At 36.0% G+C, this 57,671-nt stretch carries 33 protein-coding genes (1 of these 33 running past the window's edge); 24 read left to right on the plus strand and 9 right to left on the minus strand.

The window, feature by feature from the left end:
* Positions 1-2 precede the first annotated feature (2 nt).
* From JO950_RS01340 to JO950_RS01355, 4 genes are all read left to right on the plus strand, one after another.
* Positions 3-470: a hypothetical protein gene (locus tag JO950_RS01340; protein ID WP_202700713.1), complete on the plus strand. Its 468-nt coding sequence runs from the start codon at positions 3-5 to the stop codon at positions 468-470.
* Positions 471-560: 90 nt separating this feature from the next.
* Positions 561-887 carry a YtxH domain-containing protein gene (locus JO950_RS01345; protein WP_017495752.1) on the plus strand — a complete coding sequence of 109 codons (327 nt, stop codon included), beginning with the start codon at positions 561-563 and terminating at the stop codon, positions 885-887.
* Between the two features lie 125 nt (positions 888-1,012).
* A complete protein-coding gene (locus tag JO950_RS01350; protein WP_202700714.1) occupies positions 1,013-1,363 on the plus strand; it encodes a competence protein in 351 nt (116 codons plus the stop codon).
* A 2-nt stretch (positions 1,364-1,365) separates the two neighbouring features.
* The gene (locus JO950_RS01355; RefSeq protein ID WP_202700715.1) at positions 1,366-1,620 is read left to right on the plus strand and encodes a DUF6327 family protein; all 255 of its coding nucleotides are present in this window, start codon (positions 1,366-1,368) and stop codon (positions 1,618-1,620) included.
* Positions 1,621-1,640: 20 nt separating this feature from the next.
* Here JO950_RS01355 and JO950_RS01360 read toward each other — a convergent pair whose 3' ends face one another.
* Positions 1,641-2,624, minus strand: coding sequence for an SPFH domain-containing protein (locus JO950_RS01360; RefSeq protein WP_202700716.1), 984 nt, complete (start codon positions 2,622-2,624; stop codon positions 1,641-1,643).
* A gap of 139 nt (positions 2,625-2,763) precedes the next feature.
* Between JO950_RS01360 and JO950_RS01365 the strand changes: the two genes are divergently transcribed.
* Entirely contained in the window at positions 2,764-4,266 is a 1,503-nt protein-coding gene (locus JO950_RS01365; protein ID WP_202700717.1) for a hypothetical protein, read from the plus strand.
* A gap of 33 nt (positions 4,267-4,299) precedes the next feature.
* Here the strand turns inward: JO950_RS01365 and gltX are convergent, their stop codons facing one another.
* Complete coding sequence (gene gltX / locus JO950_RS01370; protein WP_202700718.1) at positions 4,300-5,823, minus strand: glutamate--tRNA ligase; 1,524 nt, start codon at positions 5,821-5,823, stop codon at positions 4,300-4,302.
* 162 nt (positions 5,824-5,985) lie between these two features.
* Here gltX and JO950_RS01375 point away from each other — a divergent pair, with 162 nt between their 5' ends.
* The 8 genes from JO950_RS01375 to JO950_RS01410 all read left to right on the plus strand — a co-directional run bounded on the left by JO950_RS01375 (position 5,986) and on the right by JO950_RS01410 (position 18,797).
* Positions 5,986-9,408, plus strand: a complete 3,423-nt coding sequence (locus JO950_RS01375) for a hypothetical protein (protein WP_202700719.1) — start codon at positions 5,986-5,988, stop codon at positions 9,406-9,408.
* Positions 9,405-9,824, plus strand: a complete 420-nt coding sequence (ybeY, locus tag JO950_RS01380) for an rRNA maturation RNase YbeY (RefSeq protein WP_017495758.1) — start codon at positions 9,405-9,407, stop codon at positions 9,822-9,824. The genes JO950_RS01375 and ybeY overlap by 4 nt, the downstream gene beginning before the upstream one ends.
* A gap of 449 nt (positions 9,825-10,273) precedes the next feature.
* A complete protein-coding gene (gene mnmG, locus JO950_RS01385) occupies positions 10,274-12,145 on the plus strand; it encodes a tRNA uridine-5-carboxymethylaminomethyl(34) synthesis enzyme MnmG (protein ID WP_202700720.1) in 1,872 nt (623 codons plus the stop codon).
* A gap of 417 nt (positions 12,146-12,562) precedes the next feature.
* Positions 12,563-13,411 carry a bifunctional 2-polyprenyl-6-hydroxyphenol methylase/3-demethylubiquinol 3-O-methyltransferase UbiG gene (locus JO950_RS01390; RefSeq protein WP_202700721.1) on the plus strand — a complete coding sequence of 283 codons (849 nt, stop codon included), beginning with the start codon at positions 12,563-12,565 and terminating at the stop codon, positions 13,409-13,411.
* Between the two features lie 623 nt (positions 13,412-14,034).
* Positions 14,035-14,613 (plus strand): OmpH family outer membrane protein, encoded by a 579-nt coding sequence (locus tag JO950_RS01395; RefSeq protein ID WP_202700722.1) that lies wholly within the window; start codon positions 14,035-14,037, stop codon positions 14,611-14,613.
* A 99-nt stretch (positions 14,614-14,712) separates the two neighbouring features.
* Entirely contained in the window at positions 14,713-16,992 is a 2,280-nt protein-coding gene (locus JO950_RS01400) for a helix-turn-helix domain-containing protein (RefSeq protein WP_202700723.1), read from the plus strand.
* Between the two features lie 156 nt (positions 16,993-17,148).
* A complete protein-coding gene (locus JO950_RS01405) occupies positions 17,149-17,907 on the plus strand; it encodes a hypothetical protein (protein ID WP_237732256.1) in 759 nt (252 codons plus the stop codon).
* A 128-nt stretch (positions 17,908-18,035) separates the two neighbouring features.
* A complete protein-coding gene (locus JO950_RS01410; protein WP_202700725.1) occupies positions 18,036-18,797 on the plus strand; it encodes a hypothetical protein in 762 nt (253 codons plus the stop codon).
* 35 nt (positions 18,798-18,832) lie between these two features.
* Here the strand turns inward: JO950_RS01410 and JO950_RS01415 are convergent, their stop codons facing one another.
* Positions 18,833-19,798 (minus strand): SPOR domain-containing protein, encoded by a 966-nt coding sequence (locus tag JO950_RS01415; RefSeq protein ID WP_017495765.1) that lies wholly within the window; start codon positions 19,796-19,798, stop codon positions 18,833-18,835.
* 238 nt (positions 19,799-20,036) lie between these two features.
* Here JO950_RS01415 and dprA point away from each other — a divergent pair, with 238 nt between their 5' ends.
* Entirely contained in the window at positions 20,037-21,137 is a 1,101-nt protein-coding gene (gene dprA / locus JO950_RS01420; protein WP_202700726.1) for a DNA-processing protein DprA, read from the plus strand.
* A gap of 47 nt (positions 21,138-21,184) precedes the next feature.
* Here dprA and trpS read toward each other — a convergent pair whose 3' ends face one another.
* Positions 21,185-22,159 (minus strand): tryptophan--tRNA ligase, encoded by a 975-nt coding sequence (trpS, locus tag JO950_RS01425; protein WP_202700727.1) that lies wholly within the window; start codon positions 22,157-22,159, stop codon positions 21,185-21,187.
* 178 nt (positions 22,160-22,337) lie between these two features.
* Positions 22,338-22,712 (minus strand): GxxExxY protein, encoded by a 375-nt coding sequence (locus JO950_RS01430; protein WP_202700728.1) that lies wholly within the window; start codon positions 22,710-22,712, stop codon positions 22,338-22,340.
* Between the two features lie 246 nt (positions 22,713-22,958).
* Between JO950_RS01430 and JO950_RS01435 the strand changes: the two genes are divergently transcribed.
* Positions 22,959-23,708: a 1-acyl-sn-glycerol-3-phosphate acyltransferase gene (locus JO950_RS01435; RefSeq protein WP_202700729.1), complete on the plus strand. Its 750-nt coding sequence runs from the start codon at positions 22,959-22,961 to the stop codon at positions 23,706-23,708.
* A 551-nt stretch (positions 23,709-24,259) separates the two neighbouring features.
* Here the strand turns inward: JO950_RS01435 and recA are convergent.
* From recA to JO950_RS01455, 4 genes are all read right to left on the minus strand, one after another.
* Positions 24,260-25,267 (minus strand): recombinase RecA, encoded by a 1,008-nt coding sequence (recA, locus tag JO950_RS01440; RefSeq protein WP_017495770.1) that lies wholly within the window; start codon positions 25,265-25,267, stop codon positions 24,260-24,262.
* Between the two features lie 148 nt (positions 25,268-25,415).
* Positions 25,416-25,925, minus strand: a complete 510-nt coding sequence (locus tag JO950_RS01445) for an acyl-CoA thioesterase (protein WP_026109914.1) — start codon at positions 25,923-25,925, stop codon at positions 25,416-25,418.
* Positions 25,926-26,055: 130 nt separating this feature from the next.
* Positions 26,056-26,439: a DoxX family protein gene (locus JO950_RS01450; RefSeq protein ID WP_202700730.1), complete on the minus strand. Its 384-nt coding sequence runs from the start codon at positions 26,437-26,439 to the stop codon at positions 26,056-26,058.
* A 7-nt stretch (positions 26,440-26,446) separates the two neighbouring features.
* Positions 26,447-27,595 carry a DNA polymerase III subunit delta' gene (locus JO950_RS01455; RefSeq protein WP_202700731.1) on the minus strand — a complete coding sequence of 383 codons (1,149 nt, stop codon included), beginning with the start codon at positions 27,593-27,595 and terminating at the stop codon, positions 26,447-26,449.
* Between the two features lie 437 nt (positions 27,596-28,032).
* On the opposite strand from JO950_RS01455, the gene JO950_RS01460 reads away from it, so the two are divergent.
* The 9 genes from JO950_RS01460 to JO950_RS01500 all read left to right on the plus strand — a co-directional run.
* Entirely contained in the window at positions 28,033-28,485 is a 453-nt protein-coding gene (locus JO950_RS01460; RefSeq protein WP_202700732.1) for a hypothetical protein, read from the plus strand.
* Between the two features lie 185 nt (positions 28,486-28,670).
* Positions 28,671-29,963 (plus strand): hypothetical protein, encoded by a 1,293-nt coding sequence (locus tag JO950_RS01465; RefSeq protein ID WP_202700733.1) that lies wholly within the window; start codon positions 28,671-28,673, stop codon positions 29,961-29,963.
* 100 nt (positions 29,964-30,063) lie between these two features.
* Positions 30,064-30,477, plus strand: coding sequence for a hypothetical protein (locus JO950_RS01470; protein ID WP_202700734.1), 414 nt, complete (start codon positions 30,064-30,066; stop codon positions 30,475-30,477).
* A complete protein-coding gene (sprC, locus tag JO950_RS01475; RefSeq protein ID WP_202700735.1) occupies positions 30,474-31,955 on the plus strand; it encodes a gliding motility protein SprC in 1,482 nt (493 codons plus the stop codon). Before JO950_RS01470 ends, sprC begins: the two co-directional genes overlap by 4 nt.
* Position 31,956: 1 nt before the next feature.
* On the plus strand, positions 31,957-36,498 hold the full coding sequence (locus JO950_RS01480) for a type IX secretion system membrane protein PorP/SprF (protein ID WP_202700736.1): 4,542 nt from the start codon (positions 31,957-31,959) through the stop codon (positions 36,496-36,498).
* Between the two features lie 137 nt (positions 36,499-36,635).
* On the plus strand, positions 36,636-54,206 hold the full coding sequence (locus JO950_RS01485; RefSeq protein ID WP_202700737.1) for a T9SS type B sorting domain-containing protein: 17,571 nt from the start codon (positions 36,636-36,638) through the stop codon (positions 54,204-54,206).
* A gap of 44 nt (positions 54,207-54,250) precedes the next feature.
* A complete protein-coding gene (locus JO950_RS01490) occupies positions 54,251-55,225 on the plus strand; it encodes a type IX secretion system membrane protein PorP/SprF (RefSeq protein WP_202700738.1) in 975 nt (324 codons plus the stop codon).
* A 158-nt stretch (positions 55,226-55,383) separates the two neighbouring features.
* Positions 55,384-56,571: a phosphoglycerate kinase gene (gene pgk, locus JO950_RS01495; RefSeq protein ID WP_202700739.1), complete on the plus strand. Its 1,188-nt coding sequence runs from the start codon at positions 55,384-55,386 to the stop codon at positions 56,569-56,571.
* 110 nt (positions 56,572-56,681) lie between these two features.
* Positions 56,682-57,671, plus strand: the 5' portion of a protein-coding gene (locus JO950_RS01500; RefSeq protein ID WP_202700740.1) for a LysM peptidoglycan-binding domain-containing protein. It continues 858 nt past the right edge of the window; 990 of the gene's 1,848 nt are visible here — the first part of the coding sequence; it begins with the start codon at positions 56,682-56,684; the stop codon falls past the right edge of the window.

The following is a 57,671-nucleotide window of genomic DNA, read 5'->3' on the forward strand; positions in this document are numbered from 1 at the left end:
TTATTATTACACTGTCGTTTTTATTTGCAAATCTTGCAATTGGTCAGACGCACCAAATTACAAAACACAATGGAGAACAATTGGATGTTAATTTTATCAAACAGGAAAATGATTTAATTTATTATTCATTAGATAGGAGTAGAGAAGAACAGAAAATTAGCAAGTACGCAGTTTCACAATTGACCAATAAAGAAACAAAAGAAACTAAAAAAATTAGTGATAAAGTTCTGGTTGATTCTAAATCAGATTACAAATTGGTGACAGTTTTGTCTCAGGAGAAAACAGCCGGTTTGAAACAGGTGGCTAATTTTTCGGGAGTCTCCACTAAGACAAAAGGAGAGTCTCCACTTGCAAATCAGAAACAAACTGCGATGAGAATAAAAACAAAATCGGCTTCAAACGGATACCCATTTGTGAGCATTGTTGAAAAAGCAGATGGAAAGTATGAAGCAGTAGCTTATGCGTATTAAATTTTGTGTTAACTTTTATTAATTATCATCAAGTCAATATTTTATAGTTTAAAAAAAGAGTACCTTTATTAATCACTTAAATTAAATATTATGTCAAAGAATCTAAATACTGTAGCAGCAATCATAGGTGCTGCGGCCGCTGGTGCAGCGATTGGAATTTTATTTGCTCCCGATAAAGGATCTAAAACCCGTGCTAAACTTAAAGAAGGTTTAGATGATGCAGCTCATAATTTAAAAGATTCACTTTCAGCAAGTTCTGAAGTACTGCGTGAAAAGTTTACCCATGCAAAAGAAAATTTAGATGGAACTTATGGAGAGCTGCTTTCCAATATGAGTTATAAAACAGAAGAAGTAATTAGTTTTTTAGAAGCTAAACTGGCTGATTTAAAAGCACAAAACGCTAAACTTCAGAAATAATAATCCGGAAGCACAAAGCTTAGAATGATTTGTTGGATTGTTTCGGTTATTTTATTCTTAGAATAATCAAATGCCAATTTTGAATCATAAGTTTTGTGCTTCTTTTTTTAACCAAAACTACAACTATGGCTTTTGAAGAATTAAAAGAGAATACTGAAAATATTCAGGATCAGGCTAAAATTTATCTCGACAGTCATTTGGCCTACTATAAACTTTGGGGTTTTAAGGTCGCAATGAAATCGACCACTCTGATTTTTAAGTTTACTTTGATTTTATTGTGTGTTGGAATGGTATTACTTTTTGGATCTGTTGCAGCAGCATTCGCTTTTAGCAATTGGTTTGGAAGTTACACTTTGGGATTTCTAGCAGTAGGAGGGATCTATCTTTTGGCCACAATACTACTTTTCTTTGTAAAAGATAAGTTTGTAGAAGGACCAATTTTGGAGAAATTTTCAGAAATATTTTTTAATGATTAATTATGGAAACAAAAAAATATTCATCATACGCTGAAATCGAGAGAGATTTAGAAATTCTGAAATTGGAGAAAGATATTAATTACCAAAAATTAGTATTAAGTTTTCAAAAAACTAAGGAGTCTATAACACCACAAAATGTAATTAACGGAGTATTTTCTTCTTATAAAGAGTATTTCTTCAATTCGTATCCACAAATTTTACAATCCATTTTACCCTATATTATCAATTGGTTTATAAAAAGAAAAAGAGGCAAATAAGCCTCTTTTTCTTTTGTTAATTATTTTATTTCTGGTTGAATGTCATCTTCATAACCAGACTGTTGTGGTTCGATTGGTTTTATTTTCTCAATTTTTTTGTTCGTTTTTTTCATCATTTCACCAACCTGGTTAGAAGCTGTAAACGAGGCAACCATATTGTTGAGCATATCACTTCCGGCTTGAGGAGAATTTGGTAACAAGATTAGGTTCGAATTGGCATCAGCACCAATTGCCTGTAAGGTATCATAATGTTGTGTAACTACAATTAGGGCAGAAGCTTCCTGAGAATTGATACCAACATTGTTTAAAACTTCAACACTTTCTACAAGACCTCTGGCAATTTCACGACGCTGATCTGCAATACCTTGACCTTGTAAACGTTTACTTTCGGCTTCGGCTTTTGCTTTTGCAACGATTCTGATTCTGGAACTTTCAGCTTCAAATTCAGCAGCAGTTTTTTCTCTGTCAGCGGCGTTAATTCGGTTCATGGCATTTTTTACCTGAATGTCAGGATCAATATCAGTCACCAAAGTATTGATGATATCATAACCATAAGTAGTCATCGCTTCATTCAATTCTCTTTTTACGGCAATAGCAATGTCATCTTTTCTTTCAAAAACGTCATCCAGTTTTAGTTTAGGAACTTCGGCACGAACCACATCAAATACATAAGCAGTAATCTGATCGTGTGGATATTCTAACTTATAAAAAGCATCATATACTTTTTCCTGAATAACTTTGAATTGTACCGAAACTTTCATTTTTATGAAAACGTTGTCTCTGGTTTTGGTTTCAATAATAACATCTAACTGTTGTATTTTAAGATTAACACGTCCGGCCAATCGGTCAACCAAAGGAATTTTTAGTTGTAATCCTGAATTTCTTACGCTTAAAAATTTTCCAAATCTTTCTATAATTACCGACGATTGTTGTTTCACGGTAAAGAAGGAGGACATTAGTATAAAAAATGCCAGGACTAAAATGATAATAAATGCTGTACTCATGGTGATAATGATTTAGTTTTTATGATCTTCTAAAAATACAAATTATATGTTGATAATTGTTTATTAATTATTTTTCTAACGATTTTTAGTGTTAATTTATATATATATTTGCGCTCAAATTTAAACCAAAAACAAATTTATGAAAAGAATACTTTTTAGTATTGCCTTACTCTCTTCTGTTTATTTATCAGCCCAAACTGTTATTGTTGAGGAAAAATATGAAAAAAATAATGAACCTACTGGATTTAGATATCTTCCTAATTCAAAAAAGTTTGTAGTTTTTAAAGGAGAAAAGCTTTATTTAGGTGCTGTAACTCCTAGTACTATATTTTATATGACAAAATCTGGATATAGTTTTGATGAAAATGGCAGTAAATCTATTTTATTTGAAAATAAAAAATTAGCTAATTGTACTTTTTCAGTTAGCGAAAATTCTTTTAAAGCTTTAGGAGGAGATAAATTATCGAGTACAGGTATGCGTGAGTATTATTTAAATAATGTTTACAATAGTAGCATTTCATTCGACGACATTAAAAAAACAAATAGTTGTTATTTTGGACTTGTAAATGTTAGTAATCAATTTATGCCGAATGTTGGGCTATCTTTTGATGATGTTTTTTTTGAAAATCTTTTTTATAGTTCTTTTTCCGACTTTTATGATTTAGGATTAACAAATCAAAAGGGGAAGAATAATATTAATTTTGAAAAAGATGAAATTTATTTAGAGGTTTTTGATTTAAAATCCAAGCAAAAAAACAGAGTAAAATTAGAAACGCCTAAATTAGATTTGTTAAAAGGAAATTCATTAATAGAATCAACAAAAAAAGGTGTGACTTTTAGTTGTAAGCTGAAAGCAAATGATACTTTTGATATGGTGACAAAATCAATTTCAAAAGAACGTAATGAGAATATTATTTATAAAACAACTTATGATATTCAAGGTAAGAAGATTAAGGATGTAACAATGAAGCTAAATTTAAAAGATAATTTTTTTATTTTATCTTCCTGCGGTGCTGGTTATGTTGACAATTTTGCTTGGGATGTACAGGCAGTTAATAATTATTACGAAGATTCTAAGAATGGTGATATTTATGTTTATGGAATTTATAACAGTGAGAAATCTAGAATTCATAAAGGTTTTGATGCTGTTGGATTCTATATTTTTAAGTTTGATAAAGATGGAAATAAAATATGGGAATCTATTAATCCAATCAAAGACGAAAATTTTGAAGGTTTATGTTGTGGTTTAAACTTTAATCTTAATTTATTTGAATACAATGGAAAACTCCTTTTTACCAATTCTGCAGATGTATTCATGGAATTTTCTAATTATGCAGTTGTTGAAAAATCTTCAGGTAATGTATTGAAAATGAATAATGTAATTTATAATCGTACAACTAGTTATTTAAGAAGAAGAGCGTTTGTAAATAATTCATATGATAAAGTAGATATAAAAAATAAAGCATTCTCACCTGTTTCATTTGTTGCAATGGATCTTAGTCCGGCAATGAATAATTATTTAAAAACCATTCCAAGTAAGGGAAATGCAGTTTATTTTGAAACCATATTTTCTGATCAGGGAATATGGTTGATAGAAACGGATAATGAAGAATATTATAAAGTTCTTTTGTTTAAAGACTAAAAAAAAGCTCCCAATTTTGGGAGCTTTTTTGTTTTATAAAGTCGAAATTGCTTTTTGAATTCTCGAAATAGTTTCTTCTTTTCCAATGATTTCAACAATGTCAAATAGGTGAGGACCTTTTAGTGCTCCAACCAAACTAAGTCTGAAAGGCTGCATGACTTTCCCCATACCAATTTCATTTTTAGTCAGCCAGTCTTTTACAATGGTTTCAATATTGGCTGAAGTAAAATCTTCAATATTTTCTACAACCGAAATTAATTCTTGCATTAAAGCAGGTGTCTCTTCCTTCCAGTTTTTACTTGCTTTTTCATCATAAGACGTAGGTGCCTGAAAAAAGAAATCTGTTAAATCCCAAAATTCTGAAACAAAATTAGCTCGTTCTTTAATCAGTGAAACAATTCTTGTAAGCTTTGCAATGTCTTCCTGAGCGGAGACGAAGGAAGAGAAGCCTTTTTCTTCTAAAATAGAAGAGAAACTTTTTGCTAAATCGGCATCATTTTGTTGGATAAGATGCTGGTGATTGAACCATTTGTTTTTCTCAGGATCGAATTTTGCTCCCGCTTTATGAACTCTGTTCAAATCAAAAGAGGCTACTAATTCTTCTAGAGAAAATATTTCCTTGTCCGTTCCGTCGTTCCATCCTAACAAAGCCAGGAAGTTTACAACTGCTTCCGGGAAAAATCCTTTTTCTCTGTAGCCGGATGAAATGCTTTCTTCCGTTTTCCATTCCAACGGAAACACAGGAAATCCTAATTTGTCACCGTCTCTTTTAGATAATTTTCCGTTTCCAACCGGTTTTAAAATCAAAGGTAAGTGTGCAAATTCAGGAGCATCCCAGCCAAAAGCTCTGTACAATAAAACGTGAAGAGGCATAGAAGGTAACCATTCTTCACCACGAATTACATGTGAAGTTTCCATTAAATGATCATCTACAATATTGGCTAAGTGATATGTTGGCATTCCGTCGCTTTTGAATAATACTTTATCATCCAATAAATTGGTTTCAAATTTTACATCACCACGAATAATATCTTTTAAATGTAAAGTTTCATCAACCGGAGTTTTAAAACGAATGACATAATGCTCGCCATTGGCAATTCTTGCAGCAGCTTCATCTGCAGAAATTACCAAAGAAGTATCCAACTTTTCACGGTTATGATGATTGTATATAAACGTTTTTCCTTCAGCTTCGTGTTGCTTTCTGTGTGCATCCAGTGCTTCCGGAGTATCAAATGCATAATATGCCCAGCCAGATTGGATCAATTGATCGGCATATTTTTGGTATATTTCTTTACGATCGCTTTGTCTGTACGGACCAAATTTTTCATTTTTTCCAACCGTTTCTTCAGGAGCAATTCCTAACCATTCCAGCGCTTCCATAATATAAGCTTCAGCACCTGGAACAAAACGAGTCTGATCTGTATCTTCAATTCTCAGATAAAAAACACCGTTATGTTTTTTTGCAAATAAATAATTAAATAGAGCAGTACGAACACCGCCAATATGTAATGGTCCAGTTGGACTTGGTGCAAAACGCACACGAACTTGCTTTGACATTTGTTTAAATTTTGATGCAAAGATACGGTTTATGATTTTAGATTTAAGAATGTCGATTTTAGATTTTTGCCTCCTGAAAGCTTAGAACCTTAGTAACTTAGAATCTTAGAAGGTATTATTAAAATTACTACTTTTATAGGTTATAAATAAAAGAGATTCATTTTGAAAACAACATCTGCCATATATCAAAAATTAGAAGCATTTATAAAAAAATATTATACGAATGAATTGATAAAAGGAGGACTTCTTTTTATGGGTTTTGGATTATTGTATTTTCTTTTGACACTTTTTATTGAGTATTTTCTATGGTTGAAACCATTTGGAAGAACCGTATTGTTTTGGTTATTTATTGGAGTAGAAGTTTTTCTTTTGTTTCGATTTATTTTATTCCCCGTTTTTAAGTTATTCAAACTTCAGAAAGGAATAGATTACAATCAGGCTTCGGCTATTATTGGAAACCATTTTACGGAGGTAAGTGATAAGCTGACTAACTTTTTGCAATTATCGGCTTCAGGCAATACAGCCGAAAGTTCGGAATTAATGCTGGCTTCAATAGAACAAAAAGCCAATTCTTTACAGCCGATTCCATTTGGAAATGCGATCAATTTTAACAATAATAAAAAGTATTTGCCATTAGCAATCGTTCCGGTTTTGCTTTTTGCCGTGTTTTATATTTCAGGAAACAGTACTATTATTTCACAAAGTTTAAATAGAGTAGTGCATTTTAATGCTACCTTTTTGCCTCCGGCACCTTTTAAATTTGTTGTTCTAAATCAGAATTTACAAACCGAACAAAACAAAGATTTTGTTATCAAGATGGAATCTGTTGGGAAGATCGTTCCTGAAAATGTTATGATTCATGTAGGGAATGAAAGTTATTTTATGGAATCTTCTCAACCGGGAAAGTTTGAATTCAAAGTTGAAAAGCCAGTTGAAAATGTTTCTTTCTCTTTTGAAGGTAATACAGTTTCATCAGAAGAATACGAATTGAAAGTGATCACAGTTCCATCAATTGCGAACTTTGAGATGGTACTTAATTTTCCATCTTACTTAAAAAAGAAAGCTGAAATTATTCAGGGAACAGGTAATGCAATCCTACCTGAAGGAACTTTGGTAACCTGGAAAATGAAAACACAATCTACTCAGGAGATCGTTTGGAAGGGCGAAAATTCAATTTTTAAGTTTAATAGAGACCAAAATGAGTTTAAATTGGCTAAAAACATAAGTCAAAATACAGAATATCAAATTCTTACCTCGAATAATAAGGTCAAAAACTACGAAAAACTGGATTATCAGCTCTCAGTGATCAAAGATCAGCACCCATCAATTCATGTAGCACCAGCTCCGGATAGTTTGAAGTTAGATAAAAATTATGTTCTGGGTAGGTTAGGGGATGATTATGGTTTGTCTAAATTACAGGTTGTTTATTATGAAAGAAACAAACCTAACACTGCCAAGCGTGGAACAATACCTGTGAAGTCAGGAGTATTTGATCAGTTTGTTTTTAACTTTCCAAGCAATCTGGCAGTGCAGGAGGGAGTATCTTATGAATACTATTTTGAAGTTTTTGATAACGATGCACCACATGGTTTTAAAAGTACAAAGTCTTCTGTGTTTTCTGATCGTGTTGCTACCACTGATGAAATTCATGATAAGGAATTGCAACAGCAGAATGAGAACATTAATAGTTTAGAGAAGTCTTTAAAGAATCAAACCAAACAGTTTTCTGAGATGGACAAGATTCAGAAAGCCGGTAAAGAGAAAGAGAATTTAGAGTTTAAAGATCAGCAAAAAGTAAATGATTTTATCAAGCGTCAGAAACAACAAGACGAGTTGATGAAACAATTTACAGAGAAAATGAATAAAAATCTGGACAAGTTTCAATTGGATAAGAAAGATAAAACAGCTGAAGATTTGCAAAAGAGATTAGACAATGCTGAAAAGGATCTGGAGAAAAACCAGAAGTTAATGGAGGAATTGAAGAATCTAAATGACAAATTGAATAGCGAAGATCTGTTTGATAAGATGGAAAAGTTCAAACAGATTAGTAAAAACCAATCCCGTAATTTAGAACAATTGGTTGAATTGACCAAGCGTTTTTATGTATCCAAGAAAGCAGAGCAAGTTGCTGAAAAGTTAAACAAGCTTGCAGACAAACAAGAGCAGCTTTCAAATAAAGACAAAGAAAATACGCAGGACAAACAAGAAGATATCAATAAAGATTTTGATAAAATTCAGGAAGATTTGAAGAATCTGAAAGAAGAAAACAAAACATTAAAAGCTCCACTAGACATTCCGAATGATGCTTCGAAGGAGAAAGACGTGAAGAATGATTTGCAGAAAGCTTCAGAAGACTTGAGTAAAAAGAATTCTTCGTCAGCTAAACCAAAACAAAAGAGTGCTGCTAAAAAAATGAAAAGTATGGCAGAACAAATGGATGCCGGTATGGAAAGTGGCGAACAAGAACAAATGGAAGAAGATGTAGCAATGCTTCGTCAGATTCTGGATAATCTTTTAGCCTATTCTTTGTCGCAGGAAGATGTGATGAAACAATTTAGAACAATGAAATTGGGTTCGTCAGCGTACACGAAGAACATTAAAATTCAGCAAAATTTGAAACAACAGTTCAGATATGTGGATGACAGTTTGTTTGCTTTATCACTTCGTAACCCTAAAGTTGCCGAAGACGTAACCAAAGAAATTGGAAATGTACAGTACAATATTGATAAAGCTATTGAAAGTTTAAGCGATGTTCAGGTTCCAAAAGGAGTATCGCATCAGCAATATGCAGTTTCTTCTGCAAATAAGTTGGCAGATTTTTTGAGTGATTTATTAAATAATATGCAGATGTCTATGTCGAAACCGGGATCTGGAAAACCAAAACCGGGTGATGGACAAGGAATGCAATTACCGGATATTATCCAAAAACAAAAAGGTTTAGGAGATAAGATGAAAGAAGGTATGAAGTCTGGCAGTAAACCGGGAGATAAACCTGGGGATAAACCTGGGGATAAATCCGGTGAAAAAATGGGTGATAAACCGGGCGATGGAAAAAGTGGTGAAGGCAAAGAAAGTAATGGAAAGGATGGTAAAGGTAAAAATGGTGATGGTAAAACCGGTCAGGGGAATAAAAATGGAGGTCAAAGTAATGGGCAGGTGAAGGATAATGATGGGGAAGGAGATGCTGAAGCAATCATGGAAATTTATAAAGAACAAGTAAAATTACGTGAAGCCTTGCAAAAAGAACTTGCTAAAAAAGGATTAGACTCTGAGGGTAAATCTGTAATCGATCAGATGAAAGCTTCCGAAAAGCAAATTTTGAATAAAGGTTTTAAGAATGAGAACTTGCAACGTATCCTTAATATTCAGCAAGAATTACTAAAGTTAAACAACGCAGTTCAGCAACAAGGACAAGATAAGAAGCGTCAATCTGAAACCAATAAGACTGAATTTCCTAATAGAACAAACGCGTTGCCGAGTTCGTTACTGGAATATTTAAACAGTGTGGAGATATTAAACAGACAATCACTACCTTTGCGCTCGAATTTTAATCAAAAAGTTCAAGAATATTTTAATACAAAATGATCAATTTTAATTACGAAACCGAATTTACTTTAGACAACGAACAAGCTTTTTCTGACTGGTTAAGTGCTGTTATCGTTTCTGAAAACAAAAACGAAGGAGAGATAAATTACATTTTCTGTGATGATGAGTATCTTCATAAGATTAATGTAGAGTATCTAAATCATGATACGTTAACAGATATAATCAGTTTTGATTATACAGTTGGTAACGAACTCAACGGAGATATTTTTGTTTCTGTTGAAAGAGTTGAAGACAATGCTAAAGATTTTAATGTTTCTTTTACTGAAGAATTGAAGAGAGTTTTAGCACACGGCATATTACATTACTGTGGATATAAAGATAAAAGTGATGCTGAAGCTGAATTAATGCGATCTAAAGAAGATGAAAAGATTGCGATGTTTCACGTGGAACAGTAGATAAATTACCTTTTTTTAATTCAGTTTTACATGTTCCACGTGAAACATAATAGAGTAGAAGAGGGTGATTAAATTAAAGTGTTTCACGTGGAACATGAAAAAAAAAAGTTTTTTTCTGTGTATAAAAGAACCGAATGTTCCACGTGGAACGATTGTTTTTTGATAAAGAATGGTTTTAGATTGTTTCACGTGAAACAATATTTTTTGAGAATTATAGGGATTTAGTATGGGGAAAGTTTTTAGAATTGAAGAGAGTTTCTAGTTCAAGTTTCGAAACAGAAAGCTTCTAACCTGAAACCTGAAACTTGAAACCTGAAACTTGAAACTTGAAACCTGAAACTTGAAACTTGAAACCTGAAAAAGAAAAACCACGTTCCACGTGGAACAAAAGAAAAGAAAATTAATTCTGAGAACCGCCTTAAACGGTTTGAAGAGAATAATAAAACAAAATGTTTTTAGAAGAATACGATGTTATTGTAGTTGGTGCTGGTCATGCAGGATCTGAGGCCGCGGCAGCGGCAGCAAATCTGGGATCCAAAACTTTATTGGTTACAATGAGTTTGCAGAACATCGCACAGATGTCTTGTAATCCTGCGATGGGAGGAATTGCAAAAGGACAGATCGTGCGAGAGATTGATGCGTTGGGTGGATACTCAGGAATTGTTTCTGACCGAACGGCCATTCAATTTAAGATGTTGAATAAATCGAAAGGACCGGCAATGTGGTCGCCAAGAGTTCAAAGTGATCGAATGCGTTTTGCTGAAGAATGGAGAATGATGTTGGAGGGAACTCCAAATTTGGATTTCTACCAAGAGATGGTCAAAGGTTTGATTATTGAGGATGGGAAGATAAAAGGAATCAAAACTTCGTTGGGAGTTGAGATTCGTTCTAAGTCTGTTGTTTTGACAAACGGAACTTTTTTGAATGGTTTAATTCATATTGGAGAAAAACAGTTTGGAGGAGGACGAGCAGGAGAAAGTGCTGCAACAGGAATTACTGAGGATTTAGTTCGTGCCGGTTTCGAAGCTGGAAGAATGAAAACGGGAACGCCACCACGAGTGGATGGACGTTCTTTGGATTATTCTAATATGAACGAAGAGAAAGGTGATGCAAAGCCGGATAAGTTTTCTTATTCTGATTTGACTTCACCGTTAACACATCAGCGTTCTTGTTACATGACGTATACGTCATTGGATGTTCACGATATTTTGAGAGATGGTTTTGATCGTTCGCCAATGTTTAACGGAAGAATCAAAAGTCTTGGTCCAAGATACTGTCCTTCGATAGAAGATAAAATTAATCGTTTCGCCGATAAAGAGCGTCATCAATTATTTGTGGAACCGGAAGGGTGGAATACTTGCGAAGTGTATGTGAATGGATTTTCAACTTCACTTCCGGAAGATATTCAGTTTAAAGCATTGCGTTCTGTAGCCGGTTTTGAGAATGTGAAATTCTTCCGTCCGGGTTATGCGATCGAGTATGACTATTTCCCACCGACACAATTGAAACATACCTTGGAAACAAAATTAGTGGAAGGATTGTATTTCGCCGGACAGATCAATGGAACTACCGGATATGAAGAAGCCGCTTCTCAAGGTTTGATGGCGGGAATAAATGCACATTTGAAAGTACATGAAAAAGCGCCGTTGATTTTGAAACGTGATGAAGCTTATATCGGAGTATTGATTGATGATTTGATTACGAAAGGAACAGAAGAACCTTATCGTATGTTTACATCAAGAGCAGAGTATAGAACTTTGTTGCGTCAGGATAATGCCGATTTTAGATTGACGCCAATGTCGCACGAAATTGGTCTTGCTTCTGAAAAGCGTTTACGCCGAATGGAAAAGAAATTAAGCGAGTCTGAAAAGATGGTGGCCTTTTTTAGAGAGACCAGTGTTTCTGTTGCAGAAACAAATCCTATTTTAGAAGCTAAAGAAACCGCTCCAATTTCACAGGGAGATAAAATGTTTAAAGTTTTCTCTCGTCCTCAAATTGATTTAGACGATATGCTTAAGTTTGAAAAAGTGAAAGCGTATGTGGAAGAAAATAATCTGGATCAGGAAATTTTGGAGCAGGCAGAAATTCAGGTGAAGTATTCCGGTTATATCGAAAAGGAAAGAAATAATGCGGATAAACTAACTCGTTTGGAAGAAGTGAAAATACCGGAGAATTTCGATTACGATAAAATTAAATCAATGTCGATTGAAGCCAAACAAAAGTTAAGCAAGATTCGTCCTGTAACTATTTCTCAGGCTTCAAGAATAAGCGGAGTTTCTCCAAGTGATATTTCTGTTTTGTTAATTTACATGGGAAGATAAAAAAAGAGACGTGCCAATAGGTGCGTCTTTATTTGTTTTGATTTTCTTTGTTTCAAGTTTCAAGTTTCAAGTTTTGAGTTTCAAGTTTTGAGTTTCAAGTTTGAGGTTTCAAGTTTGAGGTTTCAAGTTTGAGGTTTCAAGTTTGAGGTTTCAAGTTTGAGGTTTCAAGTTTTGAGTTTGGGATTTGAATTTTATTACGTTGGATTGTTTTAAGAGAAAGTGATCTGAAATAAATAAATGTTCCACGTGAAACTACTTTGATAAGTCTTGCTAAACTTGAAGAAAATCGTAAAACTATTTAAAAAAAAATCTGTGAGATGCGTAGTAAAGCATTTCAAATTAATTAATACTTGTTGCATTAGTATTTTTGATGCAACATTTGCGTTGCCAAATTCTATTAAAAACCTATAATTAAAAATGAACGTTTTAAACAAAAAACATTTTCTTTCTGTAAAAGACCATTCTGTATCTAAAGAAATTTTTGATCTGTATTACGATGAAACTTTAGATATGTTAATTACTTCTCCACAACCCGATTTAGAAAATCTTGGAAGATATTACGAAAGCGAAGATTATATTTCTCATACCGACAATAAAAGATCTTTGTTTGAAAAAGCCTATCACTTTGTAAAAAGTATTGCTTTAAAAAATAAACTGAATTTGATTAATGGTGAACAATCTCAAAAAGGCAGAATTTTAGATATTGGTGCCGGAACCGGAGATTTTTTATTGACAGCAAAAAATGATGGTTGGGAAACAGTTGGAGTGGAACCAAGCGAGAGAGCAAAAAATATTGCGATAGAAAAAGGAATTTCTTTTGTAAACGGAATTGATGCTCTTGAAAATAATTCTTTTGATGTCATTACCATGTGGCACGTTTTAGAACATGTACCAAATTTGGAATTGCAAATTCGGGAATTGAAAAGATTATTAAAACCAACTGGAACTTTAATTGTGGCGGTTCCAAATTTCAAATCGTTTGATGCAAAATATTACAATGAATTTTGGGCAGCTTATGATGTGCCAATTCACTTTTGGCATTTCTCGAAAAAAGCTATTCAGTCTCTTTTTGGAAAAGTAGATATGAAATTAGAAAAAGTGCTTCCGATGAGATTCGATTCATTTTACGTTAGTCTTTTATCGGAAAAATACAAAACGGGAAAAATGAATTTCGTTAAGGCCTTTTTTATTGGTTTGCGATCAAATTTAAAAGCATCGGGAACAAAAGAGTATTCATCACACATTTATGTCTTAAAAAACAGCTAAAACGTAAAATAAGCGCATTTAAGGCGTTTTCTAAGGGAATATGAGGGTTTGTGTCGTCTTTTTTAATAAATCGCCTTAAATAAAAGCTATGAAAGCCGCTTTTAATAGTGAGATTTTATGGTAAAATGCCAGTCCATAAATAAAATTAATGCAGTAAAAATGGAGCATTTTTTTAGAAATTTTGGTATTTCTTTTTAGAAATTCGAGTTTTTAGAAAAGTGCTTCTTTTTTTTGCTAAGTTTTGTTTCGTGAATGTAAAAAATAATAAATATTTTTTTTGACTGGATTAATTTTATGGGTTTGCGATCAGATGAAGCGCAACGGTAAAAAAAGAACAATTCTTAACGGATTTACGCTTTCAATCACCCTAAAACTTGAAATAAGCTTGTTTAAGGGGTTTTCTGATGATAGGTGAGTATTTGTGTTGTTGTTTCTGAGAAAACGTCTTAAAAAAAGGCTGTGAAAGTCATTTTTAATAATGATATTTTATGGTAAAAATCTCCTCAATAAATAAAACTAATATCATAAAATTATAGCATTTTTTAAACTTTATGTTGATGCTATTTATTTTTTTATATTTTTGTCTTCATTCAATACAATAAAAAAAATAGAGATTTAAAAAAATGAAAAAAGCATTAGTAATTATCGCACTTTCAATTTTCGCTGTTTCATGTAGTGACAAAACTGCGGAAGTTAAGGAAGTAAAAACAGCTTACGTAGATACTTCAGTTTTAATGAAAGAATACACTGAAGCAAAAGACCTTGAAGCTAAATACAAAGCTCAGGCAGAAGAAAAAGGAAGACAACTACAAGCTGAGATTACACGTTTTAAACAAGACGCTGCTAATTTTCAAAGTCAGGCACAAGCAAACGGTCAGGCGTGGGCACAACAAAGAGGTGCTGAATTGCAAAAAAGAGAACAACAATTGGGTTATGCACAACAAGCTTTGTCTCAACAATTACAACAGGAAAGCGGTGTTGAAATGGATTCTTTGGTAAGTGGAGTGAAGAAATTCATCAAAGATTACGGTAAGAAAAACGGTTATTCTTATATCTATGGTACTGGAGATGCTGCTTCAATTTTGTATGCTGAAGAGAAATTCGATATCACAAAAGATATCGTTAAAGCTTTGAATGACAAATATAAAGCGACTCCAAAAACAGAAGAAAAACCAGCTGTAAAAGAGGAAGCTAAAAAATAATACCAAACTAACTAACTAAATTTAAAAACCTAAATCTGTCAAGATTTAGGTTTTTTCTTTTATAAAAATACGATACTTTTAGCTCTCAATTTACGCCTAATGCAAAACGTTTCAGAAGCAGCAGCTTATACTTTACAATTCATTAATCAAACGCAAAAATCTATTTTCCTGACCGGTAAAGCGGGGACCGGGAAGACTACACTTTTGCGTGAAATTATTGCCACTACGCATAAAAATACTGTGGTTGTGGCTCCAACCGGAATTGCGGCGCTGAATGCCGGAGGTGTTACGATTCACTCGATGTTTCAGTTACCATTTTCAGCCTTTATTCCATCATACGAAGAGGCTTCTCAGTTTACTGAAACAGTGAAGTTTGAGAATAAGGAAACTTTACGTCGACACTTTAAAATGAATAATGTGAAGCGTAACGTAATCAGGAATATGGAGCTTTTGATTATCGATGAAGTCAGTATGTTACGCGCTGATCTGTTGGATGCCATTGATTTTATGATGCAGACCGTACGCAAAAGTACCCGTGCTTTTGGTGGTGTTCAGGTACTTTTTATTGGCGATTTGTTACAGCTTCCGCCGGTTATCAGAGATGAAGAATGGCGAACTTTGCGCAATTATTACAAAGGAAAATTCTTTTTTCATTCGCATGTAATTCAGCAATATCCGCCGTTATATATTGAATTATCAAAGATTTATCGTCAGTCAGATGATACTTTTATTTCGGTTTTGAATAATCTTCGAAACAATCAGATTACACCTCAGGATATTCAGGTTTTAAATGAATATGTGAAACCTGATTTTGACTTAAAAAATAATCCCGGATATATTACACTTACCACGCATAATGCCAAAGCCGATTCGATTAATGAGCAGGCAATTGGCGATTTAGCCGGAAATGAATTCGCTTATCAGCCGTTTATTGTGGGGGATTTTCCGGAGAAAATTTTTCCGGTTGAGGAAAATCTAAAGCTTAAAGTGGGTGCTCAGGTTATGTTTGTCAAAAATGATTTGTCTTTTGAAAAGCGTTATTTCAACGGAAAAATGGGCGTTGTAAAGTCACTTTCGGCCGAAGAAATATTCATACATTTTCCTGAGGAGGATAAAACCATTGAAGTTGAAAAGTACGAATGGAAAAATATCCGATACAAAGTAAACGATCTCACCAAAGAAGTTGAAGAAGAAGTTTTGGGCACATTTGCACATTATCCACTTAAGCTGGCATGGGCAATTACGGTGCATAAAAGCCAGGGGTTAACTTTTGAGAAAGCTGCGCTCGATGTATCGCAAGTTTTCTTACCCGGGCAAGCCTATGTAGCATTATCGCGTTTAACGTCCTTAAACGGGCTTATTTTGTTGTCTCCGCTGCAAATGAATGGTATTTCGAACGATCAGGATGTGATGGATTATGCTTTGAACAAAGCAAGCGAAGAAGTTTTGAAAAACTCCTTGCATTTTGAAACTAAAAATTTTATTCATAACTATTTGATTAGTAGTTTTAATTGGGCTGATTTGGCTCAGGAATGGCGCAATCACCGTTTTAGTTATAACGAAAATGCAGTTGCTTCTGAAAAATCAAAGCATGCTGCGTGGGCACATAAGCGTTTAGAAATAATAGATTCGTTAGCAGATCCTGCACAAAAATTCGTTAATCAGCTTAATAAAATTTTCAATAAAGAAACTGTCGATCTCTTTTTTGTACAGGAAAGGGTAGTGGCAGCTTATGATTATTTTTTTAAACCAATGGACAAACTGGTTACGGATCTTTTGAATAAAATGGCCGAAATTCAGAAATTTAAAAAAGTAAAAGAGTTCTACGAAGAGCTCGCTTTTTTGGATGATTTGCAAACAAAAGCTGTTTTGCGCTTAATGAAGGCCAAATTACTCATCGAAATTGTCGTGACAGGTGAAACCATCTGTAAAGAGAAATTGTCGTCTACAGCGATTAAAAACTACAAATTTGACAAGGTTGCAAAGATCCGCGAGGAATTTAATATGTCGAACACTGATATTTTTAAATCTGAAGAACCTACAGTGCGTTATACAGCACGCAAATTAGATAAAAGCACACCAAAGGCCGAGAAGAAAACAACCATCGAAGAAACCCATGATTTATGGCTGGAGAAAAATTCGGTTCAGGATATTGCCCGAATTCGTAAACTTACTGTGCAAACAGTTGAAATGCATTTGGTTAAACTAATTCAGGCTAAAAAAGTGGAGATATCCGATGTTTTACCGTATGATAAAATTCTGGCCTTGCGTGAAGCTTTCGAGTTTTATAGCGAAGAATCCTTAAGTCCGCTAAAGGAAAAGTATGGTGATGAATTTACGTGGGATGAGTTGAAGATGTTTAAAGCGAGCATTAACTGATTTTTAGATTTTTAGATTGTTAGATTGTTAGATTGTTAGATTGTTAGATTGTTAGATTGTTAGATTGTTAGATTGTTAGATTGTTAGATTGTGGAATTTGGAGGTTCTGATGAAATTTTGGAATCTACTATAAAAACATTATGTAAAATAGAAAATATGAAAAAGTTACTTTACATTCTCTTCATAGGCATTGCGATTCAAAATACGTCAGGTCAGGACCTGAAACCCGAATATCAGAAGTTTGTTAAAAAATTTATTGATAATGTAAAAAATGATAGAAAAGAGGCTGTAGCCGAAGCTATTAAATACCCTTTAAGAAGAGATAATCCAATTCCGTCTATCAAGAATAAAGCAGAGCTTGTAAAAAGATATGCTGAAATTTTTGATACTGAACTGAAAGCCGAAATTTCACAATCGGATGCGACAAAAGATTGGTCAGAAGTGGGCTGGCGTGGCATAATGCTAAATCAGGGAACTTTGTGGATGGATACTGACGGAAAAGTTTTCTCAATAAATTATCAGTCAAAAGTGGAAAGTGATCTCAAAAACAAATTGATAGCTTCTGAGAAAAGTAAACTTCACCCATCGATTGCAAAGTTTAAAGAGCCACAAATTATCATAGAAACATCTAAATTTAGAGTTCGAATTGATGACTTAGGAAATGATACTTACAGATATGCTTCATGGTCAATAAATCAATCGATGAGCGAAAAACCGGATTTAATCATTACCAATGGAAAATGGTTTCACGATGGAACAGGAGGTAACAACCATTACGATTTTAAAAAAGGAAATTACTTGTACCAGTGTTATATTACAGTTTTAGGTACAAAAGATTCAGCACCAGCTAATTTAACCATTTATCAAAACGGAAAAGAAATCCTTAATCAGGATGCTAAAATTGTTCCACGTTAAACATTATCCTATTTCGAAAGAATGGGATTTTTTGTTTTATTACCCCATTTCAATTCGGTTACAACTATTATAAATTAGTTATATTTGATCGTAATTGTCGGATTAATAATTAATTAAAAATATTTAAGATGAAAAGAAGCAACATATTTTTAGTAGTATTATTTTTTTGCAGTGGGTTTATAGTTGCCCAGGATTCGAAAATCGATTATCAGAAATTGGTTAAAAAGTTCATTGAAAATGTCAAAAATGATAAGAAAGAAGCGATTGCTGATGCGGTGGTTTATCCGTTAGAGCGAGTATATCCTATACCCGATATTGCAAATAAGGCAGATTTTATAAAACGATATTCTGAAATTTTTGATACTCTGTTAAAAAACGAAATTATAAAATCGACGCCGGAAAAGGGCTGGACAGATATGGGTTTGCGCGGAATTATGTTAATTCATGGCAACATTTGGCTTGATACTGAAGGACGTTTAACGGCCGTGAATTATCAATCGAAAGCCGAAATAGAACTTAAAAACAAACTAATTGCGTCGCAAAAGAAAAACCTGGATCCTAGTATTGCTTTTTTTCAAGATCCGGTTTGTATTCTGGAGACTTCTAAATTTAAAATTAGAATCGATCATTTAGGTTTTAATAACTATCGATATGCATCGTGGTCCATTCAAAAGGAAATGACTGAAAAGCCTGATTTAGTGATTAATGGTGGAGTTTTAGTCGTTGAAGGTATTGGCGGTAATCACCAGTATGAATTTAAAAAGGATGGGGATGTTTATGAGTGTGCCATTATCGTTTTTGGGGAAAAGAATTCTCCTCCGGCAAGACTGAAAATATATAAAGGGAAGAAAGTAATTCTTTCGCAGGATGCAGAAATAATAGCGAACTAAAAAAGCCCATTCCGAAGAACAGGCTTTTTTTAGTTTTATAAAGGTTGTACGAGAATCCAGGCATCCGGATTTTCTCCTTTTTGTATTTCTTTCTGTGCTTTTTCGGCTTCAGCCATTGTAGCATAGCTGCCGTAGAGAACAGGGAATAATCCGTGTTTGTTTTCGCCTAGCATTCTGGCTTCGTAACCATCTTTTACTAATTGATTATAAGCTTTTCTGGCATTTTTTTCGCTTCTGTATGCACCGGCCATAATGTGGTAAGGCATTGTTTTTTCAGCAGCTGTTTCTACATTTGTTGTATCTACTGAGAGAGTTACAGCAGGCATAGGGTTCTGGATAAAGAAAGTCGCTTCCTGAATTTTGTTTTCTACTTTTTTCTGTACACTGCTTTCTACAACAAGTGTTTTGGCGGCGATTTGATTTTGATATAAAGGATATCCGATACTTCCTGTAATTCCAAGTCCTAAGACTAGTATCGCAGCATATTTCAAAAGTGGATTTGTTGTTCTTCCTTCTTCATTTTCGTATAATGAAATTGCATCTCCTTCCGAAATTTCCTCTATTTTTCGCTCGAAATTCTCTTTTTTGACTAGTGGGGAAACAAATGGACTTAGTCCAAAAGAACTTGTTAGGAAATTAGTTTGATCATTAGGAGTGAATACCATTTTCTGATCAGCATTATATCGAATTTCACCAATATTTTTAAGTGCTACAACACCATTTTCTTCTAGTGTTTTTTTCCAGCTCACGACTTCAAAAGCAATGGCGCTTACTGCAAAACCGTAAGAAGTTTTTTCAGCCTGTGCGATATGATTTGCCAACAATCCATCATTGTTTTTTAGATAACCGTTGAAAGAGATCATTTTTGTCGGTGGAAAGAAAGAATTTGTGCTTTCATTCAGCTTTGCCGATTGAATTTCTGTTAAAAATGCTCCAAACCCTGGAACCGTTACACACTGATAACGATACAGTAACTGTGCTATGTAATTTTCGATTTTCATAGTAACAAAGTTACAACTACAGAATACTTATCAAAATGTTATTCACAATTTTTATTAACAATTGCTTTATTTTTATAGACAATTCTTTTTCAAATAGTTAATAGGTAGTGTTTAAGTCTTGTAGGATTTGAAACAATATTTATATTTAAATTTAACAGGATTAGACTTTCTTTTTATGATATTTGTGTTTCGTATTTGAGGTTTTATTCTTTCTTATTTTACATAATATTTTACACGGATGCCGGATCAGGATTTATTCTATTTATTAGCCTTATTAAAAGTCGATGGAGTTGGAGATATAATGGCTAAAAAGCTGCTTAATTATTTTGGCAGTGCAGAAGCTGTTTTTAAAAGTAAGGGAAGTCAAATGGCTGCTATTGATGGTGTTGGATCGGTTTTGTTACAGAATTTTAAGGATAAATCGGTTTTCGAAAAAGCGAATCAGGAAATGGAATTTATGAAATCTGGTGGCGTTAAAGTGTCTTTTTTTAAAGAGGATGGCTATCCGGAACGCTTAAAACATTGTATTGATTCTCCTGTGCTGATTTTTACCTCTGGAAATATAAATTTAGCAAATAAACGAATAATTAGTATTGTGGGAACGCGCCAGATTACCTCTTATGGAACGGAGTTTTGCCGAAATTTAATAGAAGAACTGGCACCTCTCGATCCGGTAATCGTAAGCGGTTTTGCCTATGGTGTAGATATCGTAGCACATCAGCGGGCGATGGATTTTAACTTGCAAACTATTGGAGTTCTGGCACATGGTCTCAATCAGATTTACCCAAAATCGCATAAGAAGTATATGGTTCCAATGGAAGAAAATGGTGGTTTTATAACCGAGTTTTGGAGTACATCAAATCCCGATAAAGAAAATTTTGTTCGTAGAAACCGTATTGTGGCGGGTATGACTGAAGCAACAATTGTAATAGAATCTGCTGAAAAAGGAGGGTCGCTGATTACCGCCAATCTTGCTAATGATTACAATCGTGATGTTTTTGCCGTTCCCGGACGTGTGACAGACAAATACAGTCAGGGTTGCAATAATCTCATTAAAACACAACGTGCCAATGTATTAACAAGTGCCGCAGATTTAGTTTATATGCTGAACTGGAATGTGGAAACAAAGGCAAAACCGGTTCAAAAACAGCTCTTTATTCATTTGGAAACGGAGGAACAAAAGGTGTATGATTTTTTGCTAAAAAACGGTAAAGAATTGTTGGATATTATTGCGCTGCAGTGTGATTTTCCTATATATAAAATTTCGGGAATTCTCTTAAATATGGAACTGAAAGGAGTCATTCGACCCTTGCCGGGAAAATTGTTTGAGGCCGTTTAATTTGGATTAAACCTGACAGGTTTTTAAAACCCGTCAGGTTTAGATGTTTATTTACTAAATCCCAGAACTTCTCTTACTTTGGCTAAAACACCATCGGCAATTACGGAAGCTTTTGAAGCGCCTTTTTTCAGTAGGTTATCTACTTCATCAAGGTTGTTCATGAAGTAAGTATATTTTTCTCTTTCGGTTTTAAACTTTTCTATAATCAGTTCAAACAAAGCTTGTTTGGCGTGACCGTAACCATAGTTTCCTCCTAAATAGTTGGCTCTCATTTCGGCGATTTGTGCTTCAGTTCCCAGCAGGGAATAAATGGCGAAAGCATTACAGGTATCCGGGTTTTTAGGTTCTTCAAGTGGCGTACTATCGGTTTCAATACTCATCACCTGCTTGCGAATTGTTTTATCGTCAAGGAAAATATTGATCAGATTGTTAGCTGATTTACTCATTTTTCCACCGTTTGTTCCCGGAATCAGTTTGCCGTCTTCCTGGATTTTTGCCTCTGGAATCACAAAGGTTTCTCCCATTTGGTGGTTGAAACGTGAAGCGACATCACGAGTGATTTCTAAATGCTGTAATTGATCTTTACCAACCGGTACAAATTCGGCATCATACAATAAAATATCGGCGGCCATTAACATCGGATACGTAAAAAGTCCGGCGTTAACATCGTCTAAACGATCCGCTTTATCTTTAAACGAATGTGCGAGAGTCAGACGCTGAAAAGGAAAAAAGCAGCTTAAATACCAGGTTAATTCTGTCGTTTGTACCACATCAGATTGTCTGTAAAAGGTTACTTTATCAGGATTTAAACCACAGGCTAGCCAGGCGGCAGCAGTGCTGTAAGTGTTTTCTCTAAGAGTTTTACCGTCTTTAATTTGTGTAATCGAATGTAAATCAGCAATAAATAAAAAGGATTCATTTGCCGGATTGTTTGATAATTCGATTGCAGGAATAATTGCTCCCAATAAATTGCCTAAGTGTGGCGTTCCAGTACTCTGAACACCGGTCAGTATTTTTGCCATTCTCGTTTTTTCTTATTACTAAATGCAAAGTTCGTTTTTTTAGAGCAAAGTGTGTAATTTTTTTTAGTTTCTAATTATTTTAACCACAGAGAACACAAAGTTTTTCACAGAGTTTGCGAAGGATTTAACTTTAATGAATGTTAAATTTTTTGAAGTTCACAAAGGGAATGGGTATGTATTAATCGTTAATAACCCTTCGTATACCATTTTTTAGAAGAATTTCATTGAAGTTTATAAGTAAGCCTAGTTTGTATTTTCCAAGTTTTAAGTATGTTAAAGTTTGGGCTAAATGAATTGTGGTTAATGATTCTACACTTTTTATTTCGACTACAAATTTTTTCTCCACCAATAAATCAACACGATAACCGCAATCTAGTTTTACTTCTTCAAAAATTAGAGGCATCGCTTTTTCTTTTTCTACAGAAAGACCATGTTGTTTAATTTTATAAAATAAACATTCTTTATATGCATTTTCAAGTAAACCAGGACCGAGTGCTTTGTGAACCTGAATTGCTAGTCCGATTATAATTGTAGATATTTCATTCTCTGTCATAATATCAAATTTAATACTTATTTCCTTATAATTAATTAAATTTTAACCATAGAGATAGAAAGTTTTTCGTAGAGAAAGGGAAGTTAGATCTAAAAAAATTTAACTTAAAATCTGTTAACTTAGAAAAAGCTTTTCTATTTAAAAAACTCTGTAAACTCTGTGAAAGACTTTGTGTTCTCTGTGGTAAAAAACACGAGCGTAAATTCTTTTTGTAGAATTCATTTCTGATTTATTACATTTGAAACCATGAAAGGATTAAAAGTTGTTTTTTGGGTTTTATGGCGTATATGGTTTTATATTTTAATGGCCATTCCGATATTGATTATGCTGCCGTTTTTGCTAGTTTCTATAGCGTCAGAGAAGGGTTACCCCTATTTTTTTAAAATGGCCCGCATTTGGGCTAAATTTATCCTTTTCGGGATGGGTTTTTATTATAAAGTCGAACGTGAAGAGAAGCTGGTTCGAAATAAGAGCTATATGATCGTAGCCAATCATACTTCGATGACCGATATTATGCTAATGCTGGCTCTCGTTAAAAATCCGTTTGTTTTTGTGGGAAAGAAAGAGCTTTCAAAGATTCCTTTGTTTGGGTTTTTCTACAAAAGAACCTGTATTTTGGTTGATCGAACTTCTTCGAAAAGTAAAAATGAGGTTTTTAAAAGAGCGCAAAATAGGTTAAATCAAGGACTTAGTATTTGTATTTTTCCTGAAGGCGGAGTTCCTGACGATGAATCTATTTTACTGGATGAGTTTAAGGACGGTGCTTTTCGTCTGGCGATTGAGCACCAAATTCCGATCGTTCCCATTGTTTTTGCGGATAACAAGGAAAGATTTTCATATACTTTTTTCAGTGGAAGTCCTGGAAAAATGCGTGCAAAGGTACTTCCTTTTGTTGCTACAGAAGGATTGGCAGCTGACCATAGAAAAGAACTGCGAGATCAGGTGAGACAAATGATTTATAAAGATTTACTGAAGTTTAAAAATAAAGAAAAGTAACTCATTTTAAGGATAAAACCCGGCAAAATTGAAAATTGCCGGGTTTTCTTTTGAATTAAAATTACTCCATTTTATATTCAATAATGCTTATCTATGAATTATTTTTTCAGAAATAAAACGCAATACTTTTCTTAATTTCAGTTTGGTTTTTTTACGGTTTTTGTTGTACAACACTTCTATTTTCTCTTTCATGGTTAAAATATTTTGGGTTGATACTAAAGAGTTTAATAAAACTCAAGTTAACGACATACTATTATAGAGCGTAAAAAATGAAAAAGGTTGCGTGAAAAGGTGAAAAAAAAAAATAAAAACCCGTTAGAACCAAAAAACTAACGGATTTTTATTGAACAAACCAACCAAATTTAAAGAAAAACCTTTGATCAGATACTTTTGGCTAAGTACCAGTCAAATCTTTTGTCTCTTCATAAGATGGTTTGGTTCCGGAATGGTTGCGTTAGTAAATGCATATTTTTTTAAATAAAAAACCCGATCATCTTTTAGGAATGATCGGGTTGTATGTAAAGTATTGATTGTAAATACTTTTAATGATTTTAAGCGTCTGCTAATTCTTTGATATGTGCTTTGATTTTAATCTCAAGTTCGTCTGCTAATTCCGGATTATCTTTGATCAAAGCTTTAACAGCATCACGACCTTGTCCTAATTTGGTATCGCCATAGCTAAACCAGGAACCTGCTTTTTTAACGATTTCAAACTCAACAGCAAGATCAAGAATTTCACCTGTTTTAGAAACTCCTTCTCCGTACATGATATCAAATTCGGCAGTTTTGAAAGGCGGAGCAACTTTGTTTTTTACAATTTTAACTTTGGTTCTGTTTCCAATTACATTTTCACCGTCTTTAATTTGCGAAGAACGACGAATATCTAAACGTACCGAAGCGTAGAATTTTAGAGCATTACCTCCTGTTGTAGTCTCCGGATTACCAAACATAACACCAATTTTTTCTCTCAACTGGTTGATGAAGAAAACGGTACAGTTTGTTTTACTGATGGTTCCGGTAAGCTTTCTTAAGGCTTGTGACATTAAACGTGCATGAAGACCCATTTTGGAATCTCCCATTTCACCTTCGATTTCACTTTTTGGAGTCAATGCAGCAACAGAGTCAATTACCACAATATCAATTGCTCCTGAGCGAATTAAATTTTCGGCAATTTCCAGCGCTTGTTCTCCGTTATCAGGTTGCGAGATGATTAAGTTTTCGATATCGACACCCAATTTTTCGGCATAATTTCTGTCGAAAGCATGTTCAGCATCTATAAAAGCAGCTATTCCGCCGGCTTTTTGAGCTTCAGCTATTGCATGCAATGTTAGAGTGGTCTTACCAGATGATTCAGGACCGTATATTTCAATAATTCTTCCTTTTGGATATCCATTTACTCCAAGGGCTAAATCAACGCCAAGTGAGCCAGAAGAAATCGTTTCTACCTCCACAATGGCTCTGTCGCCCATTTTCATTACGGTTCCTTTTCCGTAGGTTTTGTCAAGTTTATCAAGCGTTAGTTGTAACGCTTTTAATTTGGCTTCTTTGTCTGAACTCATCTTTTCTTAAATGTCTAAATTGTTATTTTTTTCTTTCAAATAAATTTAAAGAAGATACTAACTTCTTGATCTTTATTAATGAGGCTTATATTTTGTAAAAATAGTTCTTTTTTCGAAGTTTGATTGTTCCAAATTGTCACAATTTGCACTACAAGAATAAAGCCTTTAATTCTGTGGCATCGGAAGGATTTAGTTTTCCGGCTAACACTAAACTAAGTTGTTTACGACGCAAAGCGGCGTCAAAACGTTGTATTTCAAGTTCAGTTTCGGGCAATATAGCCGGTACTTCTACAGGTCTGCCGGTATCGTCTACGGCTACAAAAGTGTAAATGGCTTCGTTGGCTTTGGTTCTGTTACCAGATTCGCGGTCTTCTACCCAAACATCAATGAAAACTTCCATCGAACTTTTGAAAGATCTTGAAACTTTTGCTTCAACTGTTACTACACTTCCTAACGAAATGGCTCTGTTAAAAGCCACGTGATTTACAGAGGCTGTAACTACAATTCGGCGGGAATGTCTGCGGGCTGCAATACTTGCGGCACGATCCATTCGGGCTAATAATTCGCCACCAAAAAGGTTGTTTAAAGGATTTGTTTCACTTGGTAAAACTAAATCGGTTAAGATGGTAAGGGACTCTGATGGGTGTTTTGCATTCATTTTTTTACTGTAAATTTTATTTTTTGCCACAATTTTATTTTTTGATTTCAATTCAATTTTGTTTTACGAATGTTGAATCTGTGACGATTTAATTTTTTTATTGACTTTAAAGCGGTGCGATTATGTCAGATTAGTTCAACCAGTAAACCGCCATTACTGCCGGAATAAAATAGATCACTATGGTTCTTGCACCGTCATAATCTTTGGCTAATCGCTGTCCGAAAAGCATCATTAGCAATGTGATACATGAAAATATAGCTCCGTATAATCCAAATTCCCGGCCACTGTCGGTGAGCAATTGTATCGCTCCGACTACACATAAAATTCCGGAGATTAATTCCATAATTAAAAGATGAAGCAGGGCAAGTGGTATTTGGTTTTTAAGTCTTGTTTTGGCAAAATGTCCTTTAAGCCACTCGACATTGTCTTTCCAGTAAAATATTTTTTCGTATCCGGATTGTAAGAAGGTTAAAGCTAAAAATGCTAATAGTAAAATGGAGGCAACATTATTCATTTGATAACTATTTTTTGTGGATTAAACGAGTCAGTTTTATAGATAAGTCGGTTAGAATTATTTTTGCATTTCCGTTCCTTTCGATATGATACATTGCATCCGAAAGTTCTTTGAAAATTTCATGAATATTGTTTCCGTTGACAAAAGGTGCAAAATTTTCGAGTTTGAATTTATCTACTTTTGGTTCGATGTACACAAGAGTAGGGGCCTGATAGTTAAGCATCAAGGCTTGTCGAAACATTTCCATGCAGAACTGGATGAATTTTTTCTGACTTTCACGTCCCAGACCGGCAATTTCTTCACTCCAGGAAATTAAATCCTGAATAGCAGCTGCATTTCCTTTCGCTCTAAACGCAGCGCGAACCCAATTGACAAACCATTGTTCGAAAGGTAACTCTGAATCATCTTCTTTTAAAAGATGTAAGGCCTTACTAAAATTTCCCTGTGCCTGATGTGCAATTTTAAAAGCTAATTTTTCGTCAATGTTTTCTTTAGAAATTAAAGCTTCTGCAATTACTTTTTCGGGAAGTCCGTTAAAATGAATGACCTGACAACGGGAGCGGATGGTTTGAATTATATCTTCTTCGTTTTCAGAAATGAGAATGAAAATAGTCTTGTCTGAAGGTTCTTCAAGTAATTTTAAAAGTTTGTTGGAGGCGGCAATATTCATTTTATCGGCCATCCAGATAATCATAATTTTGTAACCGCCTTCGTATGATTTTAATGAAAATGATTTCAAAACTTCCTGTGCATCTTCAACTCGAATTTCTCCTTGTTTGTTTTGAACACCAAGTACTTTGTACCAGTCAAACAAACCTCCATAAGGCATTTCCTGTATAAAAGTACGCCAGTCCTGAATAAAATCTAAACTTTTGGGTTTTGTTTTGACATCCTCAGTGGTCACTGTCGGATAAATAAAATGCAAGTCGGGATGAGAGAGGTTTTGAAATTTCAAATTGCAGGAATCATTTCCGTTTGAGTTTTCGTCTCCTGTGTTGTTGCACAAAATATATTGTGCGTAGGCAATTGCTGTTGATAATGTGCCACTTCCTTCCGGCCCAATGAATAGTTGTGCATGCGGAATTCGTCCGGAAGCTGCACTTTTTATCAAGTGACTTTTGATGTAATCCTGACCTAAAATTTGAGAAAATTGCATGAAGCAAAGATAGAAGAAAATGATGTAGTCAAAAATTTTAGCTCAAAAGTTTATCCATACAGAGTGATTTCTAATAATCATGAAGATTTCGAGCTGTTTTTTGACGTTTGTTAACCAACTTTTGTTAATAAACATGGCAAGATGTGGAGATATTAAGACTTTTTTGTTAATAGTTTTTTGCTGTACAATGATTAACGAAAGCTTTTTTTGATTACTGGTAGTACGTGTTAGTTTATTTTTTATAGCCAATATCTTACCCTTTGCGACAGAGCCAATTTTAACTAAAATCTCGTTAAAACGCACATTTTCTCGACATAACGCTGGTTTTTAAGCTTTTTTTAAGCTTTTTTTTTGAAAAAAGAAATCAATAAAGTTGCAGTTTAAGTTAATTTCTATATTTTTGTTTTTATGAACAACCAATTATAAACTAAGAATCTATGAAAGGGAAAATTATTTTATTAAGTACACTTTTTTTTATGACGACTGGTGCCATTTCGGCTCAGGCGAAAAATGCTCCAAGAAGTATAATCAGTACAACTGCTATTATTCGTAAATACCATGATCAAAAAGAATTGAGTGGTATGCAAAAAGGAGAACTTTTAGAATTGTACATCGAGCGTATTAAAGTTTTAGTAAAAACTCTTCCTTACATTGCTTTGGTAACAAAACCGGGAGTTACGATGGCCGACTTAGGTATTCCGGATGACAACGAACACAAAAAAGTGTTAGATGGTCAGGCTGTTGGTACAACAACATTTTTAGATACAACAGTAGAATTTCAAAGAAAGATGATGCCGTATTCTGATAAAGGAAACTTAATCGCTGCAATTTTATTCTACGAAAGCACATTGAAATCTTTACACGAGTTCAACGAATTGAACGAAATGTAATATTATATAATTTTTAAAGCTTTTTTTGTCAATGTTTATATAGAGGATTAAATTTATATAGATGTTTTAGAAAAGAAATAAAAAACAACTCTCTCGAAAAGTTCTGAGTATGATCAGAAAATTCGAGATGAGTTTTTTCATTTACGCATACCCAAATTTATTATTAACTGTAATACCCCCTTATCATGAAAAAAATTACTCAAATGATCTGCGTTCTTTTGACAGTTACGAGTATGAGTGCTCAACAAGAGAAAGGAATTATGGGCTACAACAATTGGTTGAACAACTGGACCGAATTTAAGCCTAACAAAGTAGAGTATGGAGAAGCAAACCAAATTTTAGCAGGAAATATTTCTGTTAATACTAAATTGCTGAAGAAGAATATTTATGTACTGCAAGGTAATGTTTATGTTACGAACAATGCAGTTTTAACCATTGAACCAGGAACTTTAATTATTGGTGATTTTGAAACAAAAGGAACTCTTGTTGTTACAAAAGGTGCCCAAATTATGGCTGATGGTTTAGAGACCGACCCAATTGTATTTACTTCAAACCGTAGCCAGAAAAAAGCTGGTGACTGGGGTGGAATCGTAATTCTAGGGGATGCACCAATTAATAAATTTGGAAATGTTGGTTCTTACAACTTAGATCTTGATCCTAGTTTAACGACTTACGGTGGTGATAATGCTGCCGCTAATTCAGGAGTTTTAAGATTCGTAAGAGTTGAATTTGCAGGTAAAAAAGTAAAAGGTGTAGACACTTTCAACGGTATAACTTTTGCCGGTGTGGGATCTAAAACAGTACTGGACAACGTTATGGTAAGCTACTCTGGTGGTGACTCATTTGCCTTTTTTGGAGGTGATGTAAACGCTACTAAATTTGTATCTTATAAATCAATCAATGACGATTACAAATTTACTCAGGGTGTACAATGTCGTTTGTACAATTCATTAGCAGTAAGATCTTCTTATTTATCAAGTAATAAAGACGGTTCTCGTTGTATGGAAGTAAAGTCTTTCGAAAAGAAAAGTGAAACTGATTTTACTAAAAAACAAACTTTAGTTGTTGCAACTAATATTACGATGCTTAATGACAGCGAAAACATCAAAGCTGATATTCAGTCAGGATTAGTAAAAGAAGCTGTTTTTGTAGCTGAAAATGCTTCTCTTGAAATGAAGCGTAGTGTAATTTCCGGATTTAATCCAGCTGTTTTATTAGACAGTAAAACAGAAATTAATGATGCTAATCTAAAGAAAATCAAATTTGAAGAAATGTACTTTAACCTATGTAACGGAAATATCTTTACAGAGTACAACTCAAACAATGAAGATTTAGAAAGCTGGTACGGAAATAGTGTATTTTTCAATGTGTATTCTCAAAGTAACAACAGAGAGACTTTCATTGACATTTTCAACCCTAAAAAGCCGGATTTCAGATTACAATTAGGCAAAATTACAGCGTCTAGCAGCAACAGATAATAGATTTCGATTTTTATTTCAGCGTAAATTTTATTAATAAAGTCCCCAGACATAATTTATGTATTCGTCTTAATACCGGACAAATAAAGATCAAGACATAATGGCACCATCTAGAAAAAAATATTTTATATATATAATATTTTTGGTTTTCCCTATTTCGCTTAGTTTATATGCTCAAAATACCACAGTAGAACGACCTACTTCTGCTGAAGCAATAAGCGAAATAAGAGGCTGTGAGAACCAAAAAATAAAAAATGCTGATCCAGTATGTATCGGCGAATTAGATAATTCTAATCAGTTATTAGCAGGGCTATCCATCCCCAAGGATAGCCTTTCTATGGCAGCTGAAGTGAAAGATCAGAATTCAGAGTGCAAAGAAAATTCGTTTTTAACCGGTTCTTTTTCAGTTCTTGCAAAGGATATTATCGAGAACTATAAGTACGATTTTTCTGAAACATTTATTGATATCCTCTTTTTTGAAGACATAGATTTAGCAAGAACACGCACTATATGATTCAAAAAATTACCCCAAATTTTACCAAATTAGTGCTTTTGTTTTCTTTAGTTATTTTAACTAAATTAAATTCATATGCCCAAACGCCAGTGATAGGACCACAGCAGCTTCCCTTTGAGAGAATCTGCGCTGGTTTTATTGTCAATGGCGTTGTGTTTAATGAATATTTTGCAACTTTCAGCTACGTAGATTTTCCCGCTGGAACAACTTTTGCCGTAGAACTTTCTGATGAGACTGGAAGTTTTACAAATCCAACAGCTACTACAACACTTTCGGTTACAGATGATGCTGCTTTAAAACAACAAACAATTAAATTTGCGGTTCCGACTAATCTGAAAGGATCGGATGTGTATAGCTTACGCGTTAAGAGCTTGAATACTACACCTGTAGTAAATAGCCCAAGATTTAAAAACGCCGTTGGTAATACAACCTTTTCTGTTTATTACAGTACTTATGTAAGTTCGTTTTATATTAATGAAAAACAGCCAACAGCGTCTTTTTGTGCTGGCGGTAATCTTACACTTTCCGTTTATAATCCTACGCCTTCTGATCAGGCTTCGTCACCTGCTAATTACTCCAATCTAAAATACAAATGGTACAAAGATGGTGCTGTAATTGCCGGACAAAGTTCTAAAGATTTGATTGTAAATTCTGCCGGAAAATACTATGCCGAAATTGACTATGGTTTATGTTCTGATGTAAATTTTAGCTCAAATCGTGTTGATGTAACGACTTCAGGATCGGGAGGATCGGCAGTTACCATTAGCTCAAGTTTGGGAAACCCGTTTTGTGCATCTGGATCAGGAACAGTTCTAACGGCTACTTCCGGAAATACTTACGTTTGGAAGAAAGACGGAGCAATAATTTCGGGTGCTACTACGCGTAGTATTAATGCAAATGTATCAGGAGTTTATACGGTACAGGTTGATTTTGGAGGATGTAGTGCTACAGGAACTATCGATTTGAAAAGTAATAGCTTTAATGCGAGTATAGATGCGCCGGAAACCACATCAATAAACGAGGGGGAAACTTTGAATGTTTCGGTTACAACAGATGCTTCAAACCCTACTTTTGAATGGTTTTTAAATGGAAACGCAATTGCAAGTGCAACATCAAGTTCTTATGTTGTATCTATTCCTGGTAATTATAAAGTTAAAATTTCTCAAGCATCGGGTTGTATTTCTTCTCAGGAGTTTAGTTTTAAAGTTACAGGACCAATGGCTTCGACGACAGTGATTCCTAATGTTGTAAGTCTCCAGAATCCCTATTGGAATGTTCCGGATGTTTATAAAACAGTCCAGACGAAAATAATAATCATGAGTTCTAATGGTGAAATTATGTATGACGGTTTAGGAAGTGATTATAATCCTGAAACCAATACGTTTATAAAAGATTTTAAAAATGTTAATCCGGTATATTACTATGTCATTAAATCCGACAATGGTGAAAAAAAAGGATCAATAACTGTAATAAGGTAATATGAAGAAAATTTTACTATTCATCACACTATTTTACGGTTTTTCAAATACACTCTATTCTCAGGACAAAAATGAGGATGGAGTTGTTTCGTTTTCGTTACCTATTAGAAATTCTTTAAAGTTTAATCGATACTTAATTAACCCGGCTTTTAGCTTTGTTCGTGAAACAAATGCTTATGCCAGTTTTTATAATAAAAGACAATGGGTACAGTTTGAGAATGCACCAAACACCTATTTAGCCAACTATTCGGGCCGTTTTAGAGAAAATGAAGCTTTTGCTTTTGGTCTGTTTCAGCAAAATTATGGTTTAATGACGGTTTTTGGAGGAATCGGAAACTTTGCTCATAACATCGTTTTAGAGCAAGACAGTAATTTAACTTTTGGTTTAAATGTTGGAGTTTACCAAAGCAGTTTAAATAAAGGAAAAATCATCTCAGATGATCCAAATATTTTAAATGGAGACTATCCGTCAAACACTTTACTTACGGTTAATCCGGGAGTAAATTATGGAACAGAGTTCCTTGACTTTGGATTAGCGGTAAACAATCTTATCCTTTATAATTTCGGTGGCGGAATTGTAAAAGAAGACCCTGAAAGAGCGATTCAGTTGCATGCTATGTATACAGGATACATTGATAGTTTCGGTTTTTTTGACAGAAGTAAATTTTCAGGAATTGTAAAAACAGAGGTTAAAAAAGGTAAGACAGTAATTTCCGGACTTGCAATGATTGCAATTCCAAAAGGAGTTTGGGCTCAAGCAGGATACAATACATTATATGGGATTTCTGCCGGTCTTGGATTTAATATTTCTCCAAGTATTGCATTTGAATACAACTATGAAAAAGGCATGGGAAATTTTACCAATATGGGAGGTTCGCATGAATTTACAATTGCTTATAAATTTAAAAATAAAAACTATTACTATGGTGATGATGAAGAAGGCTCTTTAATAGATCCGGCTAAACCAAAACCGGTATTGGCTAAACCATCATCAGGAACAACCGCTGAGAGAACTGATGGTGCAGAAAAAGCGAGACTGGCTGCCGATGCGAAGGCTAAAGCCGATGCAGAAGCGCTAAAAGTGAGACTTGCCGCAGCCGAAAAAGTGAAGGCTGATGCAGCAGCGGCAGCAAAAGCAAAATTAGAAGCAGACAATAAAGCCAAAGCTGATGCCGAGGCACTTAAGATAAAAATAGCCGCTGACGCTAAAGCTAAAGCTGATGCCGCAGCAGCAACAAGAGCACAAACTGCAACGGCAAACAGAGCAGTTGCTGCAGAACAAAAAACACAGGCGCAGCTGACCGCAGATAAGGCAAGAGCGGATGCTGAAGCCCGCAGAATAAAATTGGCTGCAGATAATAAAGCGAGAGTAGATGCAGCGGCAGCGGCAAGAGCGAATGCTAATAAGCCTTCAGCGACGCCACAAAAAACACAGGCACAACTGGCTGCTGATAAAGCCAAAGCTGATGCCGAAGCAATGAAATTGAAATTAGCCGCAGATGCTAAAGCAAAGGCTGATGCGGAAGCCGCTAAAGCAAAAACTGCTGCGGAAAATAAACCGGCAACAGCGCCACAAAAAACACAGGCTCAATTAGCTGCTGACAAAGCAAAAGCTGATGCGGAAGCCGCTGCAAAAGCAAAATTAGCTGCTGATGCAAAAGCAAAAGCAGATGCTGAAGCTCTGAAAATAAAACTAGCAGCAGATGCAAAAGCTAAGGCTGATGCTGCAGAAGCAAAACGTAAAGCCGATGCAAAAGCGAAAGCAGAAGCTGCAGACTTACAATCAATTTTAGCTGCGGATGCAAAAGCCAAAGCAGATTCAGATGCGCTTCAGGCGAGACTGGCTGCTGAAGCGAAAGCCGCTGCTGCTGCTGCTGCAAAAACAAAGGCAAGTATAGATGCTGCCAATAAAGCAAAAATAGCTGCTGACGCGAAAGCTAAAGCTGCTGAAGAAGCTGCCTTAAAAGAAAAACAAGCTGTTGAAGCCAAAGCCAAAGCAGATGAAGAAGCCAGACAAGCCAGAATTGCTGCTGAAGCTAAAGCGAAAGCCGATGCAGAAGCTCTTAAAGCAAAATTAGCTGCAGATGCTAAAGCGAAAGCGGATGCAGAAGCACTTCAGGCGAAATTAGCTGCCGATGCAAAAGCCAAAGCCGATGCAGAAGCTCTTCAGGCGAAATTGGCTGCAGATGCTAAAGCGAAAGCCGATGCAGAAGCACTTCAGGCGAAATTGGCTGCAGATGCTAAAGCGAAAGCCGATGCAGAAGCACTTCAGGCGAAATTAGCTGCCGATGCAAAAGCCAAAGCAGATGCAGAAGCACTTCAGGCAAAATTAGCTGCCGATGCAAAAGCCAAAGCGGATGCAGAAGCACTTCAGGCGAAATTAGCTGCTGATGCTAAAGCGAAAGCGGATGCAGAAGCCCTTCAGGCAAAATTAGCTGCCGATGCCAAAGCCAAAGCAGATGCAGAAGCACTTCAGGCGAAATTAGCTGCTGATGCAAAAGCCAAAGCAGATGCCCAGGCTCTTCAGGCGAAATTGGCTGCCGATGCAAAAGCGAAAGCGGATGCAGAAGCACTTCAGGCTAAGTTAGCTGCTGATGCAAAAGCCAAAGCCGATGCAGAGGCACTTCAGGCTAAGTTAGCTGCTGATGCAAAAGCCAAAGCGGATGCAGAAGCTCTTCAGGCAAAATTAGCTGCCGATGCTAAAGCGAAAGCCGATGCAGAGGCACTTCAGGCTAAGTTAGCTGCTGATGCTAAAGCGAAAGCCGACGCAGAGGCACTTCAGGCTAAGTTAGCTGCTGATGCAAAAGCCAAAGCTGATATGGAAGCTTTACAAGCTAAATTACTTGCGGATGCGAAGGTAAAAGCAGATGCAGAAGCAACTGCGAAAGCGAAAGCAGATGCAGAAGCAAAACAATTACAGGAAGCAGAAGAAGCTCGTTTGGCAAAATTAGCTGCCGATGCCAAAGCGAAAGCCGATGCTGAAGCTCTTCAAGCAAAGTTAGCTGCTGATGCAAAAGCTAAAGCAGACGCCAAAGTTAAAGCGGATGCTGAAGCCCTTCAGGCGAAGTTAGCAGCAGATGCCAAAGCGAAAGCCGATGCAGAGGCTCTTCAGGCGAAGTTAGCTGCTGATGCTAAAGCAAAAGCCGATATGGAAGCCGCACAAGCGAAGTTAGCTGCTGATGCCAAAGCGAAAGCCGATGCGGAAGCTCTTCAGGCGAAGTTAGCTGCCGATGCCAAAGCAAAGGCGGATGCAGAAGCCCTTCAAGCGAAGTTAGCTGCTGATGCCAAAGCGAAAGCCGATGCAGAAGCTCTTCAGGCGAAGTTAGCTGCTGATGCTAAAGCTAAAGCTGATGCAGAAGCCCTTCAAGCGAAGTTAGCTGCTGATGCCAAAGCGAAAGCCGATGCGGAAGCTCTTCAGGCGAAGTTAGCTGCCGATGCTAAAGCAAAAGCCGATATGGAAGCCGCACAAGCGAAGTTATTGGCAGATCAAAAAGCGAAGGCTGATGCAGAAGCGACAGAAAGATTAAAAGCTGAGGAAGAAACAAGACAGTTGCAATTAGCAGAAGAAGCTCGTTTGGCAAAATTAGCTGCTGATGCGAAAGCGAAAGCCGATGCAGAAGCTCTTCAGGCAAAGTTAGCTGCGGATGCACTTGCAAAAGCTGCTTCAGCTCCAAAAGATGATACAGCAAAAGCAATAGATAACTTATCTCAGTCTATCGAGAGCGCAAGTAAAATGCAGAAAGATTTATTGGCACAGTTTAATACAACAGTGGCAAGTAAACAAAGAGACTTGAACGACTTAAGAGAAGAGAATGATTTAAGTGAGAAAGGAATTTATAAAGAACCAAAACCTTTCAAAAGTGTAGCAGCCGAGAACAGTCAGCTGGAAGCTTTAAAATCTCAACTTGCTGAAGTAAATAAAGCACAGAAAGATGAAATTGCGAAGTTGACTAATTTATACAACGAAAGGCTTAAAAAGTTTCCTAATAAAAACGATGCTTTGAATAAGGCTTATCTGGAAAAGATAAACGAGTTAAAAGCAGCACAATTGAAAATGGAACAGGATAGCGCAACATTACTTTCTAATTTAGAACGTATCAAGGCCGAGACTGAAATTGAGAAAAAACGTCGAATCAAACGTGCAGCATATGAGAATGATCAGGGCCGATATGCACAGGATGTTGCCGCTCTTAAACGTATTAGAGAAACAACGAAATTAAGCAGTACGCCTCTAACAGCAAGTGATTTTGATTTCGGTGAAGACCAATCAAATATGCAGATTATCAAGAATATTAAGAATGCTGATGGTGGATATTATTTAATTATTGCAGTTCACAGCAGTGTTGAAAAACGCGATCAGTTCCTCGCTAAAGCAGTTGCAGCAGGACGTACAGATGTTAATTTCTTTTATAATGTAACCACAAGTAAGTATTACATCTATTATGAGAAATTCGACGGACTATCAGAAGCTACAAAAGCACTGGAAGCAAAAGGGACTAAGCCATACAACGGGAAAATGGCAATTGTGAAAGTGGAGAATTAATATAATTATTGAGAATATAGCCCCGTTCTTCTTAATTTTTTTAAGAAGAACATCTATTATAAATGTTTCAGAATGCTTTGATTTATTTTTTAACGCCCCTTAGAAAATAAAAGAGAAGCAAAAACAAAATGAAGACTATGAAAAAACCTACTAACCTAAGATTGATTTTATTAGCTTTGATTTTCTTTCAAAGTTACTTTGTAATTTCTCAGAATCTTAAGTCATTTACTCCGAGATTTGACAAGAAGCTAAAAGGAGACATGTTGCTTATTGGTAACAATATCCTGAACAGAGATGGAGGAACCAGAAATTCCAGACCAAATGTCGCTTACAATGATGACTGGCTTAACTCGGATTTCGACATGAGGTATATTGATGTCGATAATGACAACAGTACTTTTAGTTCCAGTAGTGCAACTTTGACAGTGCCAAAGCCGGCTTGTTATAAAATTGTTTATGCCGGTTTGTATTGGGGGGCTATCCTACAGCAAAATGATCGTACAGGTATAGAGAAGGTAAAACTTAAATTACCAACAGGGGGCTATCATGATATCAATGGAGAGATCATCCATGATGCTAATGCAGCACCAATTGGAAGTGGTAATAACAGGCCTTATGCCTGTTATGCAGATATAACGAACTTAGTTGCCGGACAGGCTAATGCGCAAGGTGTCTATACGGTTGCTAATGTTATATCGAGTCAAGGTTCTAATGGAGGAACCGGTTTATCTGCGGGCTGGTCTATTTATGTTGTTTACGAAGACCCAACTTTGCCGGCGAAATATATCACTTCATTTGATGGTTTTAGTGCAATTGGAGGTGTAACTACTTTAGACATTCCTGTTTCAGGTTTTAAGACAATCCCAACTGGTCCGGTACGTGTAAAGTTTGCTTTTGCTGCTTTAGAAGGGGATCAGTCTATTGCGGGTGATTACCTGCAAATTAACGGAATTGGGATTAGTGCTACAAACGCCGCAAATACAGCTATTAGAGCCTCAAATAACTTCTTTAATAGTAGTGTAACTTATGTTGATCCGGCTACAGATAAAACAGAGAATTTCTTAAACCGAAGTCCCGCCAGTACCAATACGCTTGGGTATGATGCGGGTATTTTGAATATTAATAACCCCGGAACTCTTTTGAGACCCGGAGGTATTGTTATTGATAATAATGAGACTTCGGCAAATATTAGATTAGGAAGTACTCAGGACGTTTACTTTTATTATTTTAATGCATTTGCGGTAGATATTATTGAGCCTCATATTGTACTAACGAAAATTGTTAAAAATTCAGCAGGAACGGATATTGGGGGGCAAAATGTAGTATTGGGGCAACAATTAAATTATGAAATTGGTATTAGAAACTCAGGGAATGATGATGCAAAATCTTTAACCATTAGAGATCAGTTGCCAATTAATATTATATTTAATTATCCGGGAGACTTAAACCCGCTTCCGGCTGGCGTAACGGTACAAAGTTATGATCCTGCAACCAGAAGTATTGTTTTTAAAGTAGATGATTCTGTTGTTAAAGCAAATACATTAAAAGAGACTGTCATAAGCTTTAAAGTTAAAGTTGTTCCGGATTGTAATTCCTTAAGTGAAGCATGTTCTAATAGTATTGATAACTCTGCATATGCCACTTATAAAGGAACTTTAAATCCTGATTTTCAAATTTCAGATGATCCGAGTGTCAATACAAATACAGGATGTATATTAACTCCAAAAGCGACTAACTTTTTAGTAGGTGTCGATGGTTGTAAGTATACAGCAAATGTTACTTTATGTAAAGACACAGTAGATTTAGTTGCTGCAAACGGATATACAAGTTATACCTGGTATAGTGACGAAGCGCGTACAAAACAAATAGGGACAGGACAAACACTTACGGTTAAAGATCCGGGAACTTATTATGTATACAATTTAGCTGCGGCACCTTGTAGATCAATTTATCAGGCTATTACAGTAACCAGATTTGGTGCTACAAATACAAACCCTGTAATTCCTTATGCAAAAGCTCCGTATAAAGGAGAGGTCTTAATTTGTCCAAATAATGGAAAAGAGTTACCTAATCTTTTCTTATGTGGTGCAAATGATTCCAGACTAATTGAAACGCATATCTCAGATGGTTCAACCCTTGTTTGGGAAAAATTAGATGAAGCAAGCTGTACAGCGCCAAGCAGTCCAAATTGTGCCAATGAAGGTACTTCTTGTTCTTGGACTCAGGTTGCAACGGGACCAAATTACCTGGCTAAAATTGCCGGGCAATACCGATTAACATTAAATTATGCCGGAGGTTGTTTTAACCGTTTTTATTTTAATGTTTTCACCAATTCATTAAGTCCTACAGAGAAACATACCGATATTATTTGTGGTAAAGCTGGTACGATTACAGTAGGAGGTGTTCCTGCCGGATATGAGTACAGTATTAATGGTACAACTTATCAGGCTAGTAATGTATTTAATGTTACTACTGCAGGCTTCTATACCGTTTATATAAGACTAGCAGGTGTAACAGGAAACACTTGTATTTTTACGGTTCCGAATATTCAAATCAGACAAAGGGACTTTAAGGTAGTACAAGAGGTAACACAGCCATTGTGTTATGGTGAAAAAGGTAAAATTAAAGTAGCCGTAAATGATGCTAATGCACAATATTATTATAAACTTTATAATAATGGAACATTATTGTCTAGTGTAGGACCTGTGCCAGATTCTGAATATACTTTTGATAATTTAAATACAGACCAGAATTATGTTGTAGAGATTACTACAGATGATGGTTGTAAAGATACCAAGTATATATACATGGGTAAGGTTTGGAACGAATATAAAGCAACAGTTGCTTTAGTAGAACCTCTTACTGCATGTAGTGACGGAAAAATCAGAATCACAACAGAAGGAGGTAATTCGCCTTATAATTATTTTATAAACAGCGATACTGTCTTTCAAACCAGTAATGAGTTTGTGGTAACAGCTCCGGGACTTTATACCATTAAAATTGTAGATAAAAACAACTGTACGATAACAAGAACTATTACAGTTCCTGATAATACAAAACCTGCTTATACTATTGATCATACCAATAGTAATTGTTATGATGGAAGCTCTAAGATAGAAGTAAAACTTACTGCCGGAGCAAACGGGTACACAATGGGGTATAGTATTAATGGAGGTGCTACTTTTCAGTCTAATCCTGTTTTTTCTAATTTACAGCCGGGAAGTTATGATGTAGTTGTCAGATACGGTATAGGAACGCCAATCAAGTATTGTACAGATCCTAAACAAAAAATAACAATTACAGGACCAACTTCTGCTATTTCAGCTTCTGCGGGAGTTGCCGCTTTGGCCGGATGTACATTACCTGACGGTAGCGGTGCAAACCAGGGAGGTAAACTGCGTATCAATAATGTTCAGGGAGGAACACCTGCTTATCAGTTTAGTTTTGATGGTGGTGTTACATGGCAGGCATCGAATGAAAAAGATGTTATGCCGGGTAATTTTATTTTACAGGTTAAAGACGCTTTAGGCTGTATATTCGAAATTCCTTATCAGATTACTTTAGATCCAAAACCTGCTGACCCAACGATCACTGTGGCTGATCCTGTTTTTGGCTGTAATGGTATGGCATCAACTACGGTTACGGTTACAAATCCGTCAAATAATTATACGTATGAGTACTATATTAATAATGTACCTAATACGCCAATTACAAATAATGTCTTTACAAATGTTCCTTCCGGAACACATACTATAAAGGTTAAATACAAAGTTACTACGGTACCTACTTACAGTAACTTGTTAAGAGAAGATTTTGGTAGAGGACCAGACACAACAACTCCGGGTATTCACCCTAATTATTGTTGGGAAAAACAAGATGCTGTAGAAGATTGCGGTATTGGAGGTTATATGCCAATTTTGCTTAATGATGGGGAATATGTTGTGACTCAGGCTCTGTTGCCACAGCACGTAGCTGGTTTTAACTGGAATCTGCCTAAAGATAATACGGCAGTTATTAACAATACACCACAAATAAAAGACGGAAGATTTTTAGCCGTTAATGTTGGAGGTGTGGTACCAATAGGTGGTGTTTTATACAAAAAAACGATTAATGATGTTATCCCAAATCAGGACATACAGGTATCACTTTATATGCTTAACTTATTAAGTAAAAATAATAATTTACCTTCTCCAAGATTAACGATACAACTTCAGAAAAATGGAACTGTTATAACGGGAGCCTCAAAAGATACACAAAGTATTCCTAGAGATGAGAAATGGCATAATACAACTGATCTTGGAAGTGGCCAGGTATTAACTTTAAATCCCGGAAATAATACTTCTCTTGACTTTGTTATCTTATCCTACAGTCAGGTTATTTCTGGTAATGATTTAGCGGTTGATGATATTTGGGTACGTCAGATTCCGGAGGTTTGTGGCGCTGAGAAAGAATTCCCAGTTGTTATTGGAAAAGATAAAGCATTTAAAGCTTCAATTGTAGGTCATAAAGACGTAACCTGTAATGGTGCTAATAATGGAGAAATTACATTATCTGCACAAAATTTTGATGCCACTTATGGTTTTGATTACTCTTTAGATAATGGTGCAACCTGGGTAAATTCTAAAACTTCACCGGTTACCGTTAAAAACTTGACGAGTAAAACGTATAATATTTTAATTCGTTATGATGATAAGGCGGGAACATGTAGTTTCCCATTCGATCAGCCAGTAGGTACTCCTGCTGCATTAACAATTACGGCAAGTGTTACAAAAACGGCTACTTGTACAAATGGAGCTACTATTACGGCTGTTGCAGGAGGAGGAACACCGGCATATCAATATGAATTAAGAGCAGCAAATGGTACTACAGTTATAACTGCATTCCAGAATTCTGGTGTATTTACAAATGTTCCTACTGGTACCTATACAGTGGTAACACGTGATGCATATGCATGTTCTTCAAGCGCCTCTGCACAGGTTAATGTTGTTGCACCAACAATGCCAACAGCATCTTTAGCAGCTACTAGTGACTATTGTGTTACCGGGACTAAAGGAGCAACTCTTGTGGTTACGGCTACAGGTACAGGAGCTCTAACGTATAGTTTAAATGGTGCACCTGCACAAACCAGCCATACATTTACAAATGTTGGAGCAGGAACACATACTATTACAGTTACAGACAGTAATAATTGTCCGATTTCTATAAACGGAATTGTAATTGCTCCTGAGTTAAAAGCAGCAGCCTCTATTACAAAAACATTGGATTGTACAACTCCAAATGCAACGATTAAAGTTGACATTACGGATGGTGTTGCTGCCTATACTTATAAAGTTAAAAAAGACGCAGGTGCTTATGGTGGCAGTGTAAATGTTACAGGTAATACTTTTAATTATCCTACGCCGACAGCCGGACTTTATACTTTTGAAATTACAGATTCTAAGGGATGTAAAGCTTATATAGATGCTACAATTAGTCCAATTACAAATCCAACAGTTACTGCTAATCCAACGCAAATTACTTGTAATGGTCTTAAAAATGGTAGTGTACAGTTAGTTGGAGCAGGAGGTTCAGGCGGATATGAGTACAATTTTAATAATTTAGGTTGGTCAACAACTTCATTATATTCTGGTTTAGATCCAAATATTAACTATTCTTATCAGGTAAGAGACAGTAAAGGATGTACTTCTCCTGTTGGAAATATTACATTAACACAGCCAACCGCTGTATCAGGAACTATTGGAGCTACTATTATTAAATGTGGCACACCAAGTACTGTACCGGCATTAGTTACAGTTACTGGTTCTGGTGGAACCGGTGCTTATACTTACAGTTTCAACGGAACGGCAAACTTTACAACAACAAATACTTACTCAACAACAGCTGCCGGAACAGTTACGGCATATGTTAGAGATGCAAATAACTGTCAGTTTGGGCCATTGTCAATTACAATTGGTGCTTTAGAACCAATTACAGATATCACTATTGTTGATAGCGGATATGATTGTTCTACGGTTCCGGCTGGTGGACGTGTAACTTTGACAGCGGTAAAAACAGGAAGTACAGCAAATATTATCTATCAGATTATTTCTGGTCCTGCAGGATTTAACCCTGCGACCAATACAACCGGAAACTTTTTATCACTGACTCCGGGAGATTATATCTTCCAGGCAACTGATACGGTTACTAATTGTTCATTCACAAAAGGACATACCATTAAAGCAACGTCAGATATTATTACAGGTGGTTCAGTACTTACAAGTATTCAATGTTTTGGTTCTACCGGAACTATTGAATTTACAGTAAATGGTGTTAAGGCAAACGGATATGATTATGTTATTAAAAACGCTGCCAATACAATCATTCAGCAAGCAACTGGTGTAAGTGCAGCTACAACTACCGTTGCAGTTCCTACTGCTCAGCCTGTAGGAGCGTATACGATTACTGCAACAGACAGATTAACGAAATGTCAGTCTTCTTATACAGTAACTTTAACGCAGTCAGCTGCAGCTGTTGATGTTACTGCTGTAGCCACTACAGTAAATTGTAACAAATTTACAGCTGAGATTACAGCAACCGGAACAGGAGGGACACCAAATTATACCTATGCAGTAGCAAGACAAGGTGCTGCAGTTCCTACAGTTTATGCTTCCAATAATGTTTTAACAGTTAATACTGTTAACGGAACAGTATTAAACTGGGTGGTTTATATAAAAGATGCGAATGGTTGTTTGGATAATTTCCCTATAAAAATTGATGTTGATGCTAAACCGGTTATTACAGGTGTGGTGGTTGACAATCAATGTCAGACAGGATCAGTTGCAAGTTTTACCATTACAGCTACTGCTACGGGATTAGTACCTTTAACGTATAGTATTGATGGAACTAATTTCCAGACTAGCAATACTTTTACAGTAAGTGCTGGATCTTATACCGTAACGGTAAAAGATAAAAATGGTTGTACAACAGCTGCTGCAGTTCCTGTAGTGGTGTATGCTAAAGTTGGTGCCTTAGCAGAGGTTACTAAAGAATTAGATTGTAGTGCAACTCCAAATGCAACAATTAAAGTTGATATTAGTGGAGGAAAAACTCCATATACTTATACTGTAGCGAAAGGCACAGGAACTCCTGGTGGAGTTATTAATGTTACCGGAACATCGTTTACAATTTCTGTTGCTTCTGCTAATGCTGATAAATATACATTTGCAATTACAGATGCAAACGGATGTTCTACGACAACATCTGCGACTGTTGCTCCTATTGCACCTCCAACAGTAACTGCTGTAAAAGTAGATGCTTCATGTAACGCTTCTGCAACAGGTACAGTTCAATTAACAGGTGCTAATGGTTCAGGTGGATATACCTATAGTAAAGACAATGTTACTTATACAGCGACTTCATTATTTGAAAATCTGTTAGCGGGTAACTACACTTTCTATGTAAAAGACAGTAAAGGATGTACCGGAAGTGTTAATGTTACAATAGGTGAACCTGCAAAATTAACAGCAGGTGCTACTGCTACTAACTTTACTTGTAGTGTTACCAATACGAAACAATCTGCGACTGTTACCATTACAGCAACAGATGGTACAGCTCCTTATACGTACAGTTTTAACGGAAGTGGATATACTGCCGCAAATACGTTAACAGTAAACGATAACGGTGCAGATCAAATCATTAGCTATTCTGTTAAAGATGCTAAAGGATGTACCACTGCGGTTCAGCAAATTACCATTAAGAAATTAGATCCTCCTGTTATTGTTTCAATATCAGGTAGTGCAATTCTATGCTCACCATCTACCAGTACTACCAGTACTGTAACTGTTACAACAACAAATGGAGTAGGGACTTTAGCTTATGTTATTACAGCACCAGCTTCTGCAACTTCAAACGTAACAGGTGCAACGACTGGAGTATTTACAGGATTAGTGGCAGACACTTATACTTTTAAAGTAACAGATGCAAACGGATGTTTTGCTATTCAGTCTTATACAGTACTTCCATTAACTCCAATTGCAGTTGCTGAATCAAAATTAAGCGATGTTTTATGTAATGGAGGAAATACGGGTTCTGCAAAATTCAGTATTTCCGGATTTAGTGCTACAGGAAATTATACCGTAGCAGTAACGTCTACTCCTGCAGGATTACCTTATACAACTTCAACAGTTGGAGATGTGATTACCCTAAACGGATTAGTTATGGGAAGTTATACTTTGACAGTTCAGGACAAAACAACAAATTGTTCGGCCGGAAAAACGGTAAACATTTCACAGCCGGCACAGCCATTAAATGCAACAATTGCAATTGTAAATGCTAATTGTAATGTTCCAAATGCAAAAGTAACAGTTACTGCTACAGGAGGAACTGCCGTTTACAGATATGCATTTGTACCAGACGGGACTCCTGTAACGGCTTATACAAACAGTAATGTTGCTTATCTTGATCCTGCGACTGCAGATTGGGATGTTCATGTTATTGATGCAAATGGCTGTACAGTACAAAAAGATATTACAATTATTAAAGATGCAACGCCAACCGTTACTGCTTCGGCAACCGGAGAATGTTTTGGTGATGGAACTGCATTTGTAATTACAGCTACTCCGGGTGCTGGTACTATTGCTCCGGTAAAATACAGTATTAATAATGGAGCTTCTTTCCAAACAGGAAATACATTTACGGTTACAACTCCGGGTAATTATACAGTAATTATTGAGGATGCTAATGGTTGTAGAGCTTCAAGTACAGCTGTTACAGTTTTTGATAAATTAACTTTATCTGCTAAACTAGATAAAGATATTACTTGTAAAGCTCCTACAGCAGCCCGAATAACTTTGACTGCTACCAATGGGAACAATGCTTTATATACTTATACAAGTTCTCCTGCTACAGGAACTTTTACAGGAAATGTTTTCGAAACAAATACACCTGGATCATATACTTTTACAGTAACAGATGCCAATGGTTGTACCGCAACTACAACGGCACCAATTGTGGTGAATCCAACAGTTGATCCGGTAATTACTAATTTGAGTACTACACCACTTTTATGTCATGGTGATTCAAATGGTGCTATTGTAATTACAATTGATAATACAAAAGGTTTAGCTCCATTTGTTTATAAGGTTGTAAATAACACAACAGGTAAGGATTATGGTACTCAGACTTCAGGTCTAACAGCCGGAGATTATACGGTAACAGTAACCGATGCAAAAGGATGTTTTGCTACTCAGAATATTACGATTGCTGAGCCAACTAAAATTGTTGTTGACTTTACGCCTACCTCAATTACATGTGATGCTTCTAATGGGGAATCTCTTGGTAAGATAACCATTAATTCGGTTAGTGGTGGAACTCCTGCCTATACTTATCATGTTACGGGAGTAAATGGTTATAACCAACAAATCAGCGGGCAGACAGGTGCTGCTGCTGTTTTTAGAGTGGTTGATTTTGGTTTATATCAGATTATTGTTACTGATGCAAACGGATGTTCTAATGTGATAAAAGACATATTGATTGCTTCACCACCAAAAGATTTAGATATTACCGTAACTCCTCCTCCTGCAGATTGTTCTTCATTGGGTTCTGCAGTTGTAGCAATTGGAGCGGGATCTACAAATATAACCGGTAATGGTCCTTTCCATTTTGCAGTTTATACTGGTCCGGGAATGGTGTATACTGCTCCTACAACTTTGCCTTGGTATGATGAAGATGGTTTCCAAAGTAAAAAGACATCCATACCTAATTTATTACCAGGTGTTAAATATACCTTTATAGTACACGACCAGGGAACAGGCTGTTACTATTATGAAACAGCGGAATTTATGATTCCTACTAATTCAACATTAAAAGTTAATAATGTAGTAGAACAAAATATTACCTGTAAAGGAGCTAAAGATGGTAAAGTTTCATTTACGATTGATAGTACTTATCCGTCAGCGACAAATGTAACGTATGAAATTTTAAATTCACTAGGCCTAACTTCTGTGGTTCCTCCGGCGACAGGTTCCGGAACTATTGCAGCCAATGGAACTCTTACAGTTACTGATTTAGGTCCGCTTCCTTTTGGGAATTATATCATTGTGGTTAAAGAAACTGCAGGATCGACAAATGCAGGATGTAGTGTTGCCAGCAAAGAATTTAACATTACAGAATCTGCAATTGACTTGACAGTTACGGTTTCTGTTACTAAAAATGCAAATTGTAACGCTGCTTCAGGTGTTATAAGCGCTATCGGTCATGATGGTACAGCACCATATACCTATCAGTTATTATTGAGTACTGATCCGGTACCAACAGCGGCAACTGCAGGCTGGGCACCAGATAACACTTTTAACAGAGATGCGGGTGATTATATTGTTTATGTAAAAGATGCATACGGATGTATAAAACCAGCTTCTATTACATTAGTTAAAGATGCAGATCCAACAATCGTTGCTCCTGCTACACCTATTTGTTATGATGGTACTCCATTTACAATAACGTATAGCGGAACAGTTTCTAAAGCTCCTGCGATGTATAGTGTAAACGGAAGCGCTTTCCAGGCAACTCCAAGTTTTACATTTAATGCTGCCGGAACTTATAATCTGGTAATTCAGGATGCTAACGGTTGTACGGCTAATGTTGACTATATTGTATATCCTCAATTACAAATAAAAGCCGATGTTACTAAAGAACTGGATTGTACAACAAGTCCTGCTGCTCAAATTACATTAACAGCCAGTGGAGGAAATACAACTCCTGCTGCTTCGTATGTTTATACTTATTCATACAATGGCGGAGCATTTTTACCAACGACAAACGTACATTCAACAAGTGCATTGGGAGATTATATTTTTAGAGTAACGGATGCTAATAATACAACACTTTGTTATGCAGAGGTACCTTTCAAATTAGAAGCAATTCCTTCTCCAACAGTTACAACATCACATACAAATGTTAGTTGTAATGGTGGAGCTGATGGATCTATCACCGTAAATACAACTTCTGGTGTGGGACCATTTGAGTTCAGTTGGAATAATGGTACGATTTCATCTCCATTTCAACCTTCAAATATATTTAAAGGTTTATCGGCTGGTAATTATGTAATTACAGTTAGAGATGCTAAATTATGTCTTTATTTAACAGCTCCGGTTGTAATAACACAACCAGTAGCTCTTCATGCCGGTGCAGCTGTTAAAGATTATGCTTGTACAGGTAATGTTGCACAGCCAGCTGTGGTAACAGTAAATGTTACAGCAGGTACAGGAACAGCACCTTACAAATACAATTTTGATGGTTCTGCTAACTATTTTGACGCTAATACACTAACAGTATTAGACAATGGTGCTGCACAGACTATTAGCTATTATGTAAAAGATGCTAACGGATGTTTGTTTAATAGTACAGTAACGGTTAATCCATACCAAAAAATTACAGACCTAAACTTTGCGGGTGCTGCAATTACTTGTAACGCTCCTGCGACAAGTATTACAGTTACTGTAGCGGGTGGATATGCGATTACGAAATATGAAATCGTTTCACCAACTGCAAACGCAGTTGATAACGGAACGGTGAATGTTTTCAATGGTTTATTACCAGGTACCTATGTTTTCAAAGTAACAGATGCTAATGGATGTTCATTCCAGAAATCATTGACAATTAAACCAGTAACTAATATTACCGTTTCTGGTCAATTAATAAAAGATGTAAGTTGTAACGAAACAGCAGCTGTTGCTAACGGTTCTGTTGAGTTCACTGTAGGTAACTTTGCAGCAACTTATACATATTCTATTAACGGAGTTGCGGTTGCAGGAACACATACTAATCCTAAAGTTACCCTTACCAATTTAGCAGTAGGGAACTATAAAATAGATGTTGTTGATGTGGCTACAGGCTGTATTGCAACAGCAAATGAGGATGTTAGCGAACCGGCAACGCCATTATTATTAACACTGGATTATAATATCAATGCGAATTGTAATTTTGGTGCAAAAGTAAGTGTTATAGGTTCAGGAGGAACTCCTGGTTATACTTACGCTTACGCTGAGAGCCCAACAGCACCGGCACTGGGAGCTTATAAAGCGAGTCCAAGTGCAGTTTTAGATCCATCTAAAGTTTGGATTGCTTATGTAAGAGATGATAACGGATGTATTGCTCAGTTACCATTGACTATTGCGACAGATCCTCTGCCAACAATTGACCCAATTACGGGTGTTTGTTACGATGGTTCTCCTGTAAATGTTACTTTGGTAGGCCATGGTGTTGGTCCATTAACGTACAGTATTGGTAATGGATTTAAAACAAGTCCTGACTTTGTACTTAACGCACCGGGTTCATACACTTTCTACGTGAGAGATGCTAACGGTTGTGATGCTGCAATTCCATATGTTTATCAATTGGATCAGAAATTGTTATTAGACGCGGTACTTCAGGATTTAACCTGTGCGGCTCCTAATATGGCGACTGTTACATTAACAGCTACGCAAGGATCTACTTTGTATACTAACTATGAAGTTTCATTTAATGGAGGTGGTTTTACACCAACAACATCTCCATACACAACTAATATTGCAGGAACCTATACTTTTAGAGTTACAGATAGTAAAAACTGTCAGTCAGTTTCAAAACCAGTAGTCGTAAATCCTATTGTAATGCCTACTATTTCAACTACTCCATTTAATGTAAGTTGTAATTTAGGAAACGACGGAAGTATTACAATTACTGCTGGTAGCGGACTTGCTCCTTATGAATATAGTATTGATGGTACAAATTACCAGGCTTCTAATATTTTTGGAACATTAGGTCAGGGTACTTATACGGTATACGTAAGAGATGCTAAAAAATGTGTGGTTAGTGAGGTTGTTACAATTTCACAGCCGACTGTTTTAGGTGCTACTGCTGCAGTTACTCCATTTAGATGTAATTTAACTAATGCACCAGATGATGCTATAGTAACTTTAACGGCTACTAACGGTACTCCAGGATACAAATACAGTTTTGATAATGGTGTTACTTTTGGAGATGCTTCAACGTTAAATGTAAGCACTATAACGGCTAATAAAACAGTGTTTTACGTGGTAATTGATGCTAATGGATGTAGAGTTTCAGGAAATGTAACGGTGATCCCTTACACACCGCCTACTGATATGAATATTACAGCAACACCAATTTATTGTAATACAGCTGGAGGAGTTTCTACTGCTACCGTAAATACAGTAACAGGTGGTGTAGCTCCTTACCAATACGATATTGTTTCACCGGCAACGGCTGTTACTAACAATACAACCGGTATTTTCCCTGGATTGTTACCGGATACTTATCAAATTAAAGTTACAGATGCTAATGGTTGTAGTACAACAAAAGCGATCGTGATTAAAGAATCTGATAAGATTGAAGCGACTACTCAGTTGATAACTGATGTGTCATGTAATGGAGTAAGCACCGGTACAGCGTCATTTGTTGTAAGCGGTTATATTACTCCTGCTGATTATATCTATTCATTAGCACCACTTGCTGGTACAGCTACTAAAACGGGTGATGTTATAAGCTACACTGGTTTAGCTGCAGGTATTTATACGTTTACAGTAGTAGACAGGATATCTGGATGTCAGGATCAGGTGGTAAACTTTGAGATTAAGCAGCCATTGGCTTTAGATTTTACATCTACTGCTACCAATACAAATTGTAACGATAAAACGGCTGAAATAACTATTGCAGCAACCGGAGGTACTCCTGCTTATCGTTATGCTGTTGTTGTTTCAGGTGCAGCAGCTCCAACGGTTTTTGGAAACAATAATGTTATAGCTGTTGATACAAACAATGGTGCCAATAGAAATTGGGATATTTATGTACAAGACCTTAACGGATGTCCGGTAATGAAATCTCAAAATATTGTTGAAGATGTATTACCAACAACTCCGTCAGTGGCTCCATTTAGTCAATGTCCGGATCCATTAAACGGAATGTATACCTTTACGATTACTGGAGTTACAGGTGTAGCACCAATCGAATATAGTATTGGTAAAGGTTTCCAAAGTAGCCCAACATTCACCGTTAATGCTTCAGGTACTTATGATGTAACTGTAAAAGACGGAAACGGTTGTGAAGTAAAAACGACGGCAGTAGTGAATATTTTCCCAGCTCTGACTTTAGATGTGGAGATCACAGCTTTACCAGACTGTAACACTAACAATGGAGCTATTAAAGCTACAGTTTCTGGAGGTGCTAACCCTGCAACCCCTGCAAACTATAGCTATAGTTTAAATGGTAACTTTGGTCAGACATCCGGAGTATTTACCAATATCGCTCCTGGAAAACATACAATTACGGTAACGGATGTGGCTACAGGTTGTACTAGAACCGTTCAATTTGAAATCATACCTGCGACTCCAATTAAAGGATTTACTTTAGCACACACAGATGTTACTTGTAATACATTTACTAATGGAACGATCACTGCAACTATTGATGAAACAGGTGGAAATGACAACCCAATTTACTATTACAGTATCACAGCGGGACCAGTTCTTAGACCTAATCAGACTTCAAATGTGTTCACAGGATTGCCAAAAGGTCAATATACAGTAACCGTTACATCTGGAAGAGGTTGTAAAGATTTAGAAGATGTTGAAATTCTTGAGCCGACTCCAATTGTTGTTACGGATTTTGTATTTACTCAATTTGGTTGTACAGCAGGAACAAACACAAATACAAATGCGACAATTACAGTAAACAAAGTAGACGGAGGATCTGGTACGTATGTTTTATATCAATTCATGAAAAATGGAGTTGAAGTTCAAAATAGTACTTCAAATACTTATACCGTATTTGATCTTACAGGAGGAGATTATACTGTAAATGTTTATGATAGTAAAGGATGTGTTGGATCATCTACAGGATTAATGAAAATTTTGCCTTTTATTAGCTTAGACAATATTACGGTAACAATAGATAAAGAAATTACTTGTGTAAACAATGAGGACATTACTGTTACAGCTGCGGTTAGTGGTGGTACACCGACACCGACACAATTGTTATACAGCATTAGAGGAATAGGCGGAAGCACTTTTACAGCTAATAATACAACAGGAGTGTTCACAGCATTGCCAATTGGTAATTATTTAATTACTGTAGAAAATACAGATACAAAATGTATAATAGAGAAAGCGCATTATGTAGCTAATCCAAATACATTCGAAATTAAAGCTACTCCGGTAGTAGCTGAGGTTTGTTTTGGAACTGCTAATGGAAGTGTGAACCTAACTTTTGTTGATAATCAAAAACTTCCAAGCGATGATGCAGGTATATTTGATTACACGATTACAGGTCCTGTAAATGTTCCATTAACTCGTTCAGCAAATGCTGGTCCGGTTTCTATTACAGGTCTTCGTGCAGGTCAGTATACGGTAAACGCTACTTTAGTAGGCAAACCATATTGTTCAGTTTCAACTATTTTCTCAATAGGACAGCCTAGTGCGGCTTTAGTGGTAACAACAACAAAATCTGAAATCACTTGTGTGGCAGGTAATAATGATGGAGAAATTTCAGCTTCCGCAACAGGTGGTTGGGATACGAATTACCAATATGACTTAGTATTAAACGGAACAGTTATCGCAAATAACACCAACGGTAATTTTACCGGGTTATCAGCAGGTAATTACACCGTTATTGCTAAAGATGGAAAAGGATGTCAGGCATCAGCAACACAATCATTGAAGATCCCGGATCCAATTGTGGTTAGTGCAACAGCAACAGCTTCAGTATTACCATGTTTTGGAGACAGATCAGGTATCATTACAGTAAACCCTCCAACAGGTGGTCAGGGAAGTAACTATATGTACACCTTGAACATGTTGTCAGAGAATCCGGTGATTTCATCAGGTCCACAAAGTAACCCTGTGTTCACAGGCTTACCGGCAGGAACTTACAGTATTACAGTTACGGATGGATTTACTTGTTCTGCAACATCTGCAAATGTTGTGATTACAGAGCCAACAGAAGTAGTTCCAAGTTTAGTGCTGGCAACGACACAAACTTGTAATACACAATCAACACTTACGTTAAGTGCAACAGGAGGTTCTGGTCCATATACATACAGTACCGATCAGACTTTTACAACAACAACTGGTTCATTTGCAACTTCTCTTACCTTCGCGGTACCAGTGGGTAAATACCAATATTATGTGAAAGATGCTAAAGGTTGTGTGGCAAAAATTTCTAACGAAGTTAAAATCGATCCATTAGAGCCATTAGTAATAGATTTAGATGTTACCAATGCTGTAGTAAAATGTATGGGTGAAGCTACAGGAGTTATTGTAGCAAATGCAAAAGGCGGTTTAGGAAACTATATCTATACTTTAGAAAATAATACAGGTGTTGTGGTTAGACCGGCACAGCCTAGTGGCAGATTCGAAGATCTTCCAATAGGGACGTATGTTGTAAAAGTAGCTAGTGGTGATTGTCCTGCGACATCAGGAACTATCGAAATTAAACAGCCAGCTACAGCTATTCAGGCTACATTTACACCAACCAATGTTTCTTGTTTTGGAGAAAGTAACGGTCAGATTGTAGTTGCTGCAACAGGTGGTACAGGAATTATTAAATATGCAATATCACCGGATTTAGATCAGTTTGATGTTAAAAACACTTTTGATAAACTTGCACCGGGTAAATATACGGTTATAGCTCAGGATGAAAATGGTTGTTATGTTATCGATGAAATCGAAATCACTCAGCCAAAACCTTTAATCGTAACAGAACTTCCAAACTCTATGATTCCGGAAGTTTGTAAAGGAGATAAAGACGGTGCATTCAGTATCGAAGTTAAAGGAGGTACTGCACCATATAGCGTAAGTCTTGACAATAAAAACGGAACGTATACTCAAGGTACGGCAACTCAAATTATATTTGATTTTACTAATCTTTCAGGAGGAGTTCATACCGTTTACGTTAAGGATGCTCAGGGATGTGTGAATGAATTTGTAGAAAACATGCCTTTACCGGTTGTTCTTGATCCAACTACCGTAACCAATTACGATTGTGTGAACAACGCTCAAACGAATATGGTAACCGTAACAGTTGATGCTAGTAATACAGATCTTACACAAATAGATTATTCACTTGATAGTGATGTAGGTCCTTGGCAGGCAGCAAATATCTTTACCAATATTGCTCCTGGAACGCACTACATTGTAGCGAGACATACAAATGGATGTAAAGTGCCAACGGCAAGTTTTGAAATCAGAGCTTATGAGAAGTTAACACTTGCTGAGTCAACAGGAAAACCTGAAATGAACATCATTTCAGTTACTGCTGCCGGTGGAGCGCCAGCTTACGAGTACAGTTTCAACGGAGAGCCGTTTACTTCTTCTAGCAAATACAAAATCTACAAAACAGGAGATTATGTAGTAGTAGTAAGAGATCAAAACGGATGTACAGCAACAATTACAGTTCATGCAGTTTATGTGGATGTGTGTCTTGACAACTACTTTACTCCAAACGGAGATGGTGTTTATGATACGTGGGGGCCTGGTTGTACAAACATTTACAACAACCTTGAATTCTCAATCTTCGACAGATACGGTCGTGTAATTGCCAAATACCGTTACGGACAAAAATGGGACGGTAGATACAATGGTGCCGAATTACCATCAGGAGATTACTGGTATGTTCTTAAATTAAATGACGAGAAAGATGCACGTGAGTTTGTAGGACATTTCACTTTATACAGATAACAAAATAAGAGCCCCTAATGATGTTATCTAAAAAAATTATTACAATGAAAAAGTTTATTTTATCTTTAGTACTCATGGCTGTAACAACAAGTTACAGCCAAGAGTTAAACCTACCGGTTTTTACACAGTATTTAGCCGATAATCCTTTTGTTATCTCACCGGCCTTCGCTGGTATCGGTGATAACCTTAGAATTAGAGCCAATGGACTTACCCAATGGGTAGGGATAAAGGATGCGCCGGACAACCAGTCGCTTTATGCCGATTTTAGAGTTTTGGACCGTTCAGGAGTGGGTATCAATGTGTACAATGATAAGAATGGATATACGCGTCAGACTGGAGCTAAGATCTCCTTCGCGCACCACATTATTCTGGATTATTATTCAAAACAATACCTGTCTTTCGGACTTTCGTACAACTTTAATAGTTTCCGTATTGATATTGACGAATTCAATAACACCATTGAGCATCCTATTTTAGATCCAAGTGTAACCGACAATCGATATACCGCAAACAGCAACTTCGATGTAAGTGCTTTGTACCGTAACAAAGCATTCTATGTCAGTTTTAATGCGAACAACGTACTAAAGAAAAATACCAACAAATACAGAGGAGTAGAGCCTAGTTTACTTTCCAATTATCAGATATATACAGGATTTATTTTTAAAGACGGAGAAAACAGCCGTATCGAATACGAACCATCGCTTTACTACCAGTACTTCGCAAGTGATAAACGTTCTACAACCGATTTTAACTTCAAGTACAGACGTTACAACCGTTACGAGGATTATTACTGGATTGGAGTTTCGTATCGTTTTTTAAACGATCAGTTCCCAAAACCATTATCCGTTGGGCCAATGGTAGGTTTTATGAAATCTAAGTTCTACTTTGGGTATTCGTATCAGGTAATGTTTAACAATTTAGGCAATTACAACACAGGGACACACTCGGTAACTATTGGTTTCGATTTCTTGCAAGCCATTAGCAACTGTCCTTGTACACAAAGTCCGGTTCACGACTAAGCAAACATTTTTAGCGTTTTTAAAGTTAATTTGTTTTTTTTTCTAAATTATATCGTTTTCGCTGTTAGAGCGGGTTTATTTTTATATTTTTCAAATTTGTTGCAACCCTAAAAGTTCTATATTTGTTTTTCTATCAGAAAAAATTAAAAAATTATCAAATGAAAACTCTAAACGATTTCGACTTTAAAAATAAAAAAGCAATTATCCGTGTGGACTTTAATGTGCCATTGGATGAAAACTTTAATGTAACGGATGCTACGCGTATCGAAGCGGCAAAACCAACTATCGATGCAATTTTAGCGCAGGGAGGAAGTGTAATTTTAATGTCGCATTTAGGCAGACCAAAAGGAGCAGAAGATAAATATTCGTTAAAGCACATTTTAAAAACTGCTTCTGAAATATTGGGAGTTCAGGTAAAGTTTGCTGAAAACTGTATTGGAGAAGCAGCCAAGACTGCTGCTGCTAATTTACAGCTGGGAGAAGTTTTGTTGCTTGAAAATTTACGTTTTCACGCTGAGGAAGAAGCCGGAGATGTTGCTTTTGCAAAAGAGTTAGCATCATTGGGAGACATTTATGTAAACGATGCTTTTGGTACAGCACACAGAGCACACGCTTCAACCACAATTATTGCCCAGTTTTTTCCAACTGAAAAATGTTTTGGAACCTTATTGGCAAAAGAAATTGAAAGTTTAAATAAAGTACTTAAAAATAGCGAAAAACCGGTAACAGCAGTTCTTGGAGGTTCAAAAGTATCTTCAAAAATTACCGTTATCGAAAACATCTTAGACAAAGTAGATCACATGATCATCGGTGGCGGTATGACTTTTACATTCGTTAAAGCACTGGGGGGTAAAATCGGAGAATCTATTTGTGAAGATGACAAACAGGATTTAGCACTTGAAATTTTGAGATTAGCTAAAGAAAAGGGAGTTCAGGTTCACATTCCGGTTGATGTACTTGCAGCAGATAGTTTTTCTAATACTGCCAATACTCAGGTAGTAGAGGTAAACGCAATTCCTGACGGATGGCAAGGTCTTGATGCAGGTCCTAAATCTTTGGAAAACTTTAAAAAAGTAATTCTGGAGTCAAAAACAATCTTATGGAATGGTCCATTAGGAGTTTTCGAAATGGAGGCCTTTGCTAAAGGAACGATCGCTTTAGGTGATTATATTGCTGAAGCTACAGAAAATGGTGCCTTCTCATTAGTGGGTGGTGGAGATTCTGTTGCAGCAGTAAAACAGTTCGGTTTTGAAGATAAAATGAGTTATGTTTCTACCGGAGGTGGAGCTATGCTTGAAATGTTAGAAGGCAAAATTTTACCTGGAATCGCCGCGATTTTGGACTAAAAAATCACAATTAACATTTTTTTACATAGTTTTCTTCAATAAACTGTTTAAGTTTGTAAAACTAAGGTTTCTGTAATTTGTTGAATTATAGAATTTTAAAAAAATGTTATATGATTGTAAAAAAAATAGCAATAGTGGTTTCCGCTTTTTTTTCGATTTCTGTGGTCGCACAGAATGTGGCAAAAGCAGATGCTGAAATTAAACCGGTTGTAAAAATATCGTATTTAGATTCTGTTAAAAGTACCTTCAAAAAAAATGAACTGGCAACACGTGTTGACAGTCTTTGGATGAACGAATTAGTAAGTCTCGATATTTACGACGATTTAACAAAAGATATTCAAACCATTAACACAGATGTAACCGTTGATGAAGAACTGCCTACAGATTTGCTAAAACAGCGATTGCAGGCAATGAATGGGAAATCACCTTTTAATATTGAATACAATCAGGGATTAGAAAACATCATAAAGTCATTTCTTAAGAATCGTAAAAAATCGTTTTCACGATTAATGTCTTTATCAGAATATTACTTTCCAATTTTTGAAGACGCTTTTGCCAAACAAAATGTGCCTTTAGAAATTAAATATTTAGCCGTTGTAGAATCTGCTTTAAATCCTAAAGCAGTTTCTAAAATGGGCGCCACCGGACTTTGGCAATTCATGTACGGAACCGGTAAACAATACGCACTTAAAATAGATTCTTATATCGATGAACGCAGTGATCCGCTTAGAGCAACTGCCGCAGCATCAGAATATATGACTAAAATGTTCAGCATCTTTGGTGACTGGGAACTGGTTCTGGCCTCTTACAACTCAGGACCCGGAAATGTGACCAAGGCCATTCGCCGTTCCGGTGGAAAAACAAAATATTGGGACATTCGAAGCCATCTTCCAAAAGAAACTCAAGGTTACGTGCCCGCTTTTTTAGCCACCATGTACCTTTTTGAATACCATAAAGAACACGGAATTAATCCACAAAGAGCCGTTGTTAAAAATTTTGAAACCGATACTGTTCAGATCAAAAGCCAAATGTCATTCAAACAAATTGCTGATTTGTTAGACATGCCGCAATCTCAGATTCAGCTTTTAAATCCATCGTAT

The sequence above is a fragment of the Flavobacterium sp. UGB4466 genome, from assembly GCF_903469665.1.
GTDB lineage: Bacteria > Bacteroidota > Bacteroidia > Flavobacteriales > Flavobacteriaceae > Flavobacterium > Flavobacterium lipolyticum.

What these genes read in the sequence shown, in the direction of transcription:
- JO950_RS01345 (WP_017495752.1), top strand. Translation starts at nt 561, where the DNA reads ATGTCAAAGAATCTAAATACTGTAGCAGCAATCATAGGTGCTGCGGCC.
- JO950_RS01350 (WP_202700714.1), top strand. Translation starts at nt 1,013, where the DNA reads ATGGCTTTTGAAGAATTAAAAGAGAATACTGAAAATATTCAGGATCAG.
- JO950_RS01355 (WP_202700715.1), top strand. Translation starts at nt 1,366, where the DNA reads ATGGAAACAAAAAAATATTCATCATACGCTGAAATCGAGAGAGATTTA.
- JO950_RS01360 (WP_202700716.1), bottom strand. Translation starts at nt 2,624, where the DNA reads ATGAGTACAGCATTTATTATCATTTTAGTCCTGGCATTTTTTATACTA.
- JO950_RS01365 (WP_202700717.1), top strand. Translation starts at nt 2,764, where the DNA reads ATGAAAAGAATACTTTTTAGTATTGCCTTACTCTCTTCTGTTTATTTA.
- gltX (WP_202700718.1), bottom strand. Translation starts at nt 5,823, where the DNA reads ATGTCAAAGCAAGTTCGTGTGCGTTTTGCACCAAGTCCAACTGGACCA.
- ybeY (WP_017495758.1), top strand. Translation starts at nt 9,405, where the DNA reads ATGATCAATTTTAATTACGAAACCGAATTTACTTTAGACAACGAACAA.
- mnmG (WP_202700720.1), top strand. Translation starts at nt 10,274, where the DNA reads ATGTTTTTAGAAGAATACGATGTTATTGTAGTTGGTGCTGGTCATGCA.
- JO950_RS01390 (WP_202700721.1), top strand. Translation starts at nt 12,563, where the DNA reads ATGAACGTTTTAAACAAAAAACATTTTCTTTCTGTAAAAGACCATTCT.
- JO950_RS01395 (WP_202700722.1), top strand. Translation starts at nt 14,035, where the DNA reads ATGAAAAAAGCATTAGTAATTATCGCACTTTCAATTTTCGCTGTTTCA.
- JO950_RS01400 (WP_202700723.1), top strand. Translation starts at nt 14,713, where the DNA reads ATGCAAAACGTTTCAGAAGCAGCAGCTTATACTTTACAATTCATTAAT.
- JO950_RS01405 (WP_237732256.1), top strand. Translation starts at nt 17,149, where the DNA reads ATGAAAAAGTTACTTTACATTCTCTTCATAGGCATTGCGATTCAAAAT.
- JO950_RS01410 (WP_202700725.1), top strand. Translation starts at nt 18,036, where the DNA reads ATGAAAAGAAGCAACATATTTTTAGTAGTATTATTTTTTTGCAGTGGG.
- JO950_RS01415 (WP_017495765.1), bottom strand. Translation starts at nt 19,798, where the DNA reads ATGAAAATCGAAAATTACATAGCACAGTTACTGTATCGTTATCAGTGT.
- dprA (WP_202700726.1), top strand. Translation starts at nt 20,037, where the DNA reads ATGCCGGATCAGGATTTATTCTATTTATTAGCCTTATTAAAAGTCGAT.
- trpS (WP_202700727.1), bottom strand. Translation starts at nt 22,159, where the DNA reads ATGGCAAAAATACTGACCGGTGTTCAGAGTACTGGAACGCCACACTTA.
- JO950_RS01430 (WP_202700728.1), bottom strand. Translation starts at nt 22,712, where the DNA reads ATGACAGAGAATGAAATATCTACAATTATAATCGGACTAGCAATTCAG.
- JO950_RS01435 (WP_202700729.1), top strand. Translation starts at nt 22,959, where the DNA reads ATGAAAGGATTAAAAGTTGTTTTTTGGGTTTTATGGCGTATATGGTTT.
- recA (WP_017495770.1), bottom strand. Translation starts at nt 25,267, where the DNA reads ATGAGTTCAGACAAAGAAGCCAAATTAAAAGCGTTACAACTAACGCTT.
- JO950_RS01445 (WP_026109914.1), bottom strand. Translation starts at nt 25,925, where the DNA reads ATGAATGCAAAACACCCATCAGAGTCCCTTACCATCTTAACCGATTTA.
- JO950_RS01450 (WP_202700730.1), bottom strand. Translation starts at nt 26,439, where the DNA reads ATGAATAATGTTGCCTCCATTTTACTATTAGCATTTTTAGCTTTAACC.
- JO950_RS01455 (WP_202700731.1), bottom strand. Translation starts at nt 27,595, where the DNA reads ATGCAATTTTCTCAAATTTTAGGTCAGGATTACATCAAAAGTCACTTG.
- JO950_RS01460 (WP_202700732.1), top strand. Translation starts at nt 28,033, where the DNA reads ATGAAAGGGAAAATTATTTTATTAAGTACACTTTTTTTTATGACGACT.
- JO950_RS01465 (WP_202700733.1), top strand. Translation starts at nt 28,671, where the DNA reads ATGAAAAAAATTACTCAAATGATCTGCGTTCTTTTGACAGTTACGAGT.
- JO950_RS01470 (WP_202700734.1), top strand. Translation starts at nt 30,064, where the DNA reads ATGGCACCATCTAGAAAAAAATATTTTATATATATAATATTTTTGGTT.
- sprC (WP_202700735.1), top strand. Translation starts at nt 30,474, where the DNA reads ATGATTCAAAAAATTACCCCAAATTTTACCAAATTAGTGCTTTTGTTT.
- JO950_RS01480 (WP_202700736.1), top strand. Translation starts at nt 31,957, where the DNA reads ATGAAGAAAATTTTACTATTCATCACACTATTTTACGGTTTTTCAAAT.
- JO950_RS01485 (WP_202700737.1), top strand. Translation starts at nt 36,636, where the DNA reads ATGAAAAAACCTACTAACCTAAGATTGATTTTATTAGCTTTGATTTTC.
- JO950_RS01490 (WP_202700738.1), top strand. Translation starts at nt 54,251, where the DNA reads ATGAAAAAGTTTATTTTATCTTTAGTACTCATGGCTGTAACAACAAGT.
- pgk (WP_202700739.1), top strand. Translation starts at nt 55,384, where the DNA reads ATGAAAACTCTAAACGATTTCGACTTTAAAAATAAAAAAGCAATTATC.